The sequence below is a fragment of the Pseudomonas sp. Irchel s3h17 genome (assembly GCF_900187505.1).
Classification (GTDB): domain Bacteria; phylum Pseudomonadota; class Gammaproteobacteria; order Pseudomonadales; family Pseudomonadaceae; genus Aquipseudomonas.
Genome location: NZ_FYDL01000002.1, coordinates 346728 through 401152, shown reverse-complemented (window position 1 = coordinate 401152; position 54425 = coordinate 346728). Strand labels below are relative to the sequence as shown.

The 54425-nt window shown below is 60.0% G+C and carries 60 protein-coding genes and 1 pseudogene (1 of these 61 only partly in view); 32 read left to right on the top strand and 29 right to left on the bottom strand.

The window, feature by feature from the left end:
- The 4 genes in view from CKW25_RS03915 to CKW25_RS03900 are tightly spaced (at most 30 nt apart) and all read left to right on the top strand, a layout consistent with a single transcriptional unit that may run on beyond the window.
- Positions 1–1187, top strand: the 3' portion of a protein-coding gene (locus CKW25_RS03915) for an aspartate ammonia-lyase (RefSeq protein ID WP_095077885.1). Its footprint begins 190 nt before the window's first position; 1187 of the gene's 1377 nt are visible here — the last part of the coding sequence; its start codon lies off the left edge, out of view; the stop codon is at positions 1185–1187.
- A gap of 27 nt (positions 1188–1214) precedes the next feature.
- Positions 1215–1652, top strand: coding sequence for a hypothetical protein (locus CKW25_RS03910; protein WP_095077884.1), 438 nt, complete (start codon positions 1215–1217; stop codon positions 1650–1652).
- A gap of 1 nt (position 1653) precedes the next feature.
- Entirely contained in the window at positions 1654–2265 is a 612-nt protein-coding gene (locus CKW25_RS03905) for a superoxide dismutase (RefSeq protein WP_095077883.1), read from the top strand.
- A 30-nt stretch (positions 2266–2295) separates the two neighbouring features.
- On the top strand, positions 2296–3189 hold the full coding sequence (locus CKW25_RS03900) for a ZIP family metal transporter (protein ID WP_095077882.1): 894 nt from the start codon (positions 2296–2298) through the stop codon (positions 3187–3189).
- A gap of 132 nt (positions 3190–3321) precedes the next feature.
- Here CKW25_RS03900 and CKW25_RS03895 read toward each other — a convergent pair whose 3' ends face one another.
- The 10 genes from CKW25_RS03895 to CKW25_RS03850 all read right to left on the bottom strand — a co-directional run bounded on the left by CKW25_RS03895 (position 3322) and on the right by CKW25_RS03850 (position 10376).
- A complete protein-coding gene (locus tag CKW25_RS03895; protein ID WP_095077881.1) occupies positions 3322–3594 on the bottom strand; it encodes an HPr family phosphocarrier protein in 273 nt (90 codons plus the stop codon).
- 15 nt (positions 3595–3609) lie between these two features.
- On the bottom strand, positions 3610–4467 hold the full coding sequence (rapZ, locus tag CKW25_RS03890; RefSeq protein ID WP_095077880.1) for an RNase adapter RapZ: 858 nt from the start codon (positions 4465–4467) through the stop codon (positions 3610–3612).
- 2 nt (positions 4468–4469) lie between these two features.
- Complete coding sequence (gene ptsN, locus CKW25_RS03885) at positions 4470–4934, bottom strand: PTS IIA-like nitrogen regulatory protein PtsN (RefSeq protein ID WP_095077879.1); 465 nt, start codon at positions 4932–4934, stop codon at positions 4470–4472.
- Positions 4935–4946: 12 nt separating this feature from the next.
- Positions 4947–5255, bottom strand: a complete 309-nt coding sequence (gene hpf / locus CKW25_RS03880) for a ribosome hibernation-promoting factor, HPF/YfiA family (protein ID WP_003178005.1) — start codon at positions 5253–5255, stop codon at positions 4947–4949.
- Positions 5256–5361: 106 nt separating this feature from the next.
- Positions 5362–6855, bottom strand: coding sequence for an RNA polymerase factor sigma-54 (locus CKW25_RS03875; protein ID WP_095077878.1), 1494 nt, complete (start codon positions 6853–6855; stop codon positions 5362–5364).
- Positions 6856–7037: 182 nt separating this feature from the next.
- Entirely contained in the window at positions 7038–7763 is a 726-nt protein-coding gene (lptB, locus tag CKW25_RS03870; RefSeq protein WP_095077877.1) for an LPS export ABC transporter ATP-binding protein, read from the bottom strand.
- Positions 7763–8311, bottom strand: a complete 549-nt coding sequence (lptA, locus tag CKW25_RS03865) for a lipopolysaccharide transport periplasmic protein LptA (protein ID WP_095077876.1) — start codon at positions 8309–8311, stop codon at positions 7763–7765. Before lptA ends, lptB begins: the two co-directional genes overlap by 1 nt.
- The gene (gene lptC / locus CKW25_RS03860; RefSeq protein ID WP_095077875.1) at positions 8298–8870 is read right to left on the bottom strand and encodes an LPS export ABC transporter periplasmic protein LptC; all 573 of its coding nucleotides are present in this window, start codon (positions 8868–8870) and stop codon (positions 8298–8300) included. Before lptC ends, lptA begins: the two co-directional genes overlap by 14 nt.
- Before the next feature lie 7 nt (positions 8871–8877).
- The gene (locus CKW25_RS03855) at positions 8878–9402 is read right to left on the bottom strand and encodes an HAD family hydrolase (RefSeq protein ID WP_095077873.1); all 525 of its coding nucleotides are present in this window, start codon (positions 9400–9402) and stop codon (positions 8878–8880) included.
- The gene (locus CKW25_RS03850; protein WP_095077868.1) at positions 9402–10376 is read right to left on the bottom strand and encodes a KpsF/GutQ family sugar-phosphate isomerase; all 975 of its coding nucleotides are present in this window, start codon (positions 10374–10376) and stop codon (positions 9402–9404) included. Before CKW25_RS03850 ends, CKW25_RS03855 begins: the two co-directional genes overlap by 1 nt.
- A gap of 277 nt (positions 10377–10653) precedes the next feature.
- Here CKW25_RS03850 and CKW25_RS03845 point away from each other — a divergent pair, with 277 nt between their 5' ends.
- From CKW25_RS03845 to hisC, 10 genes are all read left to right on the top strand, one after another.
- Positions 10654–11463: an ATP-binding cassette domain-containing protein gene (locus CKW25_RS03845; protein ID WP_095077861.1), complete on the top strand. Its 810-nt coding sequence runs from the start codon at positions 10654–10656 to the stop codon at positions 11461–11463.
- On the top strand, positions 11463–12260 hold the full coding sequence (gene mlaE, locus CKW25_RS03840) for a lipid asymmetry maintenance ABC transporter permease subunit MlaE (protein ID WP_095077860.1): 798 nt from the start codon (positions 11463–11465) through the stop codon (positions 12258–12260). Before CKW25_RS03845 ends, mlaE begins: the two co-directional genes overlap by 1 nt.
- On the top strand, positions 12260–12727 hold the full coding sequence (gene mlaD / locus CKW25_RS03835) for an outer membrane lipid asymmetry maintenance protein MlaD (RefSeq protein WP_095077858.1): 468 nt from the start codon (positions 12260–12262) through the stop codon (positions 12725–12727). Before mlaE ends, mlaD begins: the two co-directional genes overlap by 1 nt.
- 11 nt (positions 12728–12738) lie before the next feature.
- Positions 12739–13392 (top strand): phospholipid-binding protein MlaC, encoded by a 654-nt coding sequence (locus tag CKW25_RS03830; protein ID WP_095077857.1) that lies wholly within the window; start codon positions 12739–12741, stop codon positions 13390–13392.
- Positions 13389–13694, top strand: coding sequence for a lipid asymmetry maintenance protein MlaB (locus tag CKW25_RS03825; RefSeq protein WP_095077856.1), 306 nt, complete (start codon positions 13389–13391; stop codon positions 13692–13694). Before CKW25_RS03830 ends, CKW25_RS03825 begins: the two co-directional genes overlap by 4 nt.
- Before the next feature lie 113 nt (positions 13695–13807).
- A complete protein-coding gene (locus CKW25_RS03820; RefSeq protein WP_095077854.1) occupies positions 13808–14059 on the top strand; it encodes a BolA family protein in 252 nt (83 codons plus the stop codon).
- A 22-nt stretch (positions 14060–14081) separates the two neighbouring features.
- A complete protein-coding gene (gene murA, locus CKW25_RS03815; RefSeq protein WP_095077853.1) occupies positions 14082–15347 on the top strand; it encodes a UDP-N-acetylglucosamine 1-carboxyvinyltransferase in 1266 nt (421 codons plus the stop codon).
- 125 nt (positions 15348–15472) lie between these two features.
- Positions 15473–16108 carry an ATP phosphoribosyltransferase gene (gene hisG / locus CKW25_RS03810; RefSeq protein ID WP_095077852.1) on the top strand — a complete coding sequence of 212 codons (636 nt, stop codon included), beginning with the start codon at positions 15473–15475 and terminating at the stop codon, positions 16106–16108.
- Positions 16109–16234: 126 nt separating this feature from the next.
- Entirely contained in the window at positions 16235–17560 is a 1326-nt protein-coding gene (gene hisD / locus CKW25_RS03805; protein WP_095077850.1) for a histidinol dehydrogenase, read from the top strand.
- Between the two features lie 2 nt (positions 17561–17562).
- Positions 17563–18615: a histidinol-phosphate transaminase gene (gene hisC / locus CKW25_RS03800; protein WP_095077849.1), complete on the top strand. Its 1053-nt coding sequence runs from the start codon at positions 17563–17565 to the stop codon at positions 18613–18615.
- Positions 18616–18801: 186 nt separating this feature from the next.
- Here hisC and algW read toward each other — a convergent pair whose 3' ends face one another.
- Entirely contained in the window at positions 18802–19959 is a 1158-nt protein-coding gene (algW, locus tag CKW25_RS03795) for a Do family serine endopeptidase AlgW (RefSeq protein WP_095077848.1), read from the bottom strand.
- Positions 19960–20061: 102 nt separating this feature from the next.
- Here algW and CKW25_RS03790 point away from each other — a divergent pair, with 102 nt between their 5' ends.
- The 3 genes from CKW25_RS03790 (at position 20062) to cysN (ending at position 23883) form a co-directional block, all read left to right on the top strand.
- On the top strand, positions 20062–20820 hold the full coding sequence (locus tag CKW25_RS03790; RefSeq protein ID WP_095077846.1) for a Nif3-like dinuclear metal center hexameric protein: 759 nt from the start codon (positions 20062–20064) through the stop codon (positions 20818–20820).
- Between the two features lie 237 nt (positions 20821–21057).
- Positions 21058–21975, top strand: coding sequence for a sulfate adenylyltransferase subunit CysD (cysD, locus tag CKW25_RS03785; RefSeq protein WP_095077845.1), 918 nt, complete (start codon positions 21058–21060; stop codon positions 21973–21975).
- A 9-nt stretch (positions 21976–21984) separates the two neighbouring features.
- Positions 21985–23883: a sulfate adenylyltransferase subunit CysN gene (cysN, locus tag CKW25_RS03780; protein WP_095077842.1), complete on the top strand. Its 1899-nt coding sequence runs from the start codon at positions 21985–21987 to the stop codon at positions 23881–23883.
- A gap of 132 nt (positions 23884–24015) precedes the next feature.
- Here the strand turns inward: cysN and CKW25_RS03775 are convergent, their stop codons facing one another.
- The 3 genes from CKW25_RS03775 to CKW25_RS03765 are packed head-to-tail and all read right to left on the bottom strand — an operon-like array spanning position 24016 to position 27416.
- Complete coding sequence (locus tag CKW25_RS03775; protein ID WP_095077838.1) at positions 24016–24918, bottom strand: acyltransferase; 903 nt, start codon at positions 24916–24918, stop codon at positions 24016–24018.
- Positions 24919–27018 (bottom strand): phosphate acetyltransferase, encoded by a 2100-nt coding sequence (pta, locus tag CKW25_RS03770; protein WP_095077833.1) that lies wholly within the window; start codon positions 27016–27018, stop codon positions 24919–24921. It lies immediately after the preceding gene.
- Between the two features lie 59 nt (positions 27019–27077).
- On the bottom strand, positions 27078–27416 hold the full coding sequence (locus CKW25_RS03765; protein ID WP_095077921.1) for a DUF3565 domain-containing protein: 339 nt from the start codon (positions 27414–27416) through the stop codon (positions 27078–27080).
- Between CKW25_RS03765 and CKW25_RS03760 the strand changes: the two genes are divergently transcribed.
- The 3 genes from CKW25_RS03760 (at position 27385) to CKW25_RS03750 (ending at position 29788) form a co-directional block, all read left to right on the top strand.
- On the top strand, positions 27385–27870 hold the full coding sequence (locus tag CKW25_RS03760) for a peptidylprolyl isomerase (RefSeq protein WP_095077829.1): 486 nt from the start codon (positions 27385–27387) through the stop codon (positions 27868–27870). The genes CKW25_RS03765 and CKW25_RS03760 overlap by 32 nt on opposite strands.
- 132 nt (positions 27871–28002) lie before the next feature.
- A complete protein-coding gene (locus CKW25_RS03755; protein WP_095077824.1) occupies positions 28003–28485 on the top strand; it encodes a glutathione peroxidase in 483 nt (160 codons plus the stop codon).
- Between the two features lie 199 nt (positions 28486–28684).
- Complete coding sequence (locus CKW25_RS03750) at positions 28685–29788, top strand: NADH:flavin oxidoreductase (protein WP_095077820.1); 1104 nt, start codon at positions 28685–28687, stop codon at positions 29786–29788.
- A gap of 83 nt (positions 29789–29871) precedes the next feature.
- Here the strand turns inward: CKW25_RS03750 and CKW25_RS03745 are convergent, their stop codons facing one another.
- Complete coding sequence (locus CKW25_RS03745; RefSeq protein WP_095077817.1) at positions 29872–31047, bottom strand: glycosyltransferase family 1 protein; 1176 nt, start codon at positions 31045–31047, stop codon at positions 29872–29874.
- Positions 31048–31110: 63 nt separating this feature from the next.
- Positions 31111–31866 carry a sulfate transporter CysZ gene (gene cysZ, locus CKW25_RS03740; protein ID WP_095077812.1) on the bottom strand — a complete coding sequence of 252 codons (756 nt, stop codon included), beginning with the start codon at positions 31864–31866 and terminating at the stop codon, positions 31111–31113.
- 312 nt (positions 31867–32178) lie between these two features.
- Between cysZ and trxB the strand changes: the two genes are divergently transcribed.
- On the top strand, positions 32179–33135 hold the full coding sequence (gene trxB / locus CKW25_RS03735; protein ID WP_095077808.1) for a thioredoxin-disulfide reductase: 957 nt from the start codon (positions 32179–32181) through the stop codon (positions 33133–33135).
- A 341-nt stretch (positions 33136–33476) separates the two neighbouring features.
- On the opposite strand, the gene CKW25_RS03730 is transcribed toward trxB, so the two are convergent.
- The 6 genes from CKW25_RS03730 to CKW25_RS03705 form a co-directional block, all read right to left on the bottom strand.
- A complete protein-coding gene (locus CKW25_RS03730; RefSeq protein WP_095077804.1) occupies positions 33477–33815 on the bottom strand; it encodes a HopJ type III effector protein in 339 nt (112 codons plus the stop codon).
- A complete protein-coding gene (locus CKW25_RS03725; protein ID WP_095077800.1) occupies positions 33808–34104 on the bottom strand; it encodes a DUF1244 domain-containing protein in 297 nt (98 codons plus the stop codon). Before CKW25_RS03725 ends, CKW25_RS03730 begins: the two co-directional genes overlap by 8 nt.
- A gap of 99 nt (positions 34105–34203) precedes the next feature.
- Positions 34204–34575: a dihydroneopterin triphosphate 2'-epimerase gene (gene folX, locus CKW25_RS03720; RefSeq protein ID WP_095077796.1), complete on the bottom strand. Its 372-nt coding sequence runs from the start codon at positions 34573–34575 to the stop codon at positions 34204–34206.
- A 2-nt stretch (positions 34576–34577) separates the two neighbouring features.
- A complete protein-coding gene (folE, locus tag CKW25_RS03715) occupies positions 34578–35135 on the bottom strand; it encodes a GTP cyclohydrolase I FolE (protein ID WP_095077793.1) in 558 nt (185 codons plus the stop codon).
- Between the two features lie 21 nt (positions 35136–35156).
- Entirely contained in the window at positions 35157–35867 is a 711-nt protein-coding gene (folM, locus tag CKW25_RS03710; protein ID WP_095077790.1) for a dihydromonapterin reductase, read from the bottom strand.
- An 80-nt stretch (positions 35868–35947) separates the two neighbouring features.
- Positions 35948–36517 carry an antibiotic biosynthesis monooxygenase gene (locus CKW25_RS03705; protein ID WP_095077788.1) on the bottom strand — a complete coding sequence of 190 codons (570 nt, stop codon included), beginning with the start codon at positions 36515–36517 and terminating at the stop codon, positions 35948–35950.
- Positions 36518–36728: 211 nt separating this feature from the next.
- Here CKW25_RS03705 and CKW25_RS03700 point away from each other — a divergent pair, with 211 nt between their 5' ends.
- Positions 36729–37685 carry a MerR family transcriptional regulator gene (locus tag CKW25_RS03700; RefSeq protein WP_095077787.1) on the top strand — a complete coding sequence of 319 codons (957 nt, stop codon included), beginning with the start codon at positions 36729–36731 and terminating at the stop codon, positions 37683–37685.
- A gap of 3 nt (positions 37686–37688) precedes the next feature.
- Here CKW25_RS03700 and CKW25_RS03695 read toward each other — a convergent pair whose 3' ends face one another.
- Both CKW25_RS03695 and CKW25_RS03690 read right to left on the bottom strand, forming a co-directional pair.
- Positions 37689–38294 carry a hypothetical protein gene (locus CKW25_RS03695; protein WP_095077785.1) on the bottom strand — a complete coding sequence of 202 codons (606 nt, stop codon included), beginning with the start codon at positions 38292–38294 and terminating at the stop codon, positions 37689–37691.
- Between the two features lie 63 nt (positions 38295–38357).
- Entirely contained in the window at positions 38358–38822 is a 465-nt protein-coding gene (locus tag CKW25_RS03690) for a PAS domain-containing protein (protein WP_095077783.1), read from the bottom strand.
- Between the two features lie 152 nt (positions 38823–38974).
- Between CKW25_RS03690 and CKW25_RS03685 the strand changes: the two genes are divergently transcribed.
- From CKW25_RS03685 to CKW25_RS03670, 4 genes are all read left to right on the top strand, one after another.
- A complete protein-coding gene (locus CKW25_RS03685) occupies positions 38975–39430 on the top strand; it encodes a flavodoxin (RefSeq protein WP_095077782.1) in 456 nt (151 codons plus the stop codon).
- 215 nt (positions 39431–39645) lie between these two features.
- Entirely contained in the window at positions 39646–40428 is a 783-nt protein-coding gene (locus CKW25_RS03680; RefSeq protein ID WP_095077780.1) for a class II aldolase/adducin family protein, read from the top strand.
- Positions 40429–41331, top strand: coding sequence for an alpha/beta fold hydrolase (locus CKW25_RS03675; protein ID WP_095077778.1), 903 nt, complete (start codon positions 40429–40431; stop codon positions 41329–41331).
- 139 nt (positions 41332–41470) lie between these two features.
- Entirely contained in the window at positions 41471–42382 is a 912-nt protein-coding gene (locus CKW25_RS03670) for an SDR family oxidoreductase (RefSeq protein ID WP_095077775.1), read from the top strand.
- An 84-nt stretch (positions 42383–42466) separates the two neighbouring features.
- On the opposite strand, the gene CKW25_RS03665 is transcribed toward CKW25_RS03670, so the two are convergent.
- From CKW25_RS03665 to CKW25_RS03655, 3 genes are all read right to left on the bottom strand, one after another.
- Positions 42467–42718, bottom strand: a complete 252-nt coding sequence (locus tag CKW25_RS03665) for a hypothetical protein (protein WP_095077772.1) — start codon at positions 42716–42718, stop codon at positions 42467–42469.
- Between the two features lie 257 nt (positions 42719–42975).
- On the bottom strand, positions 42976–43740 hold the full coding sequence (locus tag CKW25_RS03660) for an N-acetylmuramoyl-L-alanine amidase (RefSeq protein WP_095077768.1): 765 nt from the start codon (positions 43738–43740) through the stop codon (positions 42976–42978).
- A gap of 641 nt (positions 43741–44381) precedes the next feature.
- A complete protein-coding gene (locus CKW25_RS03655) occupies positions 44382–45188 on the bottom strand; it encodes an IclR family transcriptional regulator (RefSeq protein WP_095077765.1) in 807 nt (268 codons plus the stop codon).
- A 162-nt stretch (positions 45189–45350) separates the two neighbouring features.
- Between CKW25_RS03655 and hmgA the strand changes: the two genes are divergently transcribed.
- The 4 genes from hmgA (at position 45351) to CKW25_RS03635 (ending at position 50142) form a co-directional block, all read left to right on the top strand.
- A complete protein-coding gene (hmgA, locus tag CKW25_RS03650; protein ID WP_095077761.1) occupies positions 45351–46655 on the top strand; it encodes a homogentisate 1,2-dioxygenase in 1305 nt (434 codons plus the stop codon).
- Positions 46656–46658: 3 nt separating this feature from the next.
- Entirely contained in the window at positions 46659–47963 is a 1305-nt protein-coding gene (fahA, locus tag CKW25_RS03645) for a fumarylacetoacetase (protein WP_095077758.1), read from the top strand.
- A 12-nt stretch (positions 47964–47975) separates the two neighbouring features.
- Positions 47976–48614, top strand: a complete 639-nt coding sequence (gene maiA, locus CKW25_RS03640) for a maleylacetoacetate isomerase (RefSeq protein ID WP_095077753.1) — start codon at positions 47976–47978, stop codon at positions 48612–48614.
- Positions 48615–48780: 166 nt separating this feature from the next.
- Positions 48781–50142, top strand: a complete 1362-nt coding sequence (locus CKW25_RS03635) for an aromatic acid/H+ symport family MFS transporter (RefSeq protein WP_095077749.1) — start codon at positions 48781–48783, stop codon at positions 50140–50142.
- A gap of 41 nt (positions 50143–50183) precedes the next feature.
- Here CKW25_RS03635 and CKW25_RS03630 read toward each other — a convergent pair whose 3' ends face one another.
- Positions 50184–50987: a SirB1 family protein gene (locus CKW25_RS03630; RefSeq protein ID WP_095077745.1), complete on the bottom strand. Its 804-nt coding sequence runs from the start codon at positions 50985–50987 to the stop codon at positions 50184–50186.
- Positions 50988–51171: 184 nt separating this feature from the next.
- On the opposite strand from CKW25_RS03630, the gene CKW25_RS03625 reads away from it, so the two are divergent.
- Together CKW25_RS03625 and CKW25_RS03620 are read left to right on the top strand one after the other, a co-directional pair.
- Complete coding sequence (locus CKW25_RS03625; protein ID WP_095077742.1) at positions 51172–52191, top strand: Glu/Leu/Phe/Val dehydrogenase dimerization domain-containing protein; 1020 nt, start codon at positions 51172–51174, stop codon at positions 52189–52191.
- A 138-nt stretch (positions 52192–52329) separates the two neighbouring features.
- Positions 52330–54120 carry an acyl-CoA dehydrogenase C-terminal domain-containing protein gene (locus CKW25_RS03620; protein WP_095077740.1) on the top strand — a complete coding sequence of 597 codons (1791 nt, stop codon included), beginning with the start codon at positions 52330–52332 and terminating at the stop codon, positions 54118–54120.
- A gap of 83 nt (positions 54121–54203) precedes the next feature.
- Here the strand turns inward: CKW25_RS03620 and CKW25_RS03615 are convergent.
- Positions 54204–54425, bottom strand: a pseudogene (locus CKW25_RS03615) (hypothetical protein); the annotation flags it as partial.

The following is a 54425-nucleotide window of genomic DNA, read 5'->3' as shown; positions in this document are numbered from 1 at the left end:
AGTTGAGCGAAGCTCAGGGCAAGGCCATTGTCGATGCCGCCCAAGGCCTGCTCGAAGGCGACTACATGCGACACTTTCCGGTGGATATCTTCCAGACCGGCTCCGGCACCAGCTCCAATATGAACGCCAACGAGGTGATTGCCACCCTGGCCAGTCGATTGCTCGGCGAACCGGTCAATCCGAACGATCATGTCAATTGCGGGCAGAGCAGCAACGACATCATCCCGACCACCATCCACGTCAGCGCGGCGCTGGCACTTCACGAGCAATTGCTACCGGCACTGGCGCATCTGGTCCAGGTGATCGAGCGCAAGGCTGAACAGGTTCACCCCTTCATCAAGACCGGCCGTACGCATTTGATGGACGCCATGCCGGTGCGCATGAGCCAGGTGCTCAACGGTTGGGCGCAACAGCTCAAGGCCAACATCGGCCATTTGCAGAGTTTGTTGCCCGCCCTGCAATCCCTGGCCCAGGGCGGCACGGCAGTCGGTACCGGGATCAATGCTCACCCGCAGTTTGCAGCGTTGTTCAGTCAGCAATTGAGCGCGCTCACCCAGGTGCCGTTCACGCCAGGCAAGGATCTGTTCGCGCTGATCGGCTCCCAGGACACGGCGGTTGCGGTTTCAGGTCAACTCAAGACCACGGCCGTGTCACTGATGAAAATCGCCAATGACCTGCGCTGGATGAACTCTGGCCCCTTGGCGGGCCTGGGAGAAATCGAACTGGAAGGCTTGCAGCCGGGATCGTCGATCATGCCGGGCAAGGTCAATCCGGTGATTCCAGAGGCGACGGCGATGGTTGCCGCCCAAGTCATCGGCAATGACACGGTGATCACGGTGGCGGGCCAATCGGGCAATTTCGAGCTGAATGTCATGCTGCCGATCATTGCCCAGAACCTGCTGAGCAGCATTGAACTGCTGGCCAATTCCAGTCGCCTGCTCGCTGACAAGGCCATTGCCGGTTTCAAGGTCAACGAGGCCAAGCTCAAGGAAGCGCTGTCGCGCAATCCGATCCTGGTCACGGCGCTCAATCCGATCATTGGCTACCAGAAGGCCGCTGAAATTGCCAAGACCGCCTACCAGCAAGGTCGCCCGGTGATCGATGTGGCGCTTGAACACACGGATCTCACGCTCCGCCAACTGGAAGAGTTACTCAATCCCGAGAAGCTCACCGCAGGCGGCGTGTAATCACCGCTATCGCTTTGGAGACTCACCATGGAGCACTGGAAACGCACGATCGAAAGGGCCAACCGCTGCTTCATGCTGGGCGAGTTGGTGGATGCCCGCGAGCACTATCTGCAGGCGCTGGCGTTGGCCCAGGTGTTGTATGAGCGGTGGCCGGATGCCGACGAAGCGGTCGCTGCCTGTGTGATTTCCCATCACAACCTCGCAGACCTGCATCTACGTCTGAACCAGCCGGAGGAGAGTGCCGAATACTTGTGCGCGATCCATCAACGGCTATTACAGACCATGCAGGACTCGCGCCTGGTGCCCGCCCTGCGCGAAGCCGCGCTACGCCAAAGTAGCAAGACCTACGTCGAGTTGCTCAATTTCATCGGCGAGCACGGCGAATACCCGCGCACCCACCGTTTGCTGCATATCGATACCGCAGCGCAGCCGACCAAGGCGCGCGCTCATCATGGAGTTCATTGAAATGGCTTTTACCTTGCCGGCCCTGCCATACGCCTACGATGCCCTGGAGCCGCATATCGATGCGCAAACCATGGAAATCCATTACACCAAGCACCATCAGACCTACATCAACAACCTCAACGCAGCCGTTGAAGGCACCGAGTTTGCCGAGTGGCCGGTGGAGCGCCTGGTGGCCGGCGTTGCGCAGTTGCCGGAAAAACTTCGCGCCGCCGTGGTCAACCAAGGCGGCGGGCACGCTAACCATTCACTGTTCTGGGCGGTCATGGTACCCAATGGTGGCGGCAAGCCAGAAGGCGAACTGGCCAAGGCCATCGACGGGCAACTGGGAGGTTTCGACTGCTTCAAGGATGCTTTTACCAAGGCTGCGCTGACGCGTTTTGGCAGTGGTTGGGCCTGGTTGAGCGTGACCCCGTACAAGACCCTGGTGGTTGAAAGCAGCGGTAACCAGGACAGCCCGTTGATGAGCGGCAATACGCCGATTCTTGGCCTGGACGTCTGGGAGCACGCCTATTACCTGCGGTATCAGAACCGTCGCCCTGAATACATCAATGCGTTCTACAACGTAATCCATTGGCCGGAAGTTGCCCGGCGCTATCAGGCAGCGCTGGTTTGAGTCCTGACAACAAAAAGAAACAAGGCGACTATGGGCACTGAAATACTGGCAATCAGCAGTGGGCGAATGTTTCGTTATGCAGTGGGGGCGCTCTTGTTGTTGGCGGGCTTTAGCTTGCTGGCTGCCCACGGTCTGGCATGGCTGAACCTTGAGCCAGCGTTGATGCGGGCGCTGCAAGGCGGGGCTATCTGTGCGTTGGGTACAGCCTTGGGGGCGGTGCCGGTACTGGTCATCCGCCGGATGCCGGTGGCGCTCAGTGATACTTTGCTGGGCTTTGGCGCCGGGGTCATGCTGGCCGCCACGGCGTTTTCGCTGATCGTGCCCGGTATCGCGGCGGCTGAAAGCCTGGGACTGTCACCCTGGGCGTCCAGCGGCCTGATCTGTCTCGGCATCATGCTGGGGGCGTTCGGACTGTTCGTGGTGGACCGCAAGATGTCCGGTGCAACGCCGCAGATGCTGGTTGGCACCCTGGAGCACCCGGTCATCCCTCCGCGTATCTGGCTGTTCGTGTTTGCAATCATTGCTCACAACATCCCTGAAGGCATGGCGGTGGGTGTCTCGGCCGGTGGCGGCATGCCGGATGCCGACAGCCTTGCCATGGGCATCGCGCTGCAGGACGTGCCGGAAGGGCTGGTGATTGCCTTGGTATTGGCCGGGGCCGGGATGTCACGGGCCAGGGCATTCCTGATCGGCGCCGCATCAGGCCTGGTCGAGCCGGTTTTTGCGTTGCTGTGCGCCTGGCTGGTGAGCCTGGCCGAAGTCATCTTGCCGTTAGGCTTGGCGCTGGCGGCAGGTGCGATGCTGTTGGTGGTGACTCATGAGGTCATCCCCGAATCGCGTCGCAACGGTCACGACAAGCTGGCCAGCCTGGGGCTGCTGGTCGGGTTCTGCCTGATGATGGTGATGGATACGGCGTTGGGCTGAATGGCGTAGAGGCACTGTACCTGTCACACGTCGCCGGAGGGTTTCAGGGGCGCTGCGCACTGGAGCGCCAGCCCGGCCCCGCGGGAGCAAGCTCCCTTGTCACACAAGTCAGTTCGCCAAAGAGGTGTGCGCTTACTCGCCTTCGTCGAAGAAGTTGTTGATCAATGTCACCAGCGCGTCGAGTGCTTCCTGCTCTTGTTCACCCTCGGTCTTCAGGTGGATTCTGGTGCCTTTGCCGGCCGCCAGCATCATCATTGCCATGATGCTTTTACCATCGACCATGGTTTCGGGGCTGCGGCCAGCCTTGATCTGGCAGGGATACTGACCTGCAACACCCACGAACTTAGCGGAGGCGCGGGCATGCAGACCCAGTTTGTTGATGATTTCAATTTCCAGAGCAGGCATCGCGGTGTGAATCCTTTAGCTAAGGTCGCGGTGGCGAACCTGGACGTTCTTCAAGGTTTTTTGCAGGAGTTGACCCAGGCGCTCGGTCAGGTAGACGGAGCGGTGATGCCCACCGGTACAGCCAATGGCAATGGTGACGTAGGCGCGATTACTCGCCGCAAAGCGGGGTAGCCACTTGAGCAGGTAGCTGGAAATGTCCTGGAACATTTCTTCAACATCCGGCTGGGCAGCCAGGTACTCGGCAACCGGTTGGTCCAGCCCGGATTGGGCGCGCAGTTCCGGTTTCCAGTAAGGGTTGGGCAGGCAGCGCACATCGAATACCAGGTCGGCATCGACTGGCATGCCACGCTTGAACCCGAAAGATTCCACCAGGAACGCGGTGCCTGGCTCCGGCTGGTTCAGCAGGCGCAGCTTGATGGTGTCGCGAAGCTGGTAGAGGTTCAGGTTGGTCGTATTGACCTTGAGGTCCGCCAGGTCGGCTATCGGCCCCAGCAGGGTGGTCTCATCCTGGATGGCTTCGGCCAGCGAGCGGTTGGCGCTGCTCAGCGGATGGCGACGGCGAGTTTCCGAGAAGCGCTTGAGCAGGGTCTCTTCGTCTGCGTCCAGAAACAGTACGTCACATTTTATGTGTCGGGCGCGGACTTCTTCCAGCAACTCGGGGAAGCGCGTCAAGTGGCTCGGCAGGTTACGTGCGTCGATGGACACCGCCACCAGTGGCTGGGTTAATTCGTTTTGGATCAGGGCGTTCTCGGCCAATTCCGGTAGCAGCCCGGCTGGCAGGTTATCGATGCAGTAATAGCCGTTGTCCTCCAGTACATCGAGGGCTGTGCTTTTACCGGAGCCGGAGCGGCCACTGACGATGATCAGGCGCATGGTTAGTGACCGTTCTGCTCGTCCAGGACAACCTGATACAAGGCTTCGCTGCTGGTGGCGCTGCGCAGGCGATCGCGGACTTCCTTGCGGTCGAGCATGCTGGCGATCTGGCGTAGCAGTTCCAGGTGCGCATCGGTGGCGGCTTGGGGGACCAGCAGGACGAACAGCAGGTCGACCGGCGCGCCGTCGATGGCGTCGAAATCAATAGGCGCGTCCAGGTGCATCAAGGCGCTGATGGGCGACTCGCAACCTTTGAGGCGGCAGTGGGGAATGGCGATGCCGTTTCCAAAACCGGTCGAGCCGAGTTTTTCACGGGCAATCAGGCTCTCGAAGACATCCTGCATCTCCAGCTCCGGGACTTCCCGGGCGATCAGGTTGGCTATCTGTTCAAGGGCGCGTTTTTTACTGCCGCCCGGCACGTTCACCAGAGAACGGCCGGGGGTCAGGATGCTTTCAAGTCGGATCATGGGTTGGGGGTGTTAACGACCGGTTGCGCCCTGGAGGAGGCTCTGGGTCTTTTCCTTATGCTTTTTGAGTTGGCGATCCAGCTTGTCGGTCAGCAGGTCGATGGCGGCATACATGTCCGTATGCTCGGCATTGGCAACCACTTCTCCGCCGGGTATATGCAGCGTGGCTTCGATTTTCTGCAACAGCTTCTCGACATTCATCGTGACCTGCACGTTGGTGATCTTGTCGAAATGCCGCTCCAATCGGTCGAGTTTTTCGCCGATGTAGGTGCGCAGAGGTTCGGTCACTTCCAGTTGGTGTCCACTGATGTTGACTTGCATACAGCTTCTCCTTCGTTGCCAGTGCATAAGGCGGCAGGCTGAGTTGCCTGCCACTAGGGTGTTTCCGAAAAATCGAACACACCCTGGAACGCGGTGGCGTGGCCCGTTACATCAATCGCTTGCGTTCGCTCGAAGGCGCGATCCCAAGGGATTCGCGGTACTTGGCGACGGTACGACGGGCTACCTGAATGCCTTGTGCCTCCAGTAAACCAGCGATCTTGCTGTCACTCAACGGCTTTTTCTGATTTTCCGCGGCAACCAGTTTTTTGATGATCGCGCGAATCGCTGTGGACGAGCATTCACCGCCCTCGGAGGTGCTGACGTGACTGGAGAAAAAATATTTCAGTTCATAAATACCGCGCGGGGTATGCATGAATTTTTGTGTGGTCACCCGTGAAATGGTCGACTCGTGCATGCCAACGGCTTCTGCGATGTCGTGCAGGACCAGCGGCTTCATCGCCTCGTCGCCATACTCGAGAAAGCCGCGCTGGTGCTCGACGATCTGGGTGGCCACTTTCATCAGGGTTTCGTTGCGGCTTTGCAGGCTCTTGATGAACCAGCGGGCCTCCTGCAACTGATTGCGCATGAAGGTGTTGTCGGCGCTGGTGTCGGCACGGCGAACGAAGCCGGCGTACTGCGGGTTGACGCGCAGGCGTGGCACCGATTCCTGGTTGAGCTCTACCAGCCAGCGTTCGTTGTCCTTGCGTACGATGACGTCGGGCACCACGTACTCGGCTTCGCTGGACTCGATTTGCGAGCCTGGGCGCGGGTTGAGGCTCTGCACCAGTTCGATGACCTGGCGCAGCTCGTCTTCCTTGAGCTTCATGCGGCGCATCAGCTGGCTGTAGTCGCGGCTGCCAAGCAGGTCGATGTAGTCGGTGACCAGGCGTTTGGCTTCGGCCAGCCACGGGGTCTTGGCCGGCAACTGGCGCAATTGCAGCAACAGGCATTCGCCCAGGTTGCGGGCGCCAATGCCGGCAGGCTCGAATTGCTGGATGCGGTGCAGGACGGCTTCGATTTCGTCCAGTTCGATGTCCAGTTCCGGGTCGAAGGCCTCGAGAATTTCTTCGAGGGTTTCGTCCAGGTAGCCCTGATTGTTGATGCAGTCGATCAGCGTGACAGCGATCAGGCGGTCGGTGTCGGACATCGGGGCCAGGTTCAATTGCCAGAGCAGGTGGCTCTGCAGGCTCTCTCCAGCCGATGTGCGGGTGGTGAAGTCCCACTCGTCGTCATCGTTGCTGGGCAGGCTGCTGGCGCTGGTCTGGTAAACATCTTCCCAGGCGGTGTCGACGGGGAGTTCGTTGGGAATGCGCTCGTTCCATTCACCCTCTTCAAGGTTATCCACCGTGGGGGCGGTTTCCTGGTAGGAGGGTTCCTGGATCTCGGTGTTGGGTTTCTGCTCGATGTTGTCCGCCATTGGGTCGGCGTTATCGAAGTCGTCGCCGTCTTCCTGGCGTTCGAGCATTGGATTGGACTCCAATACCTCCTGGATTTCCTGTTGCAAGTCCAGGGTCGACAATTGGAGCAGGCGGATGGCCTGTTGCAGCTGCGGTGTCATCGTCAGCTGCTGGCCCATTCTCAAGACTAGCGATGGTTTCATGGCTGGGGCTTAACACCTTATTCGCCGGCGCACATGCGCCATCCACTACAGGGCGCCGGAGCGCCAAACATAAGCAAATTATATGCCTGAAACTGAAGTGTTTGCCTAGAGCGTCGAGACAATAAAAACATTCACGGCCGCATTGACATTACGTCCCGGCAACTTTCCAGGCACCTCGGTGCTTAAAGGCGGAACTCATGGCCCAGATACACTTCCTTGACCAGCTCGTTGGCCAGGATGGTTTCAGCGTCGCCTTCGGCGATCAGTTGGCCATCGTTGACTATGTAGGCGGTTTCGCAGATGTCCAGGGTTTCGCGGACGTTGTGGTCCGTGATCAGCACGCCAATGCCCTTGGCCTTGAGGTGGTGGATGATCTGCTTGATGTCACCTACCGAGATCGGGTCCACGCCGGCGAAGGGTTCGTCGAGCAGGATGAACTTCGGTGCCGTGGCCAGCGCGCGCGCGATTTCCACGCGGCGACGTTCACCGCCGGAAAGGCTCATGCCCAGGTTTTCACGGATGTGGTTGATGTGGAATTCCTGAAGCAGGCTTTCCAGTTCCTTGCGCCGACCGGCGTTGTCGAGTTCCTTGCGGGTTTCGAGAATGGCCATGATGTTGTCGGCGACCGACAGTTTGCGGAAGATCGACGCTTCTTGCGGAAGATAGCCGATACCTGCCCGTGCACGACCGTGCATGGGTTGGTGGCTGACATCGAGGTCATCGATCAGTACGCGTCCCTGGTCGGCCTGGACCAGGCCCACGATCATGTAGAAGCAGGTGGTCTTGCCGGCGCCGTTCGGGCCTAGCAGACCAACAATCTGGCCACTGTCGATGGACAGGCTGACGTCACGCACGACCTGGCGGCTCTTGTAGCTCTTGGCCAGATGCTGGGCTTTCAGAGTTGCCATTACTGGGCCTTCTGCTCGTCAGTTTTCTTTTTTGGCTGGATGACCATGTCGATCCGTGGACGTTGTTCGGTGACCTTGCTGCCCGTGGCGCGACCGGCACTGGCGAGCTTTTTATTGGTGTCGTAGACGATTTTCTCGCCTTGGGTAATGTTGCCGTCCTTGTCGACGACTTTGGCGCGATCGATCAGCACGACGCGATCTTGCGAGGCGTGGTACTGGATAGTCACCCCATAGCCTTGGACAGGCTTGGTATCACCGGCGGTTTGCATCTGTTCGAAGTAGGCCAGGTTGCCCACAGAGGTCACGACGTCGATATCGCCAGCCGGTGTGCGAGTGATAGTCACGGTGTTGCCGGTGACCTTCATCGTGCCCTGGGTGATGATCACGTCACCTTTGTAGGTGGCGATGCCGTTCTTGTCGTCCAGTTGTGCGTCGTCGGCCTGAATGCGGATAGGTTGATCTCTATCGTTCGGCAGAGCCCAGGCGCTCACGCTTCCCAGTGCTGCGCCCAGACTGAGCAAAATAGGGAGGGTTTTAACGAGCCTCATACTGTCCTCTTACGTTCGATAGCAGGTGTATCCTGCTTTCTTTCAAATACGCTTTCATGCCGGTACCTGTCGATACACCGCCAGCACCGTCGATTCTAACGGCTTGCTGGGTCTGCGCATATTGCTGCTGCGGGAATACGGTCATGCGGCTGCTGGTAATGATCATCGCGCGGTTCTTTTCGTCCGTGCGCGCAATGCGTACCGAGTCGATCAGTTCGACTTCGGTGCCGCCAGGGTTGACCTCGCCACGCTCACTCTGGACGTGCCAGGGGAACTCGGTGCCGCGATACAGCTGCAGGTCCGGCTTGGTCACCAGAGTCATATCGCTGGACTTGACGTGCTCGACCTTGTCGGACGTCATTTCGTACTGCAACTTGCCGTCGGGCAGGTACTGCACGCTATGGGCGTTGGTTGCATAGAAGTCGATCTCGCTCTCGTTGACCACCGTCACCGGCTTGTCGAGAAAACGTTCTGGACTGATGTTCCAATAGCCAACAGCCGCGAGCAGCGCGGCAATGGCTCCAAAAAACAATATGTTGCGAAACTTTTTGCTCAGCATAAATGGCTCACAGGTACGCGGCGTTGGCGGCTTCAAGGTTGCCTTGGGCGCGTAGAATCAATTCGCAAAATTCGCGTGCTGCACCTTCGCCTCCGCGGGCAAGGGTAGTGCCGTGGGCGTGCTCACGAACGAAACTTGCAGCGTTGGCGACGGCCATGCCCAGGCCGACACGGCGAATCACCGGCAGGTCCGGCAGGTCGTCACCCAGATAGGCAACCTGCTCATAGCTCAGGCCCAGCTGCGCGAGAAGGCTGTCGAGTACGACCAGTTTGTCCTCGCGGCCCTGAAACAGGTGGGGGATCCCGAGGTTTTTTGCGCGCTTCTCGACGACCGGGGTCTTACGACCACTGATTATGGCCGTTGTTACACCCGTGGCCATCAACATTTTGATGCCCTGGCCGTCCAGGGTGTTGAACGACTTGAACTCGCTGCCGTCTTCGAGGAAGTACAGGCGCCCATCGGTCAGGACGCCATCGACGTCGAACACGGCCAGCCTGATGTTTTTGCCGCGTTGCAGCAGGTCGGTATTCATTACATGACTCCCGCGCGCAGCAGGTCGGACAGGTTGAAGGCGCCGACGGGGCGATCGTCCTTGTCCACCACGACCAAGGCATTGATTCTGTTGTCTTCCATGATTTTCAGGGCTTCCGCGGCCAGCATGTCGGCGCGGGCAGTCTTGCCGTGAGGGGTCATGACCGTGTCGATGATGGTGCTGTGGATGTCGATGCTGCGATCCAGGGTGCGGCGCAGGTCGCCGTCAGTGAAGATCCCGGCCAGTTTCCCGTCAACCTCCAGTACCGCGGTCATGCCCAGGCCCTTGCGGGTCATTTCCATCAATGCGTCTTTGAGCGGGGTGCCGCGCGCGACACAGGGCAACTCGTCCCCGGCGTGCATGACACTTTCCACCTTGAGCAACAGGCGGCGGCCCAGTGCGCCACCGGGGTGCGAAAAAGCGAAGTCTTCCGCCGTAAAGCCGCGCGCTTCCAAGAGGGCAACCGCCAGCGCGTCGCCCATGACCAGGGCGGCAGTCGTCGATGAGGTCGGCGCCAGGTTCAGCGGGCAGGCCTCATGTTCGACGTGGACATTGAGGTTGACCTCGGCGGCCTTGGCCAATGGCGAGTCAGGATTGCCGGTCAGGCTGATCAACTGTATGCCCAGGCGCTTGATCAATGGCAGCAGCGTGATGATTTCGTTGGTGGAGCCGGAGTTCGATAGCGCGAGAATGATGTCGTCGCGCGTGATCATGCCCATGTCGCCGTGACTGGCTTCGGCCGGGTGTACGAAGAATGCCGTGGTACCGGTGCTGGCCAGGGTCGCGGCAATTTTACTGCCGATATGCCCGGATTTACCCATGCCGACCACTACCACGCGACCCTTGCTGGCCAGAATCAACTCGCACGCGCGTACGAAATCAGCGTCGATATGGGGCAGCAAGCCTTTTACGGCTTCAAGCTCAAGGCGGATCGTACGTTGTGCCGATTGAATCAGGTCGCTGGACTGGCTCATGTCTGAATTCGTTTAGCTGAGTGAAAAGGTGGCGATTATAGCGGTAATGGGCCATTCGCTCACGTTAGTTCGTCATGCTTTGTGCGGTCTGTGTCACGGGAACTCTCCGATTAGCGGCTATCAACCTTAATTGAAGCTGAATGCAGCGGTCTTCGTCCTTGGGCGCCAAGGGCGGGCAGTGATATAGTCCGTCGCCAGTTCGGCCTGCCCGGGCAGTATGTGCTCTCGCCAGAGATCGCAGCGTCCGAGTGAGAGGCTTGCATCGCAAGGAGTTTAGATGAGTGCCGATAACGCCTACGCGGTCGAGCTGAAGGGTGTGTCCTTCAAGCGCGGCGCGCGTAGCATTTTCAATAATGTCGATATTCGCATTCCGCGCGGTAAGGTCACCGGCATCATGGGACCTTCCGGCTGCGGGAAAACCACGCTGTTGCGCCTGATGGGCGCGCAGTTGCGTCCTTCCGGTGGCGAAGTGTGGGTCAACGGGCAGAATTTGCCCCAGCTGTCGCGCAGCGATCTGTTCGATGCGCGCAAGCATATGGGCGTGCTGTTCCAGAGCGGTGCACTGTTCACCGACCTCGATGTGTTCGAGAACGTCGCATTCCCGTTGCGTATTCATACCCAACTGCCGGAAGAAATGATCCGTGACATCGTATTGATGAAGCTGGAGGCGGTGGGCTTGCGTGGCGCAATCGAGTTGATGCCCGATGAGCTGTCCGGTGGCATGAAGCGTCGCGTGGCGCTCGCCCGTGCCATTGCCCTGGATCCGGGCATTCTCATGTACGACGAGCCATTCGTCGGTCAGGACCCTATCGCCATGGGCGTACTGGTACGCCTGATCCGTCTGCTCAACGACGCCCTGGGTATTACCAGCATCGTGGTTTCCCATGACCTGGCCGAAACCGCGAGCATTGCCGATTATCTGTATGTCGTCGGTGATGGGCAGGTGCTGGGGCAGGGCACTCCCGCCGAGCTGATGGATTCCGATAATCCGAGAATTCGCCAATTCATGAAAGGTGATCCGGACGGGCCGGTACCGTTCCACTTTCCAGCGACGGATTACCGCGCAGATCTTCTGGGGAAGCGCTGATGCGCAAGACTTCACTAATAGAAAGAGTTCGTCGATTCGGCCAGGCCGGCATCGACAGCGTCGCGGTCCTGGGTCGTTCATCGCTGTTCCTGTTTCACGCGTTGCTCGGGCGCGGTAGCGTAGGCAGCGGTTTCAGCCTGCTGGTCAAGCAGTTGCATTCGGTCGGCGTCATGTCCCTGGTGATCATCGTGGTCTCCGGGATATTCATCGGCATGGTGCTGGCGCTGCAGGGTTTCAATATTCTGTCCAGCTACGGCTCGGAACAGGCGGTCGGGCAGATGGTGGCGTTGACCCTGCTGCGCGAGTTGGGGCCGGTGGTCACGGCATTGCTGTTCGCCGGGCGCGCGGGCTCCGCGTTGACCGCGGAAATCGGCAACATGAAGTCCACCGAGCAACTGTCCAGCCTGGAAATGATCGGTGTCGATCCGCTCAAGTACATCATTGCCCCCCGCCTGTGGGCGGGCTTCATCTCCCTGCCACTGCTGGCGATGATTTTCAGCGTGGTCGGAATCTGGGGCGGCTCCTGGGTGGCGGTTGACTGGCTGGGTGTGTATGAAGGCTCCTACTGGTCGAACATGCAAAATAGCGTGACGTTCAATGGTGACGTGCTCAACGGCATTATCAAAAGCATGGTCTTTGCCTTTGTCGTGACCTGGATCGCCGTATTCCAAGGCTATGACTGTGACCCCACCTCGGAAGGGATCAGTCGTGCCACCACCAAGACCGTGGTTTACGCCTCATTGGCTATCCTCGGCCTGGACTTTATTTTGACCGCCTTGATGTTTGGAGATTTCTGATGCAAAACCGCACCCTGGAAATCGGTGTCGGCCTTTTCTTGCTGGCTGGCATCCTGGCTTTACTGCTGCTTGCCCTGCGGGTCAGTGGACTGTCCCCCGTTTCGAGCACCGACAGCTATAAACTTTATGCCTATTTCGACAATATCGCCGGTTTGACGGTCAGATCAAAAGTGACCATGGCCGGTGTGACCATCGGCAAGGTCACGGCAATCGATCTGGACCGCGACAGCTTCACCGGTCGAGTGACGTTGGAACTGGAGAAACGTGTAGATAATCTACCGTCCGACTCCACGGCATCCATCCTCACCGCCGGTCTGCTGGGCGAGAAGTACATCGGTATCAGCGTTGGCGGTGAAGAGAGTCTGCTCAAGGATGGCCAGACCATCCATGACACGCAGTCGGCGCTGGTGCTCGAGGACCTGATCGGTAAATTCTTGCTCAATACCGTTAGTAAAGAGGCCAAATGAGGAGTTTTTCCATGATCTCTACCTTGCGACGTAGCCTGTTTGTCTTGCTCGCGGCCTTGCCGCTGATGGCTAACGCTGTGGCTGCGCCTTCGGCGCACGAGCTGGTACAGGATACGACCAACCGTTTGCTCGCAGACCTTGCGACCAACAAAGAGAAGTACAAGCAGGATCCGAAGGACTTTTATGCTGCGTTGAACAGCATTGTCGGGCCCGTGGTGGATGCCGAGGGCATTTCCAGGAGCATCATGACGGTCAAGTACTCGCGCAAGGCCACGCCTGCGCAGTTGAAGACCTTTGAAGAGAACTTCAAGACCGGCCTGTTCCAGTTCTATGGCAACGCTTTGCTCGAGTACAACAACCAGGGCATCATCGTCGAGCCTGCCAAGGATGAGTCGGGTAACCGCACCAGCGTTGGCATGACCGTCAAGGGTAGCAATGGCGCGATCTATCCTGTGTCCTACACACTCGAGAAGATCAATGGCGAGTGGAAGCTGCGCAACGTGATCATCAACGGCATCAACATTGGCAAACTGTTCCGTGACCAGTTCGCCGACGCGATGCAGCGCAATGGCAACGACCTGGACAAGACCATCAATGGTTGGGCCGGTGAAGTCGCCAAAGCCAAGGCAAACACTGAACAAACCACCGAGAAGCAGGCGCAATGAGTGAGTCGGCCGTCCGTATGGGCGAAGCCGGTGAGCTGATGCTCAGTGGCGTACTCGATTACCGCACCGGCCCGGAACTGCGCAAGCAGGGCCAGGCCCTGATCAAGTCGAGTATCGCGCCAGCCGTGGTGCTGGATTGCTCGGGCGTGGAGAAGTCCAGCAGCGTCGGTTTGTCGTTGCTGATGGCTTTCATGCGCGACGCGGCAGCCGGTGGCAAGGCCGTGAGTGTCCGTGCATTGCCGGATGACATGCGTGAAATCGCCCAGGTCTCTGGTTTGACCGGGATTTTGGCGCACCCTTAACTAACATCTATAAAAGGCCCCCCGTCAGAGTCCTGCCATGCGGGGTTCGCAGGCGCGGGGCTTTTTTGTATGATGTCCGACCCGTGCGCACAGGGCGCCGATTGAGGTTGAGCATGCAGGCCAACGAAGTGAAGAGCTTCCTTGAGGGAAAGCTGTCCGAGACTCTTTTATCCGTACAGGTAGAAGTTGAGGGCGAAGGCTGCAACTTTCAGCTGAATGTGATTAGCGATGAACTGGTGGCTTTGAGCCCGGTCAAGCGTCAACAGAGCATCTATGCCCATTTGAACCCATGGATCGCTGATGGCAGCATCCACGCGGTCACTATGAAATTTTTCAGCAGCGCGGCCTGGGCCGAGCGCACCTGAGCCCAAGGGCGTCGAGATTCTTATGGATAAATTGATTATTACCGGCGGCGTTCGTCTTGATGGCGAAATCCGCATCTCCGGGGCAAAGAACTCTGCCCTGCCGATTCTGGCGGCAACGCTGCTGTGTGATGGCCCGGTGACTGTCGCCAACCTGCCGCACCTGCACGACATCACCACCATGATCGAACTGTTCGGTCGCATGGGCATTGAGCCGGTGATCGACGAGAAGCTCAGCGTCGAAATCGACCCGCGCACCATCAAGACCCTGATCGCACCGTACGAATTGGTGAAAACCATGCGTGCCTCGATCCTGGTGCTGGGCCCTATGGTTGCGCGTTTCGGTGAAGCCGAAGTTGCCCTGCCTGGCGGTTGCGCCATCGGTTCGCGTCCGGTCGACCTGCACATCCGTGGCCTTGAAGCCATGGGCGCGACCATCGACGTCGAAGGCGGCTACATCAAGGCCAAGGCGCCGGAAGGCGGCCTGCGTGGCGCAAACTTCTTCTTCGATACCGTCAGCGTGACCGGTACCGAGAACATCATGATGGCGGCGGCGCTGGCCAACGGTCGCAGCGTGCTGCAAAACGCCGCGCGCGAGCCTGAAGTCGTCGACCTGGCGAACTTCCTCAACGCCATGGGCGCCAAGGTCCAGGGTGCCGGCACCGACACCATCACCATCGACGGCGTACCGCGCTTGCACTCGGCGGTCTACAAAGTCATGCCGGACCGTATTGAAACCGGTACGTACCTGGTCGCTGCTGCCGTGACTGGCGGTCGCGTGAAGGTCAAGGACACGGATCCGACCATTCTTGAAGCCGTTCTGGAAAAACTTCGTGAGTCAGGTGCTGAAATCACCACCGGCGAAGACTGGATCGAGCTGAACATGCACGGCAAGCGGCCAAAAGCTGTTAACGTGCGTACGGCTCCCTACCCGGCGTTCCCGACCGACATGCAGGCGCAGTTCATCTCCCTCAACGCGATTGCCGAAGGCACTGGCGCGGTGATCGAGACGATCTTCGAAAACCGCTTCATGCACGTCTACGAACTGCATCGCATGGGTGCTCACATCCAGGTCGAAGGCAACACCGCCATTGTCACCGGTATCGAAAAACTCAAGGGCGCGCCAGTGATGGCTACCGACCTGCGGGCTTCGGCCAGCCTGGTGATTTCGGCACTGATCGCCGAAGGCGACACCCTGATCGATCGCATCTACCACATTGACCGTGGCTACGAGTGCATCGAAGAGAAGTTGCAGATGCTCGGCGCGAAGATCCGCCGCGTACCGGGCTAGTCCCTGCGTCAAGGGCACAGGGAAGTGCCCACAGATTGATTGAAGTCGAGCCTGTTTCAGGCTCGGCCTGTGTCCGGCGCCGTTTGCGACCGGGCATCGTTGCCTGATAAGGACTGACGTTTCCCATGTTGACCATCGCACTGTCCAAGGGCCGCATCCTCGACGACACCCTGCCGCTTCTGGCTGAAGCGGGCATCGTGCCGACCGAGAATCCGGACAAGAGCCGCAAGTTGATCATCCCCACGACCCAGGCCGATGTGCGCTTGCTGATCGTGCGTGCCACCGATGTGCCGACCTACGTCGAGCATGGTGCCGCTGACCTGGGCGTCGCCGGTAAAGATGTGCTGATGGAATACGGCGGCCAGGGCCTGTACGAGCCACTGGACCTGCAGATCGCCCAGTGCAAGTTGATGACCGCCGGTAAAATTGGCGCGATCGAGCCCAAGGGCCGTCTGCGTATTGCCACCAAATTCGTCAATGTTGCCAAGCGTTATTATGCCGAGCAGGGCCGTCAGGTCGACATCATCAAGCTTTACGGCTCGATGGAGCTGGCGCCGTTGATCGGTCTGGCGGACAAGATCATCGACGTGGTCGATACCGGTAACACGCTGCGGGCCAACGGCCTGGAGCCACAGGATTTCATTGCTGCCATCAGCTCCCGGCTGATCGTCAACAAAGCTTCGATGAAAATGCAGCACGCCCGAATCCAGGCGTTGATCGACACCCTGCGCAAGGCAGTGGAGTCTCGACACCGCGGCTGATTTACCTGCGCGACGTTAAGTTGCGCCCGTCTATCCGCCTCATAGCCAGAATTCTCAGGTGCCCAAGCGGAAACGACGGCTAAGTTAGGGCGCCTGAGTTTTTGCCAATCCTATGAGGCTCTCGCTATGACCGCACCGACTGCAATTCGCCGACTCAACGCTGCTGACCCGGATTTCGCGCATCATCTGGATCATCTGCTGAGCTGGGAAAGTGTGTCTGACGATTCGGTCAATCAGCGAGTGCTGGACATCATCAAGGCGGTGCGTGAGCGTGGCGACGCCGCGCTGGTTGAGTTCACCCAGAAGTTCGATGGCCTGCAGGTTGCCTCGATGGCGGACCTGATCCTGCCGCGTGAGCGTCTGGAGCTGGCACTGACCCGCATTACCGTGCCCCAGCGCGAAGCCCTGGAGAAAGCTGCCGCCCGGGTGCGCAGCTACCACGAAAAACAAAAGCAGGACTCCTGGACCTACACCGAAGCCGACGGCACGGTACTGGGCCAGAAGGTCACGCCACTGGACCGCGCCGGCCTGTACGTGCCCGGCGGCAAGGCGTCCTATCCGTCCTCGGTACTGATGAACGCGATTCCGGCCAAGGTGGCTGGCGTGACCGAAGTGGTCATGGTCGTACCGACCCCGCGTGGTGAGGTCAACGAACTGGTGCTGGCGGCGGCGTGCATCGCGGGCGTCGACCGGGTGTTCACCATTGGCGGCGCGCAAGCCGTGGCGGCGCTGGCCTACGGCACCGAAAGCGTGCCGAAGGTCGACAAGGTCGTCGGCCCTGGCAACATCTATGTGGCCACCGCCAAGCGTCATGTGTTTGGCCAGGTGGGCATCGACATGATTGCCGGTCCTTCGGAAATCCTCGTGGTATGCGACGGCCAGACCGATCCAGACTGGATTGCGATGGACCTGTTCTCCCAGGCCGAGCACGACGAAGACGCCCAGGCGATTCTGGTCAGCCCCGATGCCGGGTTCCTCGACCAGGTGGCGGCGAGCATTGCCAAGCTGTTGCCGACCATGGAGCGTGCCCAGATCATCGAAACCTCGATCAATAGCCGTGGTGCGCTGATCCAGGTGCGTGACATGCAGCAAGCCATCGAGGTGGCCAATCGCATTGCGCCGGAGCACCTCGAGCTGTCGGTCGCCGATCCTCAAGCCTGGCTGCCACAGATTCGCCACGCCGGGGCGATCTTCATGGGACGCCACACCAGCGAAGCCCTGGGCGACTATTGCGCCGGCCCCAACCACGTGTTGCCGACCTCTGGCACTGCGCGTTTCTCTTCGCCGCTGGGGGTGTATGACTTCCAGAAGCGTTCGTCGATCATCTTCTGCTCCGAGGCAGGCGCTTCGGAACTGGGCAAGACGGCTTCCGTGCTGGCCCGTGGCGAATCGCTGACGGCCCACGCCCGCAGCGCCGAATACCGCATCGTTGACGACAAAGAAGGAAACTGAACATGAGTAAATTCTGGAGTTCGTTCGTCAAGGATCTGGTGCCCTATGTGCCGGGCGAACAGCCGAAGCTGGCGAAACTGGTCAAGCTCAACACCAACGAAAACCCCTACGGTCCATCCCCCAAGGCACTGGCGGCGATGCAGACCGAGCTCAACGACACGCTGCGCCTGTACCCGGACCCCAACAGCGACCTGCTCAAGCAGGCCGTGGCCAGGTACTACGGCGTGCAGGGCAACCAGGTATTCCTCGGCAACGGTTCCGATGAAGTCCTGGCGCACATCTTCCACGGGTTGCTGCAACACGATCAGCCGCTGCTGTTCCCGGACATCAGCTACAGCTTCTACCCGGTCTACTGCGGGTTGTACGGCATCAAGTTCGACGCGGTGCCTTTGGACGAGCAGTTCCAGATCAACCCGGCGGACTACGCCAAGCCGAACGGCGGGATCATCTTCCCCAACCCGAATGCACCGACCGGTTGTCTGCTGGCGCTGGACGCCGTGGAGCAGATCCTCAAGGCCAGCCCGGATTCGGTGGTTGTGGTCGATGAAGCCTACGTCGACTTCGGCGGTGAAACCGCGATCAGTCTGGTCGATCGCTACCCGAACCTGCTGGTCACCCAGACCCTGTCCAAATCACGCTCGCTGGCGGGTTTGCGTGTGGGCCTGGCGGTGGGGCATCCGGACCTGATCGAGGCGCTGGAGCGGATCAAGAACAGCTTCAACTCGTATCCGCTGGATCGCCTGGCGATCGTCGGCGCGGCCGCAGCCTTTGATGATCGCGAGTACTTCGACAAGACCTGTCGACGGGTGATCGACAGTCGCGAGCAGGTGGTTGCGCAGCTACAGGAGAAGGGCTTTGACGTGCTGCCGTCGGCGGCAAACTTCATTTTTGCCCGCCATCCTCGGCACGATGCTGCTGGCCTGGCGGCGAAGTTGCGCGAGCAGGGCGTGATCGTTCGTCACTTCAAGCAAGAGCGGATTGCCCAGTTCCTGCGCATTACCATCGGCACGCCAGAGCAGAACCAGGCGTTGATCGACGCGCTCGGCGACCTGTAATTGACCTGACCTTGTAGCGAGGGAGCTTGCTCCCGCTGGGTCGCGAAGCAACCCCTAATCAGCCACTGCGCGTCGAACGATTGGCGCAGGTGCCGGATTAACGACTGCTCCGCAGTCGAGCGGGAGCAAGCTCCCTCGCCACAAGGTGTACAACGTCAGCGAACTGAACAACCGGCGGGCTAGCGCTTACTCTTCTTCTTTGGCGATCGGGGCAGGGGGCGGCCGCAGGCCGATTTCCGCGGTCAGCTCGAGTTCCTTGCCATTGCGGATGACCTGGATACTGACCTTGTCGGTCGGCTTGATCCGCGCCACCTGGTTCATCGAACGACGACCATCGCCGGCGGGTTCGCCATCGATGCTGAGGATGACGTCGCCCAATTGCAGGCCGGCTTTTTGTGCCGGGCCATCACGAAAAATCCCGGCAACGACAATGCCCGGTCGCCCCGACAGGCCAAACGACTCCGCCAATTCCTGGCTCAGGGGTTGCACTTCAATGCCCAGCCAGCCGCGAATCACCTGGCCGTGCTCGATGATCGATTTCATCACTTCCATGGCCAGCTTGATCGGAATCGCGAAGCCGATACCTTGCGAGCCGCCGGACTTGGAGAAAATCGCCGTGTTGATGCCGGTCAGGTTGCCGTTGGCATCCACCAGTGCGCCGCCGGAGTTGCCCGGGTTGATCGCGGCATCGGTCTGGATGAAGTCTTCGTAGTTGTTCAGGCCCAACTGATTGCGCCCGGTGGCGCTGATGATGCCCATGGTCACGGTCTGGCCGACGCCGAACGGGTTGCCGATGGCCAGCGCAACGTCGCCGACCCGGATGCTTTCCGAGCGGCCGACCGTGATCGATGGCAAGTGTTTCAAATCGATTTTCAGCACCGCGAGGTCGGTTTCCGGATCGCTGCCGATGACGCGAGCCAGGGTTTCACGACCATCCTTGAGTGCGACCACGATCTGGTCGGCGCCGGCGGTGACGTGGTTGTTGGTCAGCAAATAGCCTTCCGGGCTCATGATCACGCCGGAGCCGAGGCTCGACTCCATGCGTTTCTGCTTGGGCGCGTTGTCACCGAAGAAGCGTCGGAACTGTGGGTCTTCAAACAGCGGGTGAGTGGTCTTGTTGACCACTTTGGTGGTGTAGAGGTTGACCACCGCGGGTGCCGCGATGACCACCGCATCGGCGTAGGACACCTGTCCTTGTTGGTTCAGGGTGGTTTGCGGGGCCTGCTGAAGATTCACATCCTGGCTCGGTAGCCCGACCCATTGCGGGTAACGCTGGATAATCAGCAACGCAATCAGCACGCCGGCCAACAGCGGCCAGCCAAAAAAACGCAGACCCTTGAGCATTGAACAAATCCTGGGAGGTTACGACGGGCCAACCACGGCCCATAATGTTGCGCATTATACGAGGCCGCGCGCGCCTCTGAACGGGATATTTAGGAGTCTTTTATGGCCGTTGCCCTGAGCACCCTGGTAGACGAAGCGGATCGTTACCTCAGCAGTTCGAAGATTTCCGATTATTGCCCCAACGGCCTGCAAGTCGAAGGTCGGCCGCAGGTCATGCGCATCGTCAGCGGCGTCACGGCCAGCCAGGCCTTGCTCGATGCCGCAGTCGAAGCCCAGGCCGACCTGGTGCTGGTCCACCACGGTTATTTCTGGAAGGGCGAGAACCCCTGCATCACCGGCATGAAGCAGCGCCGGCTCAAGACCCTGCTCAAGCACGATATCAGCCTGTTGGCCTATCACCTGCCGCTGGATTTGCACCCGGATGTGGGCAACAACGTGCAACTGGCTCGTCAACTGGAGATCACCGTGGAAGGTCCGCTGGACCCGGACAACCTCAAGGTGGTCGGGTTGGTGGGCTCGCTGGCCGAGCCCATGACCGCGCGGGACTTCGCCCGTCATGTGCGGGACGTCATGGGTCGTGAACCCTTGCTGATCGAGGGCCGCGAGATGATTCGGCGGGTGGGCTGGTGCACCGGTGGTGGCCAGGGTTACATCGACCAGGCGGTGCAAGCCGGCGTCGATTTGTACCTGAGTGGCGAGGCGTCCGAGCAAACCTTCCACAGCGCCCGCGAGAATGGCATCAGCTTTATCGCGGCCGGTCACCACGCCACCGAGCGTTACGGTGTACAGGCGCTGGGGGATTATCTGGCACGACGGTTTGCCCTGGAGCACATCTTCATCGACTGTCCCAACCCGATCTGATTTCCTTGTGGGAGCGGGCTTGCTCGCGAAGCAGGCACGGCGGTTTAACAGGAAAAACGCGTCATCGTTCTTCGCGAGCAAGCCCGCTCCCACAAGGACCGCGGCGCCCGAACGCGCAGGTATATTCATATACCCTTTCGATCTAGTTGGCGTCCTGATTAGACGATGACGCTGTGCTAGGATCCTCGCTCGAACACGGCCCGCTGGCCGTTCATAAGAAAGCTTTCGTGAGTAGCCATGGTCGACAAACTGACGCATCTGAAACAGCTGGAGGCGGAAAGCATCCACATCATCCGCGAGGTGGCCGCCGAGTTCGACAACCCGGTGATGCTGTACTCCATCGGTAAAGACTCTGCCGTGATGCTGCACCTGGCACGCAAGGCATTCTTCCCGGGCAAGCTGCCGTTTCCGGTGATGCACGTCGACACCCAATGGAAGTTCCAGGAGATGTACAGCTTCCGCGACAAGATGGTCGAAGAGCTGGGCCTGGACCTGATTACCCACGTCAACCCGCAAGGCGTGGCGCAAGGCATCAACCCCTTCACCCATGGCAGTGCCAAGCACACCGATATCATGAAGACCGAAGGCCTGAAGCAGGCCCTGGACAAGTATGGTTTTGATGCAGCCTTCGGCGGCGCCCGTCGCGATGAAGAGAAATCCCGCGCCAAAGAACGCGTGTACTCGTTCCGCGACAGCAAGCACCGCTGGGACCCGAAAAACCAGCGTCCGGAACTCTGGAACGTCTACAACGGCAAGGTCAACAAAGGCGAGTCGATCCGCGTCTTCCCACTGTCGAACTGGACCGAGCTGGACATCTGGCAGTACATCTACCTGGAAGGCATCCCGATCGTCCCGCTGTACTTCGCCGCCGAGCGTAACGTCATCGAGAAGAACGGTACGCTGATCATGATCGACGACGAGCGCATCCTCGAGCACCTGAGCGACGAAGACAAAGCCCGCATCGTCAAGAAAAAAGTCCGTTTCCGTACCCTTGGTTGCTACCCGTTGACGGGTGCGGTGGAGTCCGAGGCCGAAAGCCTCACGGACATCATTCAGGAAATGCTCCTGACGCGAACTTCCGAGCGCCAGGGCCGGGTCATCGATCACGATGGCGCCGGCTCCATGGAAGACAAAAAACGTCAGGGTTATTTCTAAGGGGTTGTCATGTCTCACCAATCTGATTTGATCAGCGAGGACATCCTCGCCTACCTGGGCCAGCACGAACGCAAAGAGCTGCTGCGCTTTCTGACCTGCGGTAACGTCGACGACGGCAAGAGCACCCTGATCGGGCGCCTGCTGCACGACTCCAAGATGATCTACGAAGACCATCTGGAAGCCATTACCCGCGACTCGAAAAAAGTCGGCACCACGGGCGACGATATCGACCTGGCATTGCTGGTCGACGGCCTGCAGGCCGAGCGTGAGCAAGGCATCACCATCGATGTTGCCTACCGCTATTTCTCCACCGCCAAGCGCAAATTCATCATCGCCGACACCCCCGGCCATGAGCAGTACACCCGCAACATGGCGACCGGTGCCTCCACCTGTGACCTGGCGATCATCCTGGTCGATGCCCGTTATGGCGTGCAGACCCAGACCCGTCGCCACAGCTTCATCGCCTCCCTGCTGGGCATCAAGCACATCGTCGTGGCCATCAACAAGATGGACCTCAAGGACTTCGACCAGGGTGTGTTCGAGTCGATCAAGGCCGATTACCTGGCGTTTGCCGAAGGCCTGAAGATGAAGCCCGCCACCATGCACTTCGTGCCGATGTCGGCCCTCAAGGGCGACAACGTGGTGAACAAGTCCGAGCGCTCGCCGTGGTACACCGGCCAGTCGCTGATGGAGATCCTCGAGACCGTGGAAGTGGCGGGTGATCGTAACTTCACCGACCTGCGTTTCCCGGTGCAGTACGTCAACCGTCCGAACCTGAACTTCCGTGGTTTTGCCGGCACCCTGGCCAGCGGCATCGTCAAGAAGGGCGACGAAGTCGTGGTGCTACCTTCGGGCAAGAGCAGCCGCGTGAAATCCATCGTCACCTTCGACGGTGAACTGGAGCACGCCGGTCCCGGTCAGGCCGTCACCCTGACCATGGAAGACGAGATCGATATCTCCCGTGGTGACCTGTTGGTGCATGCCGACAGTGTGCCTCCGGTCACCGACCACTTCGAAGCGATGCTGGTGTGGATGGCTGAAGAGCCGATGCTGCCGGGCAAGAAGTACGACATCAAGCGCGCCACCAGTTATGTGCCAGGTTCCATTGCCAGCATCGTCAACAAGGTCGATGTGAACACCCTGGAAGAAGGCCCGGCCAGCGCGTTGCAACTGAACGAAATCGGCAAGGTCAAGATCGCGCTCGACGCGCCGATTGCCCTCGACGGTTACGAGAGCAACCGCACGACCGGTGCGTTCATCATCATCGACCGCTTGACCAATGGTACGGTGGGCGCCGGCATGATCGTCGCCCAGCCTCTGGCTCACGGCAGTAGCACGCACCATGGCAAGTTGGCTCATGTCGCGACCGAAGAGCGCGCCCAGCGTTTCGGCCAGCAACCGGCCACCGTTCTGTTCAGCGGCTTGTCGGGTGCAGGTAAAAGCACCCTGGCCTATGCGGTTGAACGCAAGCTGTTCGACATGGGGCGCGCGGTGTTTGTGCTCGATGGCCAGAACCTGCGTCATGATTTGAACAAAGGCCTGTCACTGGACCGCGTCGGGCGTACCGAGAACTGGCGTCGTGCGGCTCACGTCGCGCGCCAGTTCAACGAAGCCGGCTTGCTGACCCTGGCTGCGTTCGTTGCACCCGATGCTGAAGGGCGCGAGCAGGCCAAGGCATTGATCGGCAGTGATCGTTTACTGACGGTGTATGTACAGGCTTCGCCGATCGTTTGTGCCGAACGCGATCCGCAAGGCCTGTATGCCGCCGCTGGCGACAACATTCCGGGCGACTCTTTCCCGTATGACGTGCCGCTGGACGCCGACCTCGTGGTCGACACCCAGTCGCTGTCGCTGGAAGAAAGCGTCAAGCAAGTGCTGGACCTGCTGCGCGAGCGTGGCGCGATCTGAGGCAGGAGCAGCGATAAGCTTTCAGCTTCAAGCGGCAAGTAAAAGCCCGCAGGCGAGTGATCGACTGCGGGCTTTTTGATGTCTGGACGGACGCATTCACGGGCAAGCGAAGAGGCCGGTACAGGCGCCTGTTTACTTCGCGGGGTACTCGCGGTGCATCTGCTCAAGCAACGCGTCCTTGTCCTGCCACAACTGGTTGATCCAACCCTGGAACTGCAGGCGGTACTCGCCATCCTGCTCGTAGTTCTTGCCGATGAATGACGCCGGGATCTGCAGTTCCTGAAAGTGCACCACCACGTCTTTCACGTTGCCGCATAACAGGTCCCAGAAGCCAGGACGGCCGGCCGGGTAGTGAATGGTCACGTTGACGATGGACTCCAGTTGTTCGCCCATGGCGTCCAGCACAAACGCGATGCCGCCGGCCTTTGGCTTGAGCAGGTGGCGAAACGGTGACTGCTGCTGTGCATGCTTGCCCGGGGTAAAGCGCGTGCCTTCGGCGAAGTTGAAGATGCCCACCGGGTTGTTGCGAAATTTCGCGCAGGTCTTGCGGGTGGTTTCCAGGTCCTTGCCTTTCTTCTCCGGGTGCTTGTCCAGGTAAGCCTTGGAATAACGCTTCATGAACGGGAAGTCCAGTGCCCACCAGGCCACCCCAATCACGGGTACCCAGATCAGTTCCTGCTTGAGGAAGAATTTCAGCGGGCGAATACGGCGGTTGAGCACGTACTGCAGCACCAGGATGTCGACCCAGCTCTGGTGGTTGCTGGTGACCAGGTAGGAGTGCTGATAGTCCAGGCCCTCAAGGCCGCTGAGATGCCAGCGGGTACGGCCGATCAGGTTCATCCAGGCTTTGTTGTTGCTGATCCAGGCCTCGTGGGTATGGTTCATCAGCCAGTGACTGAAGCGTTGGGTGAGGGCGAATGGCAACACCTTGAAGAGCGCGACGCAGAACAGGAACGAGCACAACAACAGGGTGTTCAGCGCCAGTAGCAACGAGGCGATCACGCCCCGTACGGCAGCGGGTAGAAAATCCAGCATTCAAAGATCCATAGGTCGGTTGGCGGCTTGAATCGCCGTCAAGGCGATGGTGTAGACGATATCGTCGACCTGGGCGCCGCGCGGCAAGTCATTCACCGGTTTGCGCAGGCCTTGCAGCATGGGGCCGAGGCTGACGCAGTCGGCGCTGCGTTGCACGGCTTTGTGGGTGGTGTTGCCGGTGTTCAGGTCCGGGAAAATGAACACCGTTGCCCGGCCTGCCACCTGGCTGTTCGGCGCCAATTGCCGCGCCACTGTTTCGTTGGCCGCAGCGTCGTATTGCAGGGGGCCGTCGATCAACAGCGAGTTCTGTGCTTCATGGGCCAGCAAGGTGGCTTCACGGACTTTTTCCACCTCTTCGCCGCTGGCCGACTCACCGCTGGAATAGCTGAGCATGGCCACCCGCGGCGTGATGCCGAAGGCGGCGGCGGAGTCGGCGCTTTGCAGGGCAATCTCGGCCAGTTCGCTGGCGCTCGGATGGGGGTTCATGATGCAGTCGCCGTAGACCAGTACTTCTTCCGGGAACAGCATGAAAAACACCGACGACACCAGGGTGCAGCCCGGCGCCGTTTTAATCAGCTGCAGGGCCGGGCGAATGGTATTGGCGGTGGAGTGAATGACTCCGGACACCAGCCCGTCGACTTCATCGAGCGCCAGCATCATGGTGCCGATCACCACGGTGTCTTCCAGTTGCTGCTCGGCCATGGGCGCGTTGAGGCTCTTGGTCTTGCGCAGTGCGACCATCGGCTCGACGTAGCGCTGGCGGATCAGGTCCGGATCGAGAATCTCCAGGCCTTCAGGCAGCTCGATGCCCTGGGCACGGGCGACGGCCTGTACATCTTCAGGCTTGGCCAGCAAGACGCAGCGAGCGATACCGCGCGCCTGGCAAATGGCTGCCGCCTGCACGGTCAACGGCTCGCTGCCTTCGGGCAGGACGATGCGCTTGTTGGCGGCCTGGGCGCGCTGGATCAATTGATAGCGGAACACCGCGGGCGACAGGCGCATTTCCCGTGGGGTGCCACAGCGTTGGTGCAGCCAGTCGGCGTCCAGGTGGCTGGCGACGAAATCGGTGATGATTTCCGCCCGCTCGCGGTCGTCGATCGGGATTTCCTTGTTCAGGCCGTTCAACTGGTTGGCGGTGTCGTAGGAGCCGGTGCTTACCGACAGTACGGGCAAGCCTGCCTGCAAGGCGCCGCGGCACAGGTCCATGATCCGTGGATCGGGCAGGGTGTCGCTGGTCAGCAGCAAGCCGGCCAACGGTACGCCGTTGATGGCGGCCAGGCTGACGGCCAGGATGATGTCGTCACGGTCGCCGGGCGTCACCACCAGTACGCCGGGCTTGAGCAGCTCCACCGTATTGCGCATGGTGCGCGCGCAAATGATGATCTTGTTCATGCGCCGGGTTTCGTAGTCACCGGCGTTGAGCACCTGGGCACCCATCAGGTCGGCGACGTCGCGGGTACGTGGCGCGTTGAGCTCCGGCTGGAATGGAATGCAGCCGAGCAAGCGGAAATCGCCACTGCGCAACAACGGCGAGTGCTCCTTCAGGCGCGCGGCGAAGGCCTCCATGCTTTCGTCGGTTTTGACCTTGTTGAGGATCACGCCCAGGACTTTCGGGTCTTTCGGGCCACCGAACAATTGCGCCTGCAACTCGACCCGGCCGGACAGCTCGGTAAGCACTTCGTTTTCCGGCGCCGACACCAGGATCACCTCGGCATCCAGGCTCTTGGCCAAATGCAGGTTGACCCGTGCGGCATAGCTGGCGCTGCGGGTCGGTACCATGCCCTCGACGATCAGGACGTCCTTGCCGACAGCGGCCTGCTGGTACAGGGTGATGATTTCTTCCAGCAGCTCATCGAGCTGACCGTCGCCGAGCATCCGCTCGACATGGGCCAGGCCCAGCGGCTGGGGTGGCTTGAGGCCGTGGGTGCGGGCTACCAGTTCGGTGGAGCGTTCCGGTCCGGTGTCGCCGGGGTGGGGCTGGGCAATCGGCTTGAAGAAGCCGACTTTCAGCCCTGCTCGCTCAAGGGTGCGCACCAGCCCGAGGCTGATGGAGGTCAGGCCCACACCGAAATCGGTGGGTGCGACAAAAAAAGTTTGCATGCGGATTCTCTAAAGGTGCATGGCAATGGCGATCATCCAAGCCTGACGATCTGCCTGAATCAAACGCCAAGGTTATCGCTAACCGGGCCTTGAGCGCACCAACCGCAGTCAAAGGGCTGACCTATTTTTTCAATACGTTGCGCGGGGTCGAGCACCCAGGCCCTGGTTTGCCAGGGGGGTTGATGGCGCAAGTGCTGGGTGTGCCCACAGGACAGCTCGGCCACCCAGTGTCCGTCCTCGTCCTGATGGAAACCGGTAATCGTCGATGCATTCGAAGCGGGCCGTTTGTCCGGGTTCCGTTCGCTTTCGGGCGTTTGCTTCGCTAAACTTACCCATTCTTTATTCTTATGCAAAAGGTCTCGCCCCATGCTGATCGCCGCCAATAAGGCTGTCTCCATCGACTATACCCTGACCAACGACGCTGGTGAGGTCATCGACAGCTCCGCCGGCGGCGCGCCGCTGGTCTACCTGCAAGGCGCAGGCAACATCATTCCAGGCCTGGAAAAAGCCCTGGAAGGCAAAGCGGTCGGTGACGAACTGACTGTCGCCGTAGAACCGGAAGACGCCTACGGCGAATACGCGGCCGAACTGGTCAGCACTCTGAGCCGCAGCATGTTCGAAGGCGTTGATGAGCTGGAAGTGGGCATGCAGTTCCACGCTTCCGCGCCAGACGGCCAAATGCAGATCGTCACCATCCGCGATCTGGACGGCGACGACGTGACCGTTGACGGCAACCACCCGTTGGCCGGCCAGCGCCTGAACTTCCAGGTCAAGATCATCGACATCCGTGACGCCAGCCAGGAAGAAATCGCCCATGGTCACATCCATGGCGAAGGTGGTCATCACCACTGATTTCTGCGCTAAGCTCAGATAACTGGAGAGGCGCCCGAGGGCGCCTTTTTAGTCGGTGGCCGTTTCCGGTCATCGGTGTTTGCGCGGTCGCTGGGCTGTTTCGAGAAAAACACGGGATATCTGGAGTACGTCATGAGTGCTTTTCACGACCTTACATTAAAAGCGTTGGATGGCCAGGCGTTGCCTCTGGCGCCCTTCAAAGGGCACGTCGTGCTGGTGGTCAACGTCGCCTCCAAGTGTGGTCTGACACCCCAGTACGCTGCGCTGGAAAACCTCTATCAGCAGTACAAGGCTCAAGGCTTCAGCGTGCTGGGCTTGCCGTGCAACCAGTTTGCCGGGCAGGAGCCGGGCACGGAAGACGAGATCAAGACGTTCTGCAGCCTCAACTACGGCGTGAGCTTTCCGTTGTCCAGCAAGCTGGAAGTCAACGGCCATGAGCGTCATCAGTTGTATCGTCTGCTGGCAGGCGAGGGGGCCGAATTTCCCGGTGATATCACCTGGAATTTCGAAAAATTCCTGATGGGCAAGGACGGTCGCGTGCTGGCGCGTTTCTCGCCACGCACCGCGCCGGATGATCCGACGGTCATCCAGGCCATCGAAAAAGCCCTCGCTTGATCTCTTTTTGCAGGAGCTGACTTGCCTGCGATCACGACCCTGTTGATCGCCGCAAGACGCCAGGGCCGCTTCGGCCCTCCAGCTCCTGTCAATCCGTTCTGTCTTTTTAGCTTAATCACTGCAATCAATAGTGCTGTTCAGCACCTTGCGGTCTCCATATTATCGTCGTCATAAACCTCGCGTCCCTGTGGAGTGCCGCATGCCCGTCAAAGCCTTGTTCAAACCGTTCAACCTCGGCGCGCTGGAACTGCCGACCCGCGTGGTCATGGCACCGATGACCCGTTCGTTCTCCCCGGGCGGTGTGCCGAACTCAAAAGTGATCGAGTACTACCGCCGTCGCGCGGCGGCCGGTGTGGGCCTGATCATCACCGAGGGCACCACGGTCGGTCACAAGGCATCCAACGGCTACCCCAACGTCCCGCATTTCCATGGCCAGGCCGCGCTGGCCGGCTGGAAGAAAGTGGTCGATGCCGTGCACGCTGAAGGCGGCAAGATCGTTCCGCAACTGTGGCATGTGGGCAGTGTGCGGCGCATCGGCACCGAGCCGGACGCCAGTGTGCCGGGCTACGGTCCGTCGGAAAAAATCAAGGAAGGTCAGGTCGTGGTGCATGGCATGACCCGACAGGATATTCAGGACGTGATCGCGGCGTTTGCCCAGGCTGCCAGGGATGCACAGAGCATCGGCATGGACGGCGTGGAGATTCATGGTGCCCACGGCTACCTGGTCGACCAGTTCTTCTGGGAAGGCAGCAACCAGCGCACCGACGAATACGGTGGCAGCCTGGCCAACCGTTCGCGTTTTGCCATCGAACTGGTCCAGGCCGTGCGTGCCTCGGTCGGCGAGGGCTTCCCGATCATCTTCCGCTTTTCCCAGTGGAAGCAGCAGGATTACAGCGCGCGACTGGTGCACACCCCTGAGGCACTGGGTGAACTCCTGCAGCCGTTGTCGGATGCCGGCGTGGATATTTTCCACTGCTCGACTCGTCGCTTCTGGGAGCCGGAGTTCGATGGCTCCGAACTGAACCTGGCCGGTTGGACCCGCAAACTGACCGGCAAGCCGACCATCACGGTTGGCAGCGTTGGCCTGGACGGCGAATTCCTGCAGTTCATGGTCAACACCGACAAAGTCGCGCAGCCTGCCAGCCTGGAGAAACTGCTGGAGCGCCTGAACAACGATGAGTTCGACCTGGTGGCCGTGGGCCGCGCCTTGCTGGTCGATCCAGACTGGGCGCAGAAAGTGCGTGATGGCCGTGAAGAGGACATCCTGCCGTTCAGTCGCGAAGCGTTGATGACGCTGGTTTAAGCGGCGGCCCGCTCACACCATCACGGGCCAGCCCGCTCCTGCAGGACGACAAGGTCCAGTGTGGGAGCCGGCTCGCCATGGCCTTACGGCAAGGTCGGTGCATTCGGTACCGCCAACTCCCCCACACACGCACCGCGCAACTGACTTTCAAATTGCTCGATGATCGCCGTCCACCCCTGGCGGCTCGCGTGCTGACGCGCATTCAGGCGGATGCAGCGCAGGGCTTCCGCTTCCTCCAACAGCCAGCCAGCGGCATCGCAAAAAGCGTCTTCATCCCCTGGCATCGCCACGACACCGTTGTAGCCATGGCGAATGTGCTGGGCCGCGGCGGCCTGATCGTAGGCCACCACCCCAAGGCCTGAGGCCAGCGCTTCCAGTACGACATTGCCGAAGGTTTCGGTCAGGCTCGGGAACACGAAAATGTCCCCGGATGCATAGTGGCAGGCCAAGGCTTCACCGCGTTGTGAGCCGCAGAAGATCGCTTCAGGCATGTCCTTTTCCAGTGCGGCGCGCTGTGGTCCGTCACCGACCACGATCAATTTCATCCGGCGCTGTGGATAAGTTGATTGCAGGTGTTGGTAGCAGCGTTTGAGCAACCCCAGGTTTTTTTCCGGGGCCAACCGGCCCACGTGAATCACCGCGATATCGTCATTGGCCAGCCCCCAGCTTTCCCGTAGGGAGCCCAGGCGTTTGGTCGGGTGGAACATCTGGCTGTCGACTCCCCGGGATAACAGCGCCAGGCGCTCGAAGTGCCGACGCTCCAGTTCCAGGCGCTGGCTGGCGCTGGGCACCAGCGTCAGTTGGGAGCGGTTATGGAACCAGCGCAAGTAGTGCGTCAGCAGCCGGGTCAACAGCCCGAGGCCGTACTGGCTGGAGTACTGCTGGAAATTGGTGTGGAAACCGCTCACCGCGGCAATGCCCAATCGCCGTGCTGCCCGCAAGGCAGACAAGCCCAATGGCCCCTCGGTGGCGATGTAGAGCACGTCCGGGCGCTGGCGCTTCCAGCGCCTGAGCAGCTTGTGCATCGACGATTGGCCCCATTGCAGTCCAGGGTATCCGGGCAGCGGCCAGCCTCGGCAGAGCAACAGCTCGTCATCACTGGCTCGGGCCTGATCGCCCGCCTGGCGCGGTCGCACCAGTTCGATCTGATGCCCTCGCGCGCGCAATCCATCGCACAAGCGGCCAAGGGTATTGGCCACACCGTTGATTTCGGGCGGAAAGGTTTCGGTGATCAGGGTGATGTGCAGGGCTGTCGTCATGGCCTCAGTGTCGGCTGAGGCCGTGTCGTCATTGTGTCAGCGCGATGACGAATTCATGAAGGGTCAGCCTTGCTTGGCCACCAGGTTTTCCGCGCCGCGCTCGCGCACCCAGAACAGCGTCGCCCCAGCGACGGCGGCCGGCATCATCAGGATATTGACCACGGGAATCAGCAGCACCAGGTAAACGCTGCCGCCAAAGCCCATGCTCTGCCAGCGTTTCTCGCGCAGCCAGGCGAGCATCTCGTTCCAGCCCAGCTTGTGGTTGTCTGCCGGGTAGTCGATGTACTGGATCGCCATCATCCACACGCCGAAGACCAGCCACAGCGGTGCGGCAATCAGGTTGAGCACCGGGATGAACGACAGGATGAACAGCGCCAGCGCCCGAGGCAGGAAGTAGCCGAGCTTGCGCATCTCGCGGGCGAGCGTGCGCGGGATCATGGCGATCAGTTCGCCCCAGCTGAAGGCCGGGAAATCGTCGGTGCCACGCACCACCACTTCGACTTTCTCCGCGAGAAATCCGTTGAAGGGGGCAGCGATCACGTTGGCCAGCATGGTGAAGCTGAAAAACACCATCAACACCACCAGCACCACGAACAGTGGCCATAGCACATAACTGAGAAAACTCAGCCAATCGGGCAGGGAAGGCATCAGGGTGTCGACCCACAGGCTGAACTGATGGCTGGCCAGGTAGATCAATCCGACGAACAGCACCAGGTTGATGGCCAGTGGCAACAGCACAAACAAGCGCAGGCCAGGACTCAGGATCAGCTTGAGGCCTTCGCGCAGGTATTGCGGGCCGGACAGAACGGGGGCGGGCATAGTGTGCTCCGAGCAATGAGAAACGCGCCGACCTTACCGGCTTTGCCCGGCAGGCGAAAGCACGGTAACGGCATCGACATTAACTGTAACAAAGGCGCCTATAAATAGACCGCCGGCGTATAGAGACCGCCTATGAGCTGGATTGTTAAACCGTATTTCCTTAATCTTCGCCTCCTCGATACGCTGCACCCATTATTTTTCAGGGCTGTCCCACTATGGCGCTTCCCCAAGCGTCGGCACGGTCCTTTTTTATTCCAGCCGGCAATCCGGCATCCGTGCCAGGTAGTACCGGCCGGTCGATAGGAGTGAGTCATGTCTGATGTACGTCATTCGCGAGTGATTATTCTCGGTTCCGGCCCTGCCGGTTACAGCGCTGCGGTCTATGCCGCCCGCGCTAACCTCAAGCCGTTGCTGATCACTGGCATGCAGGCGGGTGGTCAGTTGACCACCACCACCGAAGTCGACAACTGGCCGGGCGACGTTCACGGCCTGACCGGCCCGGCGCTGATGGAGCGGATGAAAGAGCACGCCGAGCGTTTTGAGACCGAAATCGTTTTCGATCACATCAATGCCGTCGACTTTGCTGCCAAGCCGTACACCCTCATCGGCGACAGCGGTACTTACACCTGTGACGCCCTGATCATCGCCACCGGCGCCAGCGCTCGCTACCTGGGCCTGCCGTCGGAAGAGACCTTCATGGGCAAAGGCGTTTCGGCCTGCGCGACCTGCGACGGTTTCTTCTACCGCAACAAGCCTGTGGCCGTGGTCGGCGGCGGCAACACCGCTGTTGAAGAAGCCCTGTACCTGGCCAACATCGCCAGCAAGGTGACCCTGATCCACCGCCGCGAAACCTTCCGCGCCGAGAAGATCCTGATCGACAAGCTCAATGCCCGGGTTGCCGAAGGCAAGATCGAGCTGAAGCTGAACGCGACCCTGGACGAAGTCCTGGGCGACAACATGGGCGTGACCGGTGCGCGCTTGAAGAACAACGACGGCAGCTTCGACGAGTTGAAAGTCGACGGCGTGTTCATCGCCATCGGCCATACCCCGAACACGTCGCTGTTCGAAGGCCAGTTGACCCTCAAGGACGGTTATCTGGTGGTGCAGGGCGGTCGTGAAGGCAATGCGACTGCCACCAGCCTCGAAGGTATCTTCGCCGCCGGCGACGTGGCTGACCACGTCTACCGTCAGGCGATCACCTCGGCGGGCGCCGGCTGCATGGCCGCACTGGACGCAGAGCGTTACCTGGACGATCTGCAGAACGCTTGATTGCGCGAGCGTTGAAATGAAAAAACCGGCCTTGGCCAATGTTGTTCAGTTAAGAAACGCTTGAAGCGAGTGAGAGATCCGTGGCGAGCGAGCTTGCTCGCGCTGGGGCGCGAAGCGCCCCCAACAAAGTGACTGCGGTCTTTCTGAACGAACTCGGCGATAGTTTTTGGGGCTGCTGTGCAGCCCAGCGCGAGCAAGCTCGCTCGCCACGGGGGATGTATTGAGCAACCCTATCGTTAACTGAACAGCATTGGGCCTTGGCCGGTTTTTTCATGCCCGCGATTGCACGGGCAATGAAGCACTTGATGTGGGAGCGGGCAAGCCCGTTCCCATAGGGAGAATCAGCGGCGCGCCAGTGGCTGCTGCGTGAACTTCACACCCGCCAGGCCATGGGCAATCAATGCCCGGATGTTGCCGTGATCACTGCCTTCAGGCGTCGCAACCACCGAGCGGTAGTGTTCGCCGAATGCCAGCAGTGCCTCTTTATCGCTCAAGCCTTCCAGCAGGGCCAGGCCCAGGGTCTTGCACGACCCTTCGTTCTGCCCGGCGGCGTTTGCCACGCCGCCGTTGTTGAAGGCCTGTGGCTGGTAGTCGTAGCCCGCGGCAATGAACGCCAGGGTATCGGCGAAAGCGTGTTCGCCGCTGTTCAGGCTGGCGCGCAGGGTGTTCAGGTCAGTCATGGGTTTTTCCTTTGGCAAACGCCGCTTGTTGCTCGGCGCTGGCTTCTTGCTGGTATTGGGCTTTCCACTCGGCATAGGGCATGCCGTAGACCACTTCACGGGCATCGTCGAGGCTGACCTCGATCTGGCGTTCGTCAGCGGCGGCCTTGTACCACTTGGACAGGCAGTTGCGGCAGAACCCCGAGAGGTTCATCAGGTCGATGTTCTGCACGTCCTTGCGGCTGTCCAGGTGGGCAACCAGCCGGCGGAAAGCGGCGGCTTCAAGTTCCAGGCGTTGTTGGTCGGTCATGGTGGTCTCTGGGGGGCAGCTTCAAGCGGCAGGCATCAAGCCGCAAGATAGGAATTGCGTTGGCTTGTAGCTTACCGCTTCAAGCGTGGGGCTTGAAGCTCAGCGGCTTGCCGCGAGGGTGATCGACACCGACTCGGCAAAGCGCAGGGCGTGGGGTTTGTCGACTTCGACCTCGGCGTAGAGCACGCTCTGGTTGGCCATGACCAGGTCCAGCAACTCCTGGGTCAGGCGTTCGAGCAGCGCAAACCGGTTACCTTCCACGTGGGCGATGATCGCTTTGGTGATGGTGCGGTAGTTGAGCGCGTGATCGATGTCGTTATCGCGTACCGCATCTTGGGCGGCATACAGGATCGTCAGGTTGATCAGGATGTCCTGCTTGTTGAGGATTTCATCCTCATTGATCCCGATGAAGGTCCGCAGACACAGGTCCTTGACCCGGATGCGGGCCATTCCTGGTTGAAGTTGTGGCATTGCTACTTGCTCCGTCCAATCAATTGCAGGAATTCTTGGCGGGTGGTGCTCGACTCGCGAAAGGCGCCGAGCATCACCGAGGTATTCATGATCGAATTCTGTTTCTCGACGCCGCGCATCATCATGCACATGTGCTGGGCCTCGATCACCACCGCAACACCGGCGGCGCCGGTCACACGCTGCACCGCCTCGGCGATTTCCCGGGTGAGGTTTTCCTGGATCTGCAAGCGCCGGGCGAACATGTCGACGATGCGCGCGATCTTCGACAGGCCCAGCACCTTGCCGGTAGGAATATAAGCGACATGGGCCTTGCCGATGAAGGGCAGCAGGTGATGTTCGCAGAGTGAGTAGAGCTCGATGTTGTCGACGATGACCATTTCATCATTGTCAGAGGCGAACAGCGCACCATTGACGATCTCTTCGACACTTTGCGCATAACCGTGACACAGGTATTGCATGGCCTTGGCCGCGCGCAGCGGGGTGTCCAGCAGGCCTTCGCGGTCGGGGTCTTCACCCAGGCCGATCAGGATCTCACGGTAGTGCTGGGGCAATAACGTCATGGTACATCCTCGCGGGGCGGCTTACTTGACGTGCCGTCCGCCGTTGACAGTCAGGGTCGTGCCGGTGACATAAGGGTTGTCCAGCAAATAGCGCAGGCTCTGGTAGATCACTTCGGCACCGGGTTCGATGCCCAGCGCGGACTTGGCCAGTGCCTTGGCGCGGTAGGCAGCATCGTCGTCGGGGTTGAACATTAGCAGGGCGGGGGCGATGCCGTTGACCTTGATCTTCGGGGCGTATTTTGCCGCGAACGAAAGGGTCAGGCTGTCGAGCCCCGCTTTGCTGGCGCAGTAGGCGATGTGCTTGCTGCTGCCCTTGCGCGTGACATCGTCGCTGATGTGCACGATGTCCGCCGGGGTCGAGCGCTCCAGCAAGTCGGCACAGTGCAGGTTGATCAGGTACGGCGCCAGCATGTGCACGCTGAACATCCGGCCAAATGCGCTCGCTTCGGTGTCAGGCGTTTCCGCCAGCCAGGCGGAGGCGTTATGCACGATGGCGCGCAAACAGTGGGTGTGCTGTTTCAGTTCGCTGATAAAGGCCAGGATCCCGGATTCGCTGGAGAAGTCCGCGAACAGCGTGATCGCCCCCAGGTCGCGCAGGGTTTGCACGCCGGGGCGTTCGCTGCGGTAGCTGACGATCACCGGTTGACCGTCTTCCAGCAGCCGTTTGGCGCAATGCAGCCCGACACGCTGGCTGGCGCCGGTGATGAGGATCGGGGCAAGGGAAGGGGGCATGGGCGGCTCGCATGGCGGGTATGGCAAAACTATACCAGCGACGAGCCTTGTAAACCTATGCCAAGCGCACCGGCGGGGGATCAGCGATTCTGCGTGGAGGGCTCAGTGGGTAACGGTCGTACGGGCGTGCTGTTCAACCAGCCGGCCAGCAGGCGAGTCGACAATGGAATGAAGAGGTAGACCATCAGTGGAGTCAGGGCCAGGGTGCTGACGAGCACGCGGGGCAGCATGCTCATGTCGTTGAGCAATGGACCGAGGACAAAGTTGAACAGCAGCGAGACCGGGAAAAACGCCAGCCAGATCGCCACCGCCTGTTTCCAGCGTGGGGGGCGTTGCCCGACGGCACCGAACCAACCGTCGATGCCACTGACGCGATGCTCGGAGGGGTGGGCAAACAGGTCGCTGCCGCGCGCAAGCCATGCAGTGCGCGAGACGGAATGTTCCCAGGCGTGCAGGGTTTTCTCGTCGGCAAAGCGGAAGATGATCTGGAACTCGTCATCGTCGGGCGGCGGGGCGAGCACGCCAGAACCCAGATAGCCGGGGAAGTCGGTGGCCAGTTGTTCGCCTTCGCGCAACCAGGCGATCAGGTCCTGATAGCGCCCATTGGCAACGCGACGCGCCACCATCAGGGTGACCGGTGAGGTAGACATTTTGTATCTCCATATGACGCGCACGCGACTCCGGGTAGGAGGTGTGCAAAACGCAGCACCGGGGGTAGAGGGCTGCGCCAATGAATAGGCAAGAATTATTCCTGATTATGTAGAAAACACCAGCGATGGTCGTCGAATGCCAGGTGCTTGAATGTCCGGGCTGCTTGAGGGATAAGGTAAGATTCGACTTGGCAAGGATGTCCACGCGCCCATGGAAGATACTGAGCTTCACGAGCCTTTATTGGCTCCTCTTGCCGTCAGTCAGGAGCGATTTTTCCCGATTCGTGAAGTGGCGCGCCTGACAGGTGTCAACCCGGTGACCCTGCGTGCCTGGGAGCGACGCTACGGTTTGATTCAGCCGACGCGCACCGAAAGCGGGCATCGACTGTACTCAATGACCGATATCGAACAGATTCGCAGCATTCTTGGCTGGGTCGGCCGGGGTGTGGCGGTCAGCAAGGTAGGCAGGATTCTGAGCAAAAACAGTGCAGTCCGGGTGCTGTCGAAGATCAATCCGGATGAGTTGGTCCAAGCCGACTATGTCCAGTGGCAAACCCGGATCAAGGCTGCATTGGGCAGTTTTGATGATGTCGAGTTGGGGCGTATCTACGGTCAGGTTTTTTCCTCCTATTCACTGGCCGTGGTGTTCCAGGACATCTTCATGCCGTTATGGGCGCAGTTACTGCAACAGAAGGATGTCTTCGGACAGACCAGCGAGTGGGTGATGCTCGACGGGTTCCTGCGTTCCAGGGTTCTCCAGCGTCTGATCATGTTGCGCGGTTCGCGGCCGGTGCGGGTCGCCGTGGCTGCAATCGAAGGGCACTGTCACGAGCTTGAGTTGCTGTTGGCGGCGCTATACCTGGGCAGCGGGGACATGGGTGTCAGGGTGCTGGCGCTGGGGAAACCCTTCGATGAACTGACCCTGGTCTGTGAAAAAATCCAGCCCCAGGCGTTGGTGCTGGTTTCCAATCGGGTACCAACAACGGACTTCACACGTCGTCTGAATCGCCTGGCAATGAGCCTGGATTGCCGTCTGCTGCTGGCCGGCGATGCGTCGGACCTGGCACAGGACAGCCTGGCCGGGTCGTCCATTGGCTGCCTGGGTAGCGAAGGCGGGCTGATGCAGCAGCGTCTGCAGCGGTTCCTGGTGGGAACGCTCGATACCTGATGCTCAGGTATGCAGGGCCGGGTGGGTCAGGCGGTGTTGCTGAAGGATGTACTGACGCAACCGTTCGGTTTCGTCCTTGTCGCCCTGGTTGAGCCGATAGGCGTAGTAACCGTGTTCGGTTTCCCGCTCGAAGGTGCCGCGCATGGCGATACGCTCATAACCTGAAGGGCTGAACCACAGCGCAAAGCTTTTCGGTGGCTTGGTGCGGTTGCGCACTTCCAGCAGGACCCCCTTGAATGACACTTCATGCACCCACAGCATGCCCGGCTGGCCCCTGGCGTTTTCCAGCGCGACCGGCTCTTCAAGCACCAGGCGCCACGGGCGAACCATGGGGCCGTCCTCATAGATACTCGGTACGCCCAGGCGCAAATGCAGCGCATGAAACTCGTCTTCGACCAGGTGCAGGGGGAAGGTCATCTGCTGGTTTTCGAACTGTGCCTGGATGGTTACTTGCTCGTTCGCTGCCAGGCGAGTCAGCAGGTCGCGAATCTGGGCGCCCCCATTCACCAGCAGGCTCGACGTCGCATCACGCACATTGAGTTGCGGGTTGTGTTGCATCATCTGGATGAAATCGAGTTCATCCTGAGTCAGAAGGGCATCGCGGTGCATGGTTTACTCGAAAGATATAATTACAAAGTCATTGGTGATTGTAGTTAGTGACCATTGATTCGTTCAGTTGTTTTGACCGTTGGTCGTATTGAGCGTCCGCAATTGGACTTTCAATGCGCTCAACTCGGCTTCCAGTTGTTCGACCCGTAGCTGGGCCTTGACCTGGGTCGTGACGTCTTTTTGCACACCGATGAAATATGTTTGCTTGTCGCTTTCGTTGTACACCGTTGAAAGCGACAGTTCATTCCAGAACGGCGTGCCGTCCTTGCGGTAGTTGCGCAGGACCTCGCGACAGGATCCGCCGTTTTTCAGCGTTTCACGGATACTGCCCAAGGCGTACTGATCGCGATCTCCAGACTGGAGAAAACGACAGTCCTGATAGAGGATTTCTTCAGCGCTGTAACCGGTGAGCTTTTCGAAGGCCGGGTTCACGTAGATCAGGATATTGTCTTCGCCTTCCCGTTCGGCAATCACGATTCCATCGTTTGAAGCGTTGATCACCAATTGCAGCAATTGAGCATTGATCATCGAAGAGTCCTTTCTGCGTTGAGTGGTGCGTTGCATTCTATGACAGGGCGGGAAACTGTCCACTGGCTATCATTGCTGATTGAGAGTCAATCGCGGTTTTTTTGCGTCAGCTGTTAGTATTCCGGTTTTCACTCAGATTCAGGATCAGATTGATGAAAGTCGCCATCCTTTCCGGCTCGGTCTACGGCACAGCTGAAGAAGTCGCCCGACATGCAGCCAAGCTACTCAATGCCGCGGGGTTCGAGACCTGGCATAACCCGCGCGCGACCCTGGCGGATGTTCAGGCATTTGGCCCTGAAGCGTTTCTGGCAGTGACCTCGACTACCGGCATGGGCGAACTGCCGGACAACCTGCAACCGCTGTACTCGATGATTCGCGATACGTTGCCAGCGGCCTGGCGCGGGTTGCCGGGCGCGGTGATCGGTCTGGGCGATGCCAGTTACGGTGATACCTTCTGCGGTGGCGGTGAACAGATGCGCGAGCTGTTCGGCGAGTTGGGGGTGCGTGAAGTGCTGCCCATGTTGCGCCTGGACGCCAGTGAAAGTGTGACCCCCGAAACGGATGCCGAACCCTGGCTGGCCGAGCTGATCAGCGCTCTGCGTGGTTGACCGGACGCTTGCGCGACTGTGCCGGGCACCCTCACCACGGGTTGTTCGTAGGGGTCTGCTCAAGTGGGGGTTGTGATGCGGATCACGGCCCTGCGTGCTGCAAAATGTACTGACTCGTTAGGTCATTAAGCTGGCTGCCAATGCAACTACCGGAATGCCAATAGCTGACTAGACTGCTTTCACATGTTGAGAATAATAAGAACTGAGGTCTTGCCGTGAGCGCAGCCCCCGCAGCATCAACCCCGAATGTCAAAGATCAGGTCAGCGCCACCGAGTGGCAGGCGCGAGTGGATCTGGCCGCCTGTTATCGGTTGGTGGCCCTGCATGGCTGGGATGATCTGATCTTCACCCACATTTCGGCCAAGGTGCCGGGCACCGAAGATTTCCTGATCAACCCGTTCGGGATGATGTTCCACGAAATCACCGCGTCGAGCCTGGTCAAGGTCGATCAGGCCGGCAACAAGCAAATGGCCAGTCCGTACGAGATCAACCCCGCCGGTTACACCATCCATAGCGCGGTGCACGAAGTGCGTCACGACGTGGCGTGCGTGCTGCATACCCACACGGCAGCGGGTGTAGCGGTTTCTGCGCAAAAGCAAGGCGTGCTGCCGATCAGTCAGCAATCGTTGTTTGTCCTCTCCAGCCTGGCGTATCACGCTTATGAAGGCGTCGCGCTGAACCATGAGGAGAAGGCGCGCCTGCAAGCGGACCTTGGGCAAAACCATTTCCTGATGCTGCACAACCATGGGTTGCTGACCTGTGGCAGCACGATCGCCGACACTTTTCTGATGATGTTCACCTTCCAGCGCGCCTGCGATATCCAGGTGCTGGCGCAGAGTGGCGGGGCTGAGTTGATTGCCATCGAACCGCAGATACTCGCCGGCGCCAGGGCGATGATTGCCGGCGTAACCAAAAGTGCTCAAGGAATGGGTGGCGCGCTGGCCTGGCCGGCGTTGCTGCGCAAACTCGATCAACAAGACACGGGCTACAGACTCTAAATGTCTCTCGCCGAAATCCCGTTATGCGTCTGGCGCAAACGAAGCCAGAGCTTTGTGTTCCGTGGCCAGGCCATCCGCTATTGGGTGGCCGGCCAGGGCGAACCCTTGCTGCTGATCCACGGCTTTCCCACCGCCAGCTGGGATTGGCATTACCTGTGGCAGCCCCTGGCCCAGCGTTATCGAGTGATCGCTTGCGACATGCTCGGTTTTGGCGACTCGGCGAAACCCCTTCACCATGATTACTGTCTGCTGGAGCAGACCGACCTGCAGCAGGCGCTACTGGCTCATTTAGGCATCGACCAGCCCGTGCATCTGCTGGCCCATGATTATGGAGACAGCGTGGCGCAGGAGTTACTGGCCCGGCACGAAGAGGATCGTGCGCAGATTGCCAGTTGTGTGTTCCTCAACGGCGGGCTGTTTCCCGAGACTCATCGACCGGTGCTCATGCAGAAATTGCTGCTCAGCCCCTTGGGCTGGATGATCGGGCGGGCTTTTACGCGAGATACCCTGGTCAAGAGTTTCCGGCAGATCTTCGGTCCCGAGTCCCGCGCCAGTGAAAGCGAACTGGACGATTTCTGGAGTTTGATCAGCAGCAACAATGGGCCGCGCATCCTGCATAAGCTGATCAATTATGTGCCGCAACGCCGCGCATTGCGCAATCGCTGGGTTCGCGCCATGCAGACGGGAAACGTTGCGCTACGGGTGATTGACGGTGAAGCCGACCCGGTGTCGGGCGGGCACATGGTCGAACGCTACCGGGCGCTGATTGCCAATCCGGACACCGTGTTGCTGCAAGGCATTGGTCATTACCCGCAAATCGAAGCGCCGGTGCAGGTGCTCAAGCACTACCTGGCCTTTCGTGAACATCTGAATTCCCTGGCGTTGAAAGTCGCCTTCTCCTGATCCCCTGAACGCCTGGCACACCGCTCGATCATCCCTCTGCCTTATCGTCCACCATTCAGCTCCAGCCCACTTGATTGTGAGTGCGTAGCGTGTGCCTGACACTCAGGTTCACTGTCCTTGGGCCTGCTGGAGTTGGGTAATGAATGAGTCTGTGCGCTTCGAAGATAAAGTCGTGATCGTCACCGGTGCGGGCGGAGGCCTGGGACGGGCCCATGCGTTGCTGTTCGCCAGGCAGGGGGCCAACGTGCTGGTCAACGATCTTGGCGGCTCGGCGCAAGGCGAGGGGGCCAACGCCAGCGCGGCTGACCGCGTAGTAGCCGAGATTCGCGAGGCTGGCGGTACCGCCATCGCCAACCATGACTCGGTGACCGACGGCGAGAAAATCGTTCAGCACGCACTCGACGCCTTTGGCCGGATCGACGTGGTGGTCAACAATGCCGGGATCCTGCGGGACAAGACGTTCCACAAAATGGACGACAGCGACTGGGACCTGGTTTACCGCGTCCATGTCGAGGGCGCCTACAAAGTCACCCGTGCCGCCTGGTCGCACATGCGCGAGCAAAACTACGGTCGGGTAATCTTTACCGCGTCGACGTCGGGCATCTACGGCAACTTCGGCCAGTCCAACTACGGCATGGCCAAGCTCGGCCTCTATGGCCTGACCCGCACCCTGGCCATCGAAGGCCGAAAAAACAACATCCTGGTCAACGCCATCGCCCCGACCGGTGGTACGCGCATGACCGAAGGCCTGATCCCGCCACACGTATTCGAGCAACTGAAACCGGAACTGGTCAGCCCGCTGGTGGTGTACCTGGCGAGCGAAAACTGCCAGGAAACCTCCGGGCTGTTCGAAGTGGGTGGCGGCTGGATGGGCAAAGTGCGCTGGGAGCGTAGTCTCGGTGCCGGCTTTGACCCGCGCGAGGGTTTCTCGCCAGAGGAGGTAGCGGCGCATTGGCAGCAGATCTGCGACTTCGAAGGCGCGGCACATCCGAAGGACAACATTGAAGCGTTGAAGGAAATGATGGGCAATCTGCAGCAGTATTCATTGTAAGTGGTGAAGGCACCGCTATCGTTTCGCGGGTGGGGGTAACGAATTCAGGTTTCGTTGCCTTCATCCTCAAGCCCGGGGCTGGTGTCAGGTGACCTGTTTATTCGATTGCGGGTGCCTTTCAGGACGCAGTTGCTCAGCTAGCCGTTTGAGTGCCATCTGTGACTGGAGTCGGGTCCATTCGACGGCGATGCACTGCGTGGCGGCTTGTGCCGCCGCTTGAGCGTGTTCGTTGGCCAATTGCAGAGCTTGTGTCCATGCTTCAATCCGCTGCTGTTTTCGCGTCCGGACTTCTGCTTCAACATCCGGGTCAGTTAGATAGCGTGGTGGCTTGGGCATCTTTATCTCCTGTTGAATGAGTAGGGCGCTCAATATTCAACTTACAACAGAAGTAAAAGGCACGAATCTGATAGAGGTGTGGGTTATCTCATGTTCATTTGTGTGAATCTTCTTGATGCAATAATTAAAAGCAACCCCTCTTGTGTGAAGCCTGTTTTTTGAATCGCATAGAAATACCACCGATAAAAAAGCCGCTGCAAATACAGCGGCCAAGCCGAGTGCTCGAATAAATGGCTGGCAGGATGTGAGGCCAGCCTTCAAGGGAAGTATTTACTCACCAGTGCTGCGAGGGTCGCGGCCGTTTGAGCATCCATGACCCCGTCGTATTTCTCCGGCCGAAAGTGCAATTGAAATGCTCGAACCAGTTGTTGGTATCCCGATTCGGTAGTAGCCCCCGAAACGTCATAGCCGTAGGTCTTGAATAGTTTGATCAACGCTGATCGATCGGGAATACCCGATTCGTTGTAGTGTCGCAGCCGGGCATCTCGGCGGTCATTGTCAAACCAGGCACCAATGCCCTTCAAATACAGCGCATGCCATGGAAATGCCGGGCCTGGGTCGCTCTTGCGGCCAATGGCGATGTCAGAGTGGCCCAGGACATTACGCGCACTGATGTCCGGGTAGCGCTTGAGTATGTCCAGTGCCAGTTGCTCAATCGCGGCGACTTGCAGGGGGGGGTAAGGCGGAAAGTTGAAGTGTCCCTGGTTGTCACTCGCCAGATTCACCACTTCGATACCGATTGAGGTGTCATTGAGACTGCTGCGATTGTCCCACTGGCTGACTCCGGCGTGCCATGCCCGTTGCTGTTCATCGACAAGACTGAAGATCTGCTGATCCGTGAACCCGGCCTTGGCGTAGGAGGAGTCGGTCACGTCGGGGATCAGGTAATGAGCGCTGACGCTGGGACCGGTCAGTGCCGCGATCGAGCTTGAAAAGTTGCCGGCAGTGTAGTGAAGGATCAGGAAGCGAATTCGACTGTTGTAACCTTTGGTCGAGCGGTATTGGCTATTGATGGGAAACATGAATGATGACTCCGGTATCGACGTGATTGAGTTGGCGTTTACCGCCAGTCAAGTCAGCCTATCAGTGAGTTATCAGTACTTATGTGGCGCTTTTCCGGCGCTTTTGTAGGAGGGGCGTTAGTGTTGTATGGCTATGTGTCGCCGGTGCTGTAGTGCCAGGTTGTAGTGAATAAAAACCAGCGCATAAAAAAGGCCGCTGCAAACGCAGCGGCCAAGGTAAGACGTTAGATCAAGGAGCTACAAATCAACGTCAGTGAACAACGGGCAATGAATTGAAGGGGAGGCTCAACTCATCTGGATTTTTTGGCAGGGCAAGTGGACGATCCACACTTGAGTGCCTTTGCGCATTCAGGGTATTTCCCGTGAAAGCCAGACAATAATAAGTTGTTCTTTGCACAGGAAAAATAGCGATTCGAGACATGCACTGTTGCATCATTGGCAACAGTCGCGATCTCGACTCTGGTGCGCTTGCATCATGGGTGTGGCTGATACCCCCGTCATCCTGTCCGTCCATGCCCGGTTCGAAGTCCCGGGCCCGCAAGGGTACTGATCCTCGGAAAGTGCGCGGTTGAACGTCGAATCCAGGCGGTGGCCAAGACCAAGTCGATGGGGTTTTTTACCTGAGTGCAGTCGTGCAGCGATCAGCTCAAGGCCGTGGCGGGTTCATGCCCCATGCGCCAGCTCACGGCCCGGGTTGCCGCCAACAGGCGCTGCGCCGCCGGCCCGTTTTCGTCGGCGTGGAACAAGGACGTCGGGCCGACGATGGTCAGCACGGCGGCAATCTGTCCAACCGCATTGAACACCGGTGCCGAGAGCGCATCGACGCCGGGCATCAGCAAGCCATGCACATGGTGCAGGCCGCGTTGGCGAATCTGTTCGCACAAGGTGCGGTAGGCCTGTTCATCGGCCAAGGGGTGAGCCTCCGCGGCCTGGACTTCCTGCTCTCGCAACTCGGCGGTTTCCCGGTGCGGCAAGTACGCGCCGAACACCAGGCCGGTGGACGAGCTGAGCAGCGGCAACACCGAGCCTAACTGGGTCACCACTGTCACTGCACGCACCGCAGGCTCGATGTGCACCACGGTTGCCCCCTGATTGCCCCACACCGCCAGGAAACAGGTTTCATTCAATTCGTCGCGCAACTCGCTGAGTGGCAGGGCGGCGACTTTCAGCACGTCCATACTGTTCAGGGCCGCCAGGCCGACGCGCAAGGCTTCGCGGCCCAGGCCGTAGTGGTTGGTCGTCGTGTTCTGCTCGGCAAAACCGCTGGCGATCAGCGCCTGCAGATAGCGGTGAACCTTGCTCGCCGGCATCTGCACATGTTCGGCCAGGCGCGATAACGACGTCGACGGCGACAACTCGGCCAACGCCTTGAGGATGTCGGTGCCGACCTCGGCCGAGCGGACTTTCTGTTTACCGTTGCTGTCGCTGGTTGCGCGCGGCTTTTCCATGGTTCAGTCATGCCTGGAGATGAATGGGCGTCTTTATAGCTTGACGGTCAATACCAATCAAATTACGTTATGCGTAATCGAATTACGATAAAAATAACCTGGACGTGCCGAGACTCTGAAATGGAGCCATGGCCACGGCCTACTCCCTGTTCAGGAGGCTCCATGAACCTCGACTCAACGGCACCGGCGCTGGCTTACCAGTCAGGCTTCGGCAACGAATTCAGCAGTGAAGCGCTGCCAGGCGCATTACCTGTCGGCCAGAACTCTCCGCAAAAAGCCCCTTACGGCCTCTACACCGAACTGTTCTCCGGCACTGCATTCACCATGGTCCGCAGTGAAGCGCGGCGCACCTGGATGTACCGCATCCAGCCGTCGGCCAACCACCCGGCGTTCGTCAAGCTGGAGCGGCAACTGGCCGGTGGTCCGCTGGGCGAAGTGACACCCAACCGCCTGCGCTGGAACCCGTTGGACATCCCCACCGAGCCGACTGATTTCATCGACGGCCTGGTGAGCATGGCCGCCAACTCGGGTTCGGAAAAACCGTCCGGTATCAGCATTTACCATTACCGCGCCAATCGCTCGATGGAGCGGGTGTTTTTCAATGCCGATGGCGAATGGTTGCTGGTACCGGAGCTGGGCCGCTTGCGTATCGCCACCGAGCTGGGCGTGCTGGAACTGGAACCGCTGGAAATAGCGGTACTGCCACGGGGCTTGAAGTTCCGTATCGAACTGCTCGACCCGCAAGCACGTGGCTACCTGGCCGAGAACCATGGCGCGCCGCTGCGTCTGCCGGACCTGGGGCCGATTGGCAGCAACGGCCTGGCCAACCCTCGGGACTTCCTGACCCCGGTTGCGCACTACGAAGACCTCAAGCAGCCGACCACCCTGGTACAGAAGTTCCTCGGTGAACTGTGGGGGTGCGAGCTGGACCATTCGCCACTCAACGTCGTGGCCTGGCACGGTAACAACGTCCCGTACAAATACGACCTGCGTCGTTTCAACACCATCGGCACCGTGAGCTTCGACCATCCGGACCCATCGATCTTCACCGTTCTGACGTCGCCCACCAGCGTTCATGGCCTGGCCAACCTCGACTTCGTGATCTTCCCGCCACGCTGGATGGTTGCCGAGAACACCTTCCGTCCGCCGTGGTTCCACCGCAACCTGATGAACGAATTCATGGGCCTGATCCAGGGAGCCTACGACGCCAAGGCTGAAGGCTTCCTGCCGGGGGGCGCGTCGTTGCACAGTTGCATGAGCGCTCACGGACCGGATGGCGAGACCTGCACCAAGGCGATCAATGTCGAACTGACACCGAGCAAGATCGATAACACCATGGCGTTCATGTTCGAGACCAGCCAGGTATTGCGCCCAAGCCGTTTCGCCCTCGACTGCCCGCAACTGCAAAACACCTATGATGCTTGCTGGGCTTCGCTGCCCGTCACTTTCAACCCGAATCGGAGATAACCCATGACCCAGACCACCCCCACTCGTAGCTGGGTTGCCTCCGCCAACGACCATGCTGATTTCCCGTTGCAGAACCTGCCGCTGGGCGTGTTCAGCACTCAGGGTTCGGCGCCGCGCAGCGGCGTGGCCATCGGTGAGCACATTTTTGACCTGGAAGCGGCACTTGAGGCCGGCCTGTTTGACGGTGCTGCTCGCACGGCCGTCGAAGCCACCCGTGGCGGCCAGTTGAACGCGTTCTTCGACCTCGGTCGCGGTGCGCGGGTTGCCCTGCGTGAGCGCCTGCTGGAACTGTTCGCCGAAGGCAGCACCCTGCACGGCAAGATCGAAGCCCAGGGCGCGAAACTGCTGCCACTGGCCACCGATTGCCAGATGCACCTGCCGGCGAAAATCAATGACTACACCGACTTTTATGTCGGCATCGAGCACGCACAGAACGTTGGCAAACTGTTCCGTCCGGACAACCCGCTGCTGCCGAACTACAAGTATGTGCCGATCGGTTATCACGGCCGCGCCTCGACCATCCGTCCCTCCGGCACCGACGTCCGTCGCCCGAAAGGCCAGACCCTGCCCGCCGGCCAGGCCGAGCCGACTTTCGGCCCGTGCGCACGCCTGGACTACGAACTGGAACTGGGGATCTGGATCGGTCAGGGTAACGAGATGGGGGATTCGATTGCCATCGGTGACGCCGCCGAACACATCGCCGGTTTCTGCCTGCTTAATGACTGGTCGGCCCGGGATATCCAGGCCTGGGAGTACCAGCCACTGGGTCCGTTCCTGTCGAAAAGCTTCATCACCAGCATCTCGCCGTGGGTGGTGACCGCCGAAGCGCTGGAGCCATTCCGCCGTGCCCAGCCGGCGCGCCCTGAGGGTGATCCGCAGCCACTGCCGTACCTGTTCGACACGCGCGATCAGGCCGCCGGGGGCTTTGATATCGAGTTGGAAGTGCTGCTGCTCACCGAAACCATGCGTGAACAGCGTCTGCCGGCCCATCGCCTGACTCTGAGCAACACCCAGCACATGTACTGGACCGTCGCCCAAATGGTTGCGCACCACAGCGTCAACGGCTGCCAGTTGCAGGCCGGCGACCTGTTCGGCTCGGGTACCTTGTCGGGTCCGGAAAACGGCCAGTTCGGCAGCCTGCTGGAAATCACCGAGGGCGGTAAAAAACCGATTGAGCTGGCGTCTGGCGAGGTGCGCAAGTTCCTTGAGGACGGCGACGAAATCATCCTGCGAGCCCGTTGCAGCCGTGACGGCTTTGCATCCATCGGCTTCGGCGAATGCCGTGGCAAGATCCTGCCGGCACGCTAAGAGGTTCAGGCCATGGAACTCTTTACCTACTACCGTTCGACCTCATCCTTTCGGGTGCGCATTGCCCTGGCGCTCAAAGGGCTGGATTACCAGGCACTGCCGGTCAACCTGATCGCCCCGCAAGGGGGCGAACACCGGCAGCCGGCCTACTTGCAGATCAATCCGCAAGGCCGGGTGCCGGCCTTGCGCACGGATGAAGGCGAATTGCTGATCCAGTCGCCAGCGATCATCGAGTACCTGGAGGAGCGTTACCCCCAGGTGCCGCTGCTGTCCGGCGACCTGGACAGGCGCGCTCACGAGCGCTCGGTGGCGGCGTTGATCGGTTGCGACATTCATCCGCTGCACAACGTCAGTGTGCTCAATCAACTGCGCCAGCTGGGGCATGACGAGCCGCAGGTGGTGCAGTGGATCGGTCACTGGATCACTCAGGGACTGGCGGCGGTCGAGCAGTTGATCGGCGATGAGGGTTACTGTTTCGGCAGTGCACCGGGGGTGGCAGATGTCTACCTGATTCCACAGCTGTATGCGGCGGAGCGCTTCAGCATCTCCCTTGAGGCGTTCCCCCGGATTCGTCGAGTGGCGGCCCTGGCGGCGCAACACCCGGCCTTTATCAAGGCTCATCCGGCGAATCAGCCCGATACCCCGGCGTAACACCAGCCCCCGTGGGGGCGGGCCGGGCGGTGCCCAGCTCGTCCCCACAGGAGCAGCGCGGTGTGTTGCTTGCACCACTTCATCATTCATCGCGGGCAAGCCCGCTCCTGCAAGAGATGTGGAATCCCCCCCCGGCATAACCAAAAAATAATAAAGGTACCTTGCGATGCATAATCAGATTGCCAGCTTTCGGTCGGCCCTCGACGCCCGTCCGGTGTCGCGTTATCAGTGGTTGCTCTTGTTGCTTCTCGCGTTGTTGCTGGTGACTGACGGCTACGACGCACAGGTCCTGGGGTATGTAGTGCCTGCGCTCGCGCAGGATTGGGGGCTGGAAAAAGCGGCGTTCGGCCCGGTGTTCAGTGCCAACCTGCTGGGTCTTACCCTGGGTTCGCTGGCGGTCACCCCCATGGCTGACCGCTTCGGTGTGCGGCGAATTCTGCTGTGCTGTGTGTTGATCTACGCCAGCCTCACGGTGTTGATGGTCTTCGTCGACTCTTTGAACACCTTGATGGTTGCACGGTTCATTTGCGGCATAGGCATGGGCGGGGCGATGCCCAGTGCCATGGCGCTGATGTCCGAATACTCACCCCCCCGCCTGCGCACGCTGATGGTCACGCTTGCAGCATGCGGCTTTTCGTTTGGCGGCGCTGCGGGTGGCTTTGTGGCGGCCGGTTTCATCGACAGTTTCGGTTGGCAGGCGGTGTTCCTGGCGGGAGGTGTCGCGCCTTTGCTGCTGTTTCCTTTCCTGTTCTGGTTTCTCCCTGAATCCCTGCCGCGCTTGCTGCGTGATCAGCCGCCTTATGCGCGACTGCGCAAAGTCACCGCCCGGATGCTGCCGAACTGGCAGCCTCCGGCGGCTTCGGTGCAACAGAATGAGCAGGAGCAGGGCAGCAAACTGACAGTGGTGGAACTCTTTCGCAACGGTTACGCACGGCCTACGTTGCTGATCTGGTCGACATTCTTTGTCAGCTTGATCCTGCTGTATTTCATGATCAGCTGGTTGCCGTCATTGCTGCTGGAAAGCGGCCTGACACTCAAGGACGCTAATCTGGTGACGTCGATGTTCCTGTTCGCCGGCACGGTCGGTGCAATCTGCATGGCCTGGATCGCCGACCGTCTCAAGCGCAAAGTGCGTCTGTTGTCGGGTGTGCTGGCGGCAGCCGCGGTGTGCACCGTCCTGCTGGGCCTGAACCATGACAATCCACGCTACCTGGTGGCCTTCGTGTTCGCGGCGGGTTTCTGCATCATTGGTGGTCAACTGACCCTCAATGCCTTTGCCAGTAACTTCTATCCGGCACACGTTCGAGCCACTGGCACCGGTTGGGCATTGGGCGTCGGGCGTTTCGGGTCGATTCTTGGTCCGCTGTTTGGCAGCATGTTGCTGGCGATGCATGTTCCCGTGGAGCAGATTTTCTTCTTCTGTGCGATTCCGGCAGTGATTGCCGCGCTGTTGATCATTCAGGTGCGTTCACCCGTGGATACAGCCCCGAGTCCTATTGGGGGCGAGCTTGCTCACGATGAACGGTAACGCGCTCTGTCAGTAACACCGGGGTGCCAGGATCGCGGGCATCAGTGCACGATAGCGTTGGGCGGCAGATGCCCCAGCCGTTCGGTCAGGCGAATGCGCTGGATCGGGTCTTCGCAGAGCAGTAGGGCGTGCTCCAGGTCGTAGCGTTCGGCGTTGGGGCAGTCCAGGCGTTGATACAGGCTGGCGCGGGCGAGGTAGTCGCTGGCGCTGGCATTACCCAGTTCCAGCACCCGTTCGGCGTCGATCAGGGCGTTAAGGTTGTCGTCATGGCTCAAGTGCAACTGGCGCAGGTTGCGTGACAGGCGCTGGAGCATCTGCACCGGTTCGCAGGTCACCAGGTGCTCGGCGTTGAGCTGCATGTTCGGGCCGAACTGACGTTGCAGCAGCTCGCGGCAATCGTTGGGGTATAAACGTCTACCGCCGCATGGATCAAGCAGATGGTCGGCGCCAGGCACGCGTAACAGAAAGTGCCCGGGGAAGTTGACGCCAACCATCGGGATCTCCAGCCGTCGAGCCAGTTCCAGGGCAATCAGGCCCAGCGCCAGTGGTTGCCCACGCCGCCGTTCCAGCACTTTGTTGAGCAATGCCGCCTGTGGGCGCAGCGGGGAGGATTCGTCCTGTTGATAGCCCATGTCGTTGAGCCGCCGCAACAACGGCTGGCCCAGTTCGCTGACCGGCAACATCGGCAAACCGGCGCTGACCCGTTGCTCGACGTCCTTGAACTGCTCCAGCAACCACTCGGGTTTCACCTCGGGATCATGTTCGGCCGCGATCCATAGCGCCGCTTCAAAAAGCGCCGGTGGCGAGCGTTGCAGGCAGGCGAAAAAAGCTTGGCGCGGTTTCATCGAAATCTCCGGTGAATGCCTCGTTTTAGCCCCGTCACGGGCATTCGTCCAGTGCCTTGCACGGGGTGTCGCGGGATATGTCCTAAAGCCTCTACGACTCACTCTGCTTATTCCGGTGCGCTTCAGCAATTTTTAGCCGCAAGCCTATACTGGCGACTACTGGAAGTGATTCGGGAGCCCTACGATGTTCGCTCTCATGCAAAGCACTCGCCTTGAATCGCTGCACCTGAGCGTTGACCCGGCCACCGGGTTAAAGGCCGTGATCGCCATTCATTGCAGCCGTTTGGGCCCCGCCCTGGGCGGTTGCCGCTACCTTGCCTATCCCGACGATGAAAGCGCCGTGATCGATGCCGTGCGCCTGGCGCAAGGCATGAGCTACAAGGCCGCCCTGGCCGGGTTGCCGCTGGGTGGTGGGGTGGCGGTGATCATGCGCCAACCCCATGTCGAGAACCGTGCGGCCCTGTTCGAGGCCTTCGGGCGTTGCGTCGAACAGCTCGACGGACGCTACATCACTGCCATCGACAGCGGCACCTCGGTGGCCGACATGGACTGCATTGCCCAGCAAACCCAGCATGTCACCAGCACCACGGCCTCGGGCGACCCCTCGCCGCATTCGGCCATGGGGGTGTTCACCGGTATTCGTGCCACCGCCATGGCGCGACTGGGCAGTGACAACCTGGAGGGCCTGCGGGTGGCGATCCAGGGGCTGGGCAATGTCGGCTTTGCCCTCGCCGAGCAGCTGCACGCGGCGGGCGCCGAACTGCTGGTGAGCGACATCGATGCGGGCAAAGTCCAGCTGGCGATGGAGCTGTTGGGGGCCCATCCGATTGCCAACGATGCCTTGCTCAGTACGCCTTGTGACATCCTCGCGCCGTGCGGCCTGGGCGGAGTGCTCAACAGCCACAGCGTGGCGCAGTTGCGCTGTGCGGCGGTGGCGGGATCGGCCAATAACCAGCTGACCAATTTGCAGGTGGCGGACCAACTGGAGAATCGCGGCATCCTGTATGCGCCGGACTATGTGATCAACTCCGGTGGGCTGATTTATGTTGCACTGAAACACCAGGGCGAGGAGTTGCCGACGATCACCGCCCACCTCTCGAAAATCAGCTCGCGCCTCACGGAAGTCTTTGCCCACGCCCAGGCGGAAAAACGCTCGCCGGCACGGGTGGCGGACGAATTGGCAGAGCGCTTGCTGTATCGCTAAGCGTCCAGGCTGTCGGTGGGTCTTTTTTCTGCATGGCAGGGCAAGTGAGCATTTTTTGTCAGGCTTGGCTTGTGGTGGTCCGCAACTTCATCGGCAAGGTGGGAGAAACCAATCCTTGCCGATGTAGAAGGGCCGTGTATGAGCTTCCAAGCACCTTTGCGTGACATGCGTTTCGTGCTCCATGAACTGTTTGATGTCAGTGCCCATTGTGAGCTGCTGGGGCACGGCCTTGATCGCTCATTGATTGATGGCGTCCTGGATGAAGCGGCTCGCTATGCCGCAGAAGTGGTCGCGCCGCTGAACCGTAATAGCGACGAAGAAGGCGTGACCCTCGTCAATGGGCAGGTCACGACCCCCAAAGGCTTTGCGCAAGCCTATCGGCAATACGTCGATAACGGCTGGGCCAGCATGTCCGGGCCTGCCGAGTACGGCGGCCAGGCATTCCCGCAAATGGTCTCGGCCAGCTTCCACGAGATGCTGATGGCCGCCAGCTTGTCGTTCCGGGTGTACTCGGGGCTGACAGAAGGCGCGGTGCTGGCGTTGTACAAGCACGGTGACGAGGCGCTGAAAAACAGCTACCTGGAAAAAATGGTCCAAGGCACCTGGACCGGGACCATGTGCCTGACGGAGCCCCAGGCCGGCACTGACCTTTCACTGTTGCGAACCCGCGCCATCGCGCAAGCGGACGGTAGTTATGCCGTCACCGGCAGCAAGATTTTCATCAGCGGGGGGGAGCAGGACCTTTCAGAGAATATTGTGCACCTGGTGTTGGCCCGCCTGCCGGATGCCCCGCCCGGCGTCAAAGGGATCAGCCTGCTGCTGGTACCCAAATTCATCGCCGATGCGGATGGCCGTCCAGGGCGAAAGAACAGCCTCGGTTGCGGTGCCATCGAACACAAAATGGGGATCAAGGGCGCCTCGACCTGTGTGATGAACTTTGATGGCGCCACGGGCTGGATCATCGGCTCGGCGAACCAGGGATTGGCCTGTATGTTCACGATGATGAACGACGCGCGCTATCAAGTCGGCCTGCAAGGGCTGGGTGTTGCCGAGCGTTCATTCCAGGGTTCTGTGCGCTACGCCCGGGAGCGGCTGCAATCCCGGGCCTTGCAGGGGGCTGTCGCGCCGGAAAAGGCCGCGGACCCGATCATCGTCCACCCCGATGTTCGACGGATGTTGCTGACCCAGAAAACCTTGATCGAAGGCTGCCGGATGGTGTCGGCCTACACGGCGCAACAACTGGATCTGGAGCATGGTCACCCGGATCAGGAGGCTCGCACGCGCGCGCGTCAACGCGCGGCATTGCTGATCCCGATCGTGAAGTCATTCTTTACCGACATGGGCCAGGAAGTCTCCAGCCTTGGAGTGCAGATTTACGGCGGTCACGGGTTTATCCGTGAGTGGGGCATGGAGCAGTTGATGCGCGATAGCCGCATCACGCAGATTTATGAAGGGACTAACGGCATCCAGGCGCTGGATTTCATTCGCCGAAAACTGCTGGGTGATGGCGGCAAGGAACTCGGCCTCCTGCAAGACGAGCTGAGCCAGTGGTGTACCCGCCAGTCGCGTGAGGGCCGGTTGAGCCAGTTGGTGATACCGCTGCAGGTTCGTCTGCAGGAATGGCGGGAACTGACGACCCATGTCCTCGAAGCGAGCAATCGCAATGTGCAGGAGATCGGAGCCTGCTCCGTGGACTTCCTGCAGTATTCGGCCTATGTGCTGATTGCCGGGTTCTGGCTGCAGGCGGCGGCCCGGGCCGAAGCGGCCTTGGCTTCGGGCACTGACGAAGCCGGGTTCTACCAGGCCAAGCTGCACAGTGCCGCGTTCTATACGGATCGGGTTCTACCCCGGGCCAGTGCGCACCGCGAGGCCATTCTGGCGGGCGCGGACTCCTTGATGGCAATGCCGGAAACCAGTTTCGTGTTTTAACCATTGCCCCGGTGCCCTGCAAAAACGGGCATGAAAAAGGCCCTGAATCTTGTGATCCAGGGCCTTTTCAATTCGGACGTTGCTTACTTCGCGGCTTTGGCGGCTTTGGCGGCCTTGGCCGGTTTGGCGGGCGGTTCGACAGGTTCGGCAGGCTCAACCGATTCCACTGCCGGAGCGGGCACGTTCAGCAATTCGGACAGGGCATCCGGCTGGCTCTTGAACGCCTTGGCAAACACATCGCGGTTTTTCGCCATGTAGATCCCGGCTTCTTCGACCTGCTGTTCGGTCAGGGACGGAACGGCTTT

Bases quoted from the DNA above. Each gene is read 5' to 3' on its own strand.
- CKW25_RS03910 (WP_095077884.1), top strand. From the start codon at position 1,215: ATGGAGCACTGGAAACGCACGATCGAAAGGGCCAACCGCTGCTTCATG.
- CKW25_RS03905 (WP_095077883.1), top strand. From the start codon at position 1,654: ATGGCTTTTACCTTGCCGGCCCTGCCATACGCCTACGATGCCCTGGAG.
- CKW25_RS03900 (WP_095077882.1), top strand. From the start codon at position 2,296: ATGGGCACTGAAATACTGGCAATCAGCAGTGGGCGAATGTTTCGTTAT.
- CKW25_RS03895 (WP_095077881.1), bottom strand. From the start codon at position 3,594: ATGCCTGCTCTGGAAATTGAAATCATCAACAAACTGGGTCTGCATGCC.
- rapZ (WP_095077880.1), bottom strand. From the start codon at position 4,467: ATGCGCCTGATCATCGTCAGTGGCCGCTCCGGCTCCGGTAAAAGCACA.
- ptsN (WP_095077879.1), bottom strand. From the start codon at position 4,934: ATGATCCGACTTGAAAGCATCCTGACCCCCGGCCGTTCTCTGGTGAAC.
- hpf (WP_003178005.1), bottom strand. From the start codon at position 5,255: ATGCAAGTCAACATCAGTGGACACCAACTGGAAGTGACCGAACCTCTG.
- CKW25_RS03875 (WP_095077878.1), bottom strand. From the start codon at position 6,855: ATGAAACCATCGCTAGTCTTGAGAATGGGCCAGCAGCTGACGATGACA.
- lptB (WP_095077877.1), bottom strand. From the start codon at position 7,763: ATGGCAACTCTGAAAGCCCAGCATCTGGCCAAGAGCTACAAGAGCCGC.
- lptA (WP_095077876.1), bottom strand. From the start codon at position 8,311: ATGAGGCTCGTTAAAACCCTCCCTATTTTGCTCAGTCTGGGCGCAGCA.
- lptC (WP_095077875.1), bottom strand. From the start codon at position 8,870: ATGCTGAGCAAAAAGTTTCGCAACATATTGTTTTTTGGAGCCATTGCC.
- CKW25_RS03855 (WP_095077873.1), bottom strand. From the start codon at position 9,402: ATGAATACCGACCTGCTGCAACGCGGCAAAAACATCAGGCTGGCCGTG.
- CKW25_RS03850 (WP_095077868.1), bottom strand. From the start codon at position 10,376: ATGAGCCAGTCCAGCGACCTGATTCAATCGGCACAACGTACGATCCGC.
- CKW25_RS03845 (WP_095077861.1), top strand. From the start codon at position 10,654: ATGAGTGCCGATAACGCCTACGCGGTCGAGCTGAAGGGTGTGTCCTTC.
- mlaE (WP_095077860.1), top strand. From the start codon at position 11,463: ATGCGCAAGACTTCACTAATAGAAAGAGTTCGTCGATTCGGCCAGGCC.
- mlaD (WP_095077858.1), top strand. From the start codon at position 12,260: ATGCAAAACCGCACCCTGGAAATCGGTGTCGGCCTTTTCTTGCTGGCT.
- CKW25_RS03830 (WP_095077857.1), top strand. From the start codon at position 12,739: ATGATCTCTACCTTGCGACGTAGCCTGTTTGTCTTGCTCGCGGCCTTG.
- CKW25_RS03825 (WP_095077856.1), top strand. From the start codon at position 13,389: ATGAGTGAGTCGGCCGTCCGTATGGGCGAAGCCGGTGAGCTGATGCTC.
- CKW25_RS03820 (WP_095077854.1), top strand. From the start codon at position 13,808: ATGCAGGCCAACGAAGTGAAGAGCTTCCTTGAGGGAAAGCTGTCCGAG.
- murA (WP_095077853.1), top strand. From the start codon at position 14,082: ATGGATAAATTGATTATTACCGGCGGCGTTCGTCTTGATGGCGAAATC.
- hisG (WP_095077852.1), top strand. From the start codon at position 15,473: ATGTTGACCATCGCACTGTCCAAGGGCCGCATCCTCGACGACACCCTG.
- hisD (WP_095077850.1), top strand. From the start codon at position 16,235: ATGACCGCACCGACTGCAATTCGCCGACTCAACGCTGCTGACCCGGAT.
- hisC (WP_095077849.1), top strand. From the start codon at position 17,563: ATGAGTAAATTCTGGAGTTCGTTCGTCAAGGATCTGGTGCCCTATGTG.
- algW (WP_095077848.1), bottom strand. From the start codon at position 19,959: ATGCTCAAGGGTCTGCGTTTTTTTGGCTGGCCGCTGTTGGCCGGCGTG.
- CKW25_RS03790 (WP_095077846.1), top strand. From the start codon at position 20,062: ATGGCCGTTGCCCTGAGCACCCTGGTAGACGAAGCGGATCGTTACCTC.
- cysD (WP_095077845.1), top strand. From the start codon at position 21,058: ATGGTCGACAAACTGACGCATCTGAAACAGCTGGAGGCGGAAAGCATC.
- cysN (WP_095077842.1), top strand. From the start codon at position 21,985: ATGTCTCACCAATCTGATTTGATCAGCGAGGACATCCTCGCCTACCTG.
- CKW25_RS03775 (WP_095077838.1), bottom strand. From the start codon at position 24,918: ATGCTGGATTTTCTACCCGCTGCCGTACGGGGCGTGATCGCCTCGTTG.
- pta (WP_095077833.1), bottom strand. From the start codon at position 27,018: ATGCAAACTTTTTTTGTCGCACCCACCGATTTCGGTGTGGGCCTGACC.
- CKW25_RS03760 (WP_095077829.1), top strand. From the start codon at position 27,385: ATGCTGATCGCCGCCAATAAGGCTGTCTCCATCGACTATACCCTGACC.
- CKW25_RS03765 (WP_095077921.1), bottom strand. From the start codon at position 27,416: ATGGAGACAGCCTTATTGGCGGCGATCAGCATGGGGCGAGACCTTTTG.
- CKW25_RS03755 (WP_095077824.1), top strand. From the start codon at position 28,003: ATGAGTGCTTTTCACGACCTTACATTAAAAGCGTTGGATGGCCAGGCG.
- CKW25_RS03750 (WP_095077820.1), top strand. From the start codon at position 28,685: ATGCCCGTCAAAGCCTTGTTCAAACCGTTCAACCTCGGCGCGCTGGAA.
- CKW25_RS03745 (WP_095077817.1), bottom strand. From the start codon at position 31,047: ATGACGACAGCCCTGCACATCACCCTGATCACCGAAACCTTTCCGCCC.
- cysZ (WP_095077812.1), bottom strand. From the start codon at position 31,866: ATGCCCGCCCCCGTTCTGTCCGGCCCGCAATACCTGCGCGAAGGCCTC.
- trxB (WP_095077808.1), top strand. From the start codon at position 32,179: ATGTCTGATGTACGTCATTCGCGAGTGATTATTCTCGGTTCCGGCCCT.
- CKW25_RS03730 (WP_095077804.1), bottom strand. From the start codon at position 33,815: ATGACTGACCTGAACACCCTGCGCGCCAGCCTGAACAGCGGCGAACAC.
- CKW25_RS03725 (WP_095077800.1), bottom strand. From the start codon at position 34,104: ATGACCGACCAACAACGCCTGGAACTTGAAGCCGCCGCTTTCCGCCGG.
- folX (WP_095077796.1), bottom strand. From the start codon at position 34,575: ATGCCACAACTTCAACCAGGAATGGCCCGCATCCGGGTCAAGGACCTG.
- folE (WP_095077793.1), bottom strand. From the start codon at position 35,135: ATGACGTTATTGCCCCAGCACTACCGTGAGATCCTGATCGGCCTGGGT.
- folM (WP_095077790.1), bottom strand. From the start codon at position 35,867: ATGCCCCCTTCCCTTGCCCCGATCCTCATCACCGGCGCCAGCCAGCGT.
- CKW25_RS03705 (WP_095077788.1), bottom strand. From the start codon at position 36,517: ATGTCTACCTCACCGGTCACCCTGATGGTGGCGCGTCGCGTTGCCAAT.
- CKW25_RS03700 (WP_095077787.1), top strand. From the start codon at position 36,729: ATGGAAGATACTGAGCTTCACGAGCCTTTATTGGCTCCTCTTGCCGTC.
- CKW25_RS03695 (WP_095077785.1), bottom strand. From the start codon at position 38,294: ATGCACCGCGATGCCCTTCTGACTCAGGATGAACTCGATTTCATCCAG.
- CKW25_RS03690 (WP_095077783.1), bottom strand. From the start codon at position 38,822: ATGATCAATGCTCAATTGCTGCAATTGGTGATCAACGCTTCAAACGAT.
- CKW25_RS03685 (WP_095077782.1), top strand. From the start codon at position 38,975: ATGAAAGTCGCCATCCTTTCCGGCTCGGTCTACGGCACAGCTGAAGAA.
- CKW25_RS03675 (WP_095077778.1), top strand. From the start codon at position 40,429: ATGTCTCTCGCCGAAATCCCGTTATGCGTCTGGCGCAAACGAAGCCAG.
- CKW25_RS03670 (WP_095077775.1), top strand. From the start codon at position 41,471: ATGAATGAGTCTGTGCGCTTCGAAGATAAAGTCGTGATCGTCACCGGT.
- CKW25_RS03665 (WP_095077772.1), bottom strand. From the start codon at position 42,718: ATGCCCAAGCCACCACGCTATCTAACTGACCCGGATGTTGAAGCAGAA.
- CKW25_RS03660 (WP_095077768.1), bottom strand. From the start codon at position 43,740: ATGTTTCCCATCAATAGCCAATACCGCTCGACCAAAGGTTACAACAGT.
- CKW25_RS03655 (WP_095077765.1), bottom strand. From the start codon at position 45,188: ATGGAAAAGCCGCGCGCAACCAGCGACAGCAACGGTAAACAGAAAGTC.
- hmgA (WP_095077761.1), top strand. From the start codon at position 45,351: ATGAACCTCGACTCAACGGCACCGGCGCTGGCTTACCAGTCAGGCTTC.
- fahA (WP_095077758.1), top strand. From the start codon at position 46,659: ATGACCCAGACCACCCCCACTCGTAGCTGGGTTGCCTCCGCCAACGAC.
- maiA (WP_095077753.1), top strand. From the start codon at position 47,976: ATGGAACTCTTTACCTACTACCGTTCGACCTCATCCTTTCGGGTGCGC.
- CKW25_RS03635 (WP_095077749.1), top strand. From the start codon at position 48,781: ATGCATAATCAGATTGCCAGCTTTCGGTCGGCCCTCGACGCCCGTCCG.
- CKW25_RS03630 (WP_095077745.1), bottom strand. From the start codon at position 50,987: ATGAAACCGCGCCAAGCTTTTTTCGCCTGCCTGCAACGCTCGCCACCG.
- CKW25_RS03625 (WP_095077742.1), top strand. From the start codon at position 51,172: ATGTTCGCTCTCATGCAAAGCACTCGCCTTGAATCGCTGCACCTGAGC.
- CKW25_RS03620 (WP_095077740.1), top strand. From the start codon at position 52,330: ATGAGCTTCCAAGCACCTTTGCGTGACATGCGTTTCGTGCTCCATGAA.